The sequence below is a fragment of the Streptomyces sp. AF1A genome (assembly GCF_047340315.1).
In the GTDB taxonomy this organism is placed as follows: Bacteria; Actinomycetota; Actinomycetes; order Streptomycetales; family Streptomycetaceae; genus Streptomyces.
On sequence record NZ_JBLEBI010000026.1, the window covers coordinates 1 to 57,671 of the forward strand.

The following is a 57,671-nucleotide window of genomic DNA, read 5'->3' on the forward strand; positions in this document are numbered from 1 at the left end:
CTGCGGCGGGCGGCCGGGCTCAGACGTCGCAGACGGCCAGCAGTGTCTCCACCTCGGCCAGCAGCGCGTGCGCGAACCGGTCCAGGTCCGGCACGGCCTGCGCGTCGGCGACCAGGCCGTAGTGCACACGGCCGCGGTAGGTCGAGATGGCGACCGCCAGCGACTGCCCCGGCGCGAGCGGGGCCAGCGGATACACCTCGGTCAGTTCGTGGCCGCCGAGCCGCAGCCCGATCCCGGGCATCGGCACGCTGGTGACGAGGATGTCGAACCACAGCCGGGCGGCCTGGCCGACCAGCGGGCCGCCGAGCCGGTGCCCGATCGCCGGCACGTGGTCCGCGAGCAGCGCCACCGCACCGGCGCCCCGGTCGGAGCCCGCGTCCTTGTTGCGCATCATCGCCGTGCGGACCGCGCCGAGCCGCCCCAGCGCGTCCGGCTCGTCGACCGGAAGCCGTATCAGGTAACCGGAGAGCCGGTTGCCCTGTGGGTGGGCGGTGCGCGGACGGCGCCGGGAGACCGGGATGAGCGCGCGCGGCGCCACGCCCTTGCTGCCGTCGCCGCGCTCGTCCAGCCAGCGGCGCAGCGCGCCCGCGACGACGGCGATGAGCACATCGTTCACGGTGCCGCCGACGTTCTTGCGCACGCGGTGCACGTCGTCGATGTCGAGGACGACCCCGGCGGTGCGGCGGGTGCCGCTGGGGGCGGAGGTCAGCGCGGAGGTGGGCCGCATGCGGAGGGTGGACAGGGCGAGGGAGGCGCCGATGTCCAGGGCCCGGCCGACGTCGGACAGCGCGTCGCGGAACAGTCCCGGGAGCATCGCGGGCAGCCGGCGCACGTCCGGCAGCAGACGGCGCGGCGGCTCGACGGCGCGGGGCGGCCGCTGGGGCAGGTCCACCGGGTCCAGGACGCCGGCGGCGAGCTTCAGCGCGCGCAGCCCGTCGGCGAGGGCGTGGTGGAACTTGAACAGCACGGCGAAGGAGACACCGTCCTCGCCGGGCAGCACGTGCGCCTCCCACGGCGGGCGGCCGCGCTCCAGCGGGCGCTCCATCAGCCGTCCGGCCGCCGCGTGGAAGTCGGCGGTCGGGGCGTGCAGCCGTACGTGGTTCAGCGGATCGAAGTCCGGATCGCTCTCGCGGATGGCACCGCCGAAGGCGAGCGGCTGCCAGACGTCGCGGATGCGCATGCGCAGCCCCGGAACGGCGGCGGCACGCGCGGCGAGCAGGTCGGCGGCATGCGCCCCGGCGGTGGGCGAGTGCGCGCCGAAGACGCCGAGCGCACCCAGGTGCATCGGGTGGCGGTCGGACTCCATGTTCCAGAAGGCCAGGTCGAGTGGAGCGAGCGGGTCGGAAGTCAAGGGCTTGCCTCGCGCGTCGACGAAGGATGGATCTGCAGTCAATCCCTGATTGACGATTACGGTCAAGTACGATCAGGCTACGCTCAGTTAACAGCAGATGAAGGCCCGCCTCTCCGAAAGAGGCGGAACTCAGGAGACTCCTGAGGTCACTTCAGCACCGGAGGCGCCGCCTGGGGTGACGTACCCCACTCCGACGGGCGCGGGCCGACCGTGAACGCGAGCGAGCGCAGGGAGCGCAGCGCACCCGTCGTCAGATAGGTCCGCCCGTGGGGCCTGCCGTCGGCGCGCACGCTCTGGACGTAGCGCTCGGTCGCCGAGGTGCCGGGCGCGGTCACGGTCAGCCGGCCGCCGGGCCAGTAGCGCCGGTCCAGGGTGAGCTCGACCCGGTCGAAGAGCGGGGTGGACAGGCCCCAGGTGTCGTAGCCGGGCTGGATCGGGAACAGCCCGATGGACGACAGCACGTTCCAGGCGGACATCGTGCCGAGGTCGTCGTTGCCGGTGATGCCGGTGGGGCCGTCGGTGAACAGGGTCAGGGCCGCGTGGACCACGTCGGTGGTCTTCCAGGGCTGGCCGGTGGAGAGATAGGTGTAGGGCGCGATGAGGTCGGGCTCGTTCATCGGGTTGTATACGGCGGCGTTGTAGTAGGCGTACGGGTCGCCGTGCACCCACACCTCGCGGGCGGTCCGCGCCGGGTCGGCGAGCAGGCGGTCGTAGGCGAAGAACGCGTCCAGCCGGTCGTTGGCCGCGCGCTTGCCGCCGATGAGGCGCACCACGCCGGGCAGGTCCTGCGGGACGAGCCACTGGTACTGCCAGGCGGTGCCCTCGTGGAACCCGGTGCCGAGCGCCGGGTCGGCCGAGCCGGTGAACGCGCCGGAGGCGTCGCGGGCGCGGAAGAAGCCGGTGCTGGGGTCGAAGATGTTCCGGTAGGCGCGCGACCGGGCCGCGTACCGTGCGGCGTCGGCCGGGTGCCCGAGCCCACGGGCCATCTGGGCCAGCATGGCGTCGGCGAGGGCGTACTCCAGGGTGACGGAGGCGCCGTGGTGGTAGTCGGAGTCGCCCATCTTGGCGAGCGGGCGGTCCTTGACGAACGGCGCGAAACCCCGCGCGATGTACTCGGCGTTGGCCTCCCGCCCGATGCCCGGGTACTCGGCGGGCGGCACGCCGTCGGCGTTCTTCTTCAGCGCGCGGTAGGCCCGTTCCTCGAAGCCCTTCAGCAGGCCCATGTGGTAGGCGGTGGTCAGGAAGGGGGTGACCGGGTCGCCGCTCATGACATTCGTCTCGACCGGGCCGTAGCCCCACTTGGGCAGCCAGCCGCCGTCCTCGTCGATCGCCACCACCGACCGGGCCATGTCCCGGGCCTCGCGCGGCGCGAGCAGGGCGAGCAGCTGGGCCTGGGTGCGGTAGGTGTCCCACAGGGACCAGTTCTGGTAGTACGTGAAGCCCTTGGCGTAGTGGGTGCGGCGGTCCCAGCCGAAGTAGCGGCCGTCGGCGTCGCTGCCGATGTTGGGCGCGAGGAACGACCGGTACAGCGAGGAGTAGAACGTGCGGCGCAGCGTGGTCGTGCCGCCCTGGACACGCACGTCGGCGAGCCTCGCCTCCCACAGCTGCCGGGCACGGCGGCGTACGGCGTCGAAGGACCGGCCGCCCTCCGCGCGCAGGTTGGTGGCGGCGCCGCGCGAGTCGACGTACGACAGCGCGGTGGTCGCCTCGACGGTGCGGTCCCTGGTGGTGTCGAACCGGAGGTAGGCGCCGCCCGGCCCGCTGCGGGCGCCGGGGGTGACGGTGGAGCCGTCCCAGGTGCCGTACGCGGTGAAGGGCCGGCTGAACCGGGTGATCGTGTAGACCGTGTACGGGCCGGTGTCGCGGCAGAAGCCGTGGCCGGTGATCTCCGTGCGCACGGTGCGGTCGTCGAGGATCTCGACGGTGCTGCTGACCCGCTTGTGCAGCGACTGGGCCGCGTTCAGCAGGACGTTGGCCTTGCCGGTGGCGGGGAAGGTGTAGCGCTGCACGCCGGTGCGCTCGGTGGCGGTCAGCTCGGCGCGGATGCCGGAGGCGAGGCCGACGTGGTAGTAGCCGGGGCTCGCCCCCTCGTCCTGGTGCGAGAAGGCGGCCGCGTACTGGGCGGCGTCCGTCTGGGTGACGTCGCCGGTGGTGGGCAGCACCGGCAGGTCGCCGCCGATGCGGCAGCCGACGCCCGAGAGATGGACCAGCGAGAAGCCGCGGATGCGGCTCTGCGCGTAGTCGTAGCCGGTCATGTGCCCGGTGTCCGGGGAGAGCTGCACCATGCCGAAGGGCACGGCCGCGCCGGGGAAGGTGTTGCCCTCGTTCTGGGTCCCGATGAAGGGGTTGACCAGGTCGGTGAGGTGGCCGTCGGTCCGCTCGGCGGCCCGTGCGGCGGGGGTGGCGATCAGCGTGGACGCTGCCATCACCCCGGCCACACACAGCCGCGTGCACCGGGTCCCTCTCATGTCGGGTGACCTCCGAAGGTTCGACATCGTTGCCTGCATCGTGAAGGGCGGGCGACGCAAATCCGGGCATCCCAGAGGGGGTACGCGAAACGCGTCGCGTCAGGGCAACGCGAGCCGAACGGCAAAGGTCACTGGAGCGCGCGCCGAACTCCCCCCTGGCCACGGGCGATTACGGCACGATCGGCCATGGCGGTGCGCACCGGCGCCGGCTCGCTCCGGTCGGCCGCGGGCGGGTGCGCCCGCACGCGCGTGCGATGGCTTGCTCCATCGGGGTGGCGCCACGGGTGCCGGCGGGGTGCGCCCCGGCGCCGGGCAGGCGGGCGCTACGACACCCGCCGCCCCTTGCCCAGGGCGATGACCCCGCCCTTGGAGACCGTGTACAGCTCGGCGTCCCGCTCCGGGTTGACGCCGATCGTGGCGCCGGGCGGCACCTCCACGTTCTTGTCCAGGACGGCACCGCGCACCACGGCGCCGCGGCCGATGCGGACGTTGTCGTGGAGCACCGAGCCCTGGACCACCGCGCCCGGGTCGACACGGACGCCCGGGGACAGGACCGATCGCGTGACCTGACCGCGGATCAGACAGCCGGCGCTGATGATGGACTCGCTCGCCATGCCGCCCGCGGTGAAGCGGGCCGGGGAGAGCTGGCCCGAGTGGGTGTAGACGGGCCACTGCCGGTTGTAGAGGTTGAAGGCGGGCCGCTCGGCGATGAGGTCCATGTGGGCCTCGTAGTAGGCGTCCAGGGTGCCCACGTCCCGCCAGTAGCCCTGGTCGCGGCTGGTCTCGCCGGGCACGTGGTTGTCGCCGAAGTCGTACAGCTGCGCCTCGCCGCGGGCGGTGAGCTGGGGCAGGATCGAACCGCCCATGTCGTGCGCGGACTGGCTGTCCTCGGCGTCCCGGTGCAGTGCCTCGACGAGGGCCTTGGTGGTGAAGACGTAGTTGCCCATGGAGGCGAAGACGCTCTCCGGTTCGTCCGGCAGGCCCGGCGGGTCGGGCGGCTTCTCCAGGAAGCGCTCCACCGTCAGGCCGTCCGAGCCCGGCGTGATCACCCCGAACGAGGACGACTCCGCGCGCGGCACGCGGATGCCGGCCACGGTCACACCCGCGCCGCTCTCGATGTGCTGCCGCAGCATCTGGCGCGGGTCCATGCGGTACACGTGGTCGGCGCCGAACACGGCCACGTACTCGGGCTGTTCGTCGTACACGAGGTTCAGCGACTGCAGGATCGCGTCGGCGCTGCCGAGGTACCAGCGCGGACCGAGCCGCTGCTGCGCCGGGACCGGCGTGACGTAGTTGCCGAGCAGGCTGGACATCCGCCAGGTGGTGGTGATGTGCCGGTCCAGCGAGTGCGACTTGTACTGGGTCAGCACGCAGATCCGCAGGATGTCGCCGTTGACCAGGTTGGACAGCACGAAGTCGACGAGCCGGTAGGTGCCGCCGAAGGTGACCGCGGGTTTGGCGCGGTCGGCCGTGAGCGGCATCAGGCGCTTGCCCTCGCCGCCGGCGAGCACGATGCCGAGAACCGACGGTCCACCACGACGCATGGCCGCTCCCCTCACCCTGGTAGATCCATGGCTGCCCCCGCAAGCGCGGGCTAAGCCTGCTTGAGGACGTCCTCGTAGAGGGCGGCGGTGCGCCGGGCCACCGCGTCCCAGCCGAACTCGCCGACGGCGCGCGCCCGTCCGGCCTCCCCCATCCGCCGGGCCGCCTCCGGGTCGCCGAGGACGGTGTCCAGCGCCCGGGCCAGGCCCGCCTCGAAGGCCCCGGGGTCGTCGCCCACGTCGACCAGCAGCCCGGTGCGGCCGTCGGCCACCACCTCGGGGATCCCGCCCACCCGGGAGGCCACCACCGGCGTGCCGCACGCCATCGCCTCCAGGTTCACGATGCCGAGCGGCTCGTACACCGAGGGGCAGGCGAACACGGCCGCCCGGGTGAGGAGTTGGACGACCTCCGCGCGCGGCAGCATCTGCGGGATCCAGAACACGCCGTCCCGGTCCCGGCTCAGCTCCTCGAACAGCTCCCGGAACTCCCGGTCGATCTCCGGGGTGTCGGGCGCGCCCGCGCACAGCACGACCTGGACGCCGGATTCGATCCCCCGGACCGCGCGCAGCAGATGGGGCACGCCCTTCTGCCGGGTGATGCGGCCGACGAACAGCACGTACGGGCGGGTGGGGTCGATGCCGTGCCGGGTGAGGGCCTCGGTGCCCTGGTCGGGCCGGTACAGGCGGGTGTCGATGCCGTTGTGCACGACGTGCACGCGGGCCGGATCGAGGTCCGGGTAGCAGGCGAGGATGTCGGCGCGCATGGCGGCCGAGACGGCGATCACCGCGTCGGCGCCCTCCACCGCGGTGCGCTCCGCCCAGCTCGACAGGGCGTATCCGCCGCCGAGTTGCTCGGCCTTCCAGGGGCGCAGCGGCTCCAGGGAGTGGGCGGTGACCACGTGCGGGACGCCGTACAGCAGCTTGGCGAGGTTCCCGGCGAGACCGGCGTACCAGGTGTGGGAGTGGACGAGTTCGCGGCCCTCCAGGGCGGCGGCGATCGAGAGGTCGACGGAGAAGGTGCGCAGCGCGTCGTTGGAGCCGTCGAGCGCGGACCAGGGCCGGTGGCGCACGACCCCGACGCCGCGGCCCTCGCCCCAGCAGTGCACCTCCAGGTCCACCAGGGAGGTCAACTCGCGTGCCAGGAACTCCACATGGACACCGGCGCCGCCGTACACGTCCGGGGGGTACTCCCGGGTCAGCAGTCCCACTCGCACCCGACAACCCCCTGGTCTCGCCGGCAGGTCCCCCCATGGTCACTCAGATGCGGCGCCCGGGGAAGAGCGCGGCGGCCGGGCGAAGCAGCAGTCGCCGCAGACCCCGCCGCCGGGCACCCGGTAGTACAGGCAGCAGCTGCGGCGGCGGAAGGCCGTGCCGGTACGGGTGCCGGTGGTGCGCAGCAGGGGATGGGCGAGGAGTTCACCGGCGAGGACACCGGCCCGCACCGCCGCGTCCCCGCGGCCGTGGGCGCGGGCCCAGCGGTCCAGCTCCCGCGCCGCGCCGGCGAGCGCGGATGCGGCGTTGCCCCACAGCAGGCCCGCCGCGATGCCGTAGCGGGCTGTCAGGGTCTCCCCCAGGGGTTGCAGATGCCCGTGCAGCACCGCGTCCGCGAGGGCGGCCGCGTCCCCGGGGCCCGGGCGGACCGCGGTGAGCCACAGGTCCTCCGGAGCGGACGCGGCGGGGTCCCAGCGCAGCAGACGCGGGTCCAGGTCCGGCAGCCGCCCGTACAGCACGGCGCAGCCGAGGGCGGCCGACCACAGGCGGGCGGCGAGCCCCTGATGGCCGATGGACGCCGCGACCCGCGGCTCCGGGGTGCGCAGGCGTGCCGCGACCGTCGCGACGCGGGACGTCAGCGCGCCGTGTGCGAGCGCCGGGTCCGCGTAGGCCTCCGCGAGCGTCGGCAGTCGTGCAAGGTCCGGTGCGCCGGCGGCTGTGCCCGCGGGCGGGGCCGTGCGCAGCACGAAGAAGCCGCCCAGCGGGCGGAGCTCGGCGAGTTCGGGATCGAGGTCCACGTCGGACAGTGGTACCAGGGGCGATCGTGGACCGCTCCCCGGGGTCTCCACCCCGCGACACCCACCCAGGGGATGATCACGCGGCCCGTGTACTCCATCGGGAGTAGGACGCAGGGCGTGCTCAGGGACGACGACGGGAAGAGCGCGGCCGGGCAGAGTGTTTGCTCATGCACGCCGACCGTCCGCCGCGCGGGGCCCAGCGCCCCCGCCGCACACAGAGGAGACGCAGATGAGCGCACTGGCGCTCTCCGTGCTCCTGTCGTTCGTGTCCGCCCTCGCCTACGCGGGCGGCGCGATCGTGCAGGAGCGGGTCGCGGTGTCCTCTCGCGGCAGCGCCTACCTGCCGCTGCGGCGGCCGGGCTGGTGGGGCGCGCTGGCGCTCAACGGCCTCGGGGGCGTGCTGCACGTCGTGGCGCTGGCCTACGGCCCGCTCAGCATCGTCCAGCCGCTCGGCGCGCTGACCATCGTCTTCGCACTGCCCCTGGCGGCGCTGTGCGTCGGCCGCCGGGCCGGGGCGACGGCGTGGCGCGGTGCCGTGATGGCCACGGTGGGCCTCGCCGGACTGCTCGCCCTGGTCGGCTCCTCCGACGACCACGCCCTCGACGGGGCCCAGCGGCTGGCGGTCGCGCTGGTCACCGGCGTCGCGGTCGTGGCGCTGATGTGCGCGGGCCGGGCCGCGCACCGGCACCCCGCGGTGCGCGGCGTGCTGCTCGCGACCGCCTCCGGCATCGCGTTCGGCATGTCGTCGGTGTTCACCAAGACCGTCGCCGTCGACTGGAGCGCGGGCATCGGCCCGGGCGCCGCGACCTCCCTCGCGCTGATCGGCGCGTTCGCCGTCGCCGGCGTCCTGCTGTCCCAGGCCTCCTACCGGGGCGCCGGCCTCGCCGCCCCGCTCGCGACCCTGACCGTGGTCAACCCGGTGCTGGCCGCCGCGGTCGGCATCCTGATGTTCGGCGAGGCGTTCCGCCACGGAGCCACGGGCACCGCGCTCGCGCTGGGCTGCGGTGTGGTGGCGGCGGGCGGCCTGATCATGCTGACGACGGAGCGGATCGAGCGCACCGCGCCGGCGCACGAGGCTCCGGTGGCGGCCGGTGCGGCGCCGCTCGGGGTGCCGTTGCCGCGGACGGCCGCGCGGAGCGCCGCGGAAGGCGCCGAGGGCGACGGGGTCCTCGCCGCGCCGGACCTGCGCGACCTGCTCGTCCCGGCCGCGGGCGACAGCGCCGAGGACACCGGCGGCGCCGAACCGCCCGTCGAGCGCGTGCTCCCGCCGTCGTACACCGCGCTCACCGCGGGCGTCGCCGTACCGCTGCCGGTGCTGGACCGGCGGCGTACGCGCGTCAGATCGTGACGCCCGAGGCCCGCAGCCAGGCGACCGGGTCGATGTCCGTGCCGAAGCCGGGCCCCGTCCGCACCTCGAAGTGCAGATGCGGGCCCGTGACGTTTCCAGTGGACCCCGAGCGGCCGATGCGCCGGCCCGCGGCCACGGTCTGGCCGACCCGCGCCGAGATCGCCGACAGGTGGCCGTACTGGGTGTAGCGGCCGTCGGCGTGCCGGATCACCACCTGGTAACCGTAGGCGCCGCCCCACCCGGCGGCCACCACCTGCCCGGGCGCCGCCGCCTTCACGGCGGTGCCGGTCGGCACCAGGAAGTCGACGCCGGTGTGGTAGCCCTTCGACCAGTGGGGCCCGGCCACGCGATACCCGGTGCCGATGGGCGCGTGGACCGGGGCGACCATCGCGAGGCCGGCCGGCGAGCTCCGGTGCGTCGCCGGCTTCTCCTGGGCCGGCTTCTCATGGGTCGGTTTTTCGTGGGTCGGCTTCGTGTGCGAGTGCTGCGAAGTCGCCCTCTTCCCCGGGGCCTTGGCGCGCGGGCCGGGCGCGGCGGTGGTGCGCAGGCTGAGCCGCTGGCCCGGCAGGATCAGGTCGGGGTCGTCGCCGACGGTGGCGCGGTTGCCGGCGTAGAGCCGCCGCCACCCGCCCGGGACGTGGTGCGTGCCGGCGATGCCGGAGAGGGTGTCGCCGCGCACCACCGTGTACATCTCGGCCCGGCCGGCGCGGGACTGCGGGGTGGTCTGCGGCGCGACCTCGTGCACCGGGCCGCTCCTCATGGAGCGGGTCGCGGCCTCGTCGGTGTGCGGCTCGGGGCTCTCGCCGCCCCGGGTCAGACCGGCCCGCACCGAGCACACCGGCCAGGCGCCCGGCCCCTGCCCGTCGAGGACCCGCTCGGCGACGGCGATCTGCTCCGCCCGGGTGGCGAGGTCCGCGCGCGGTGCGTACCGGGTGCCGCCGTACGCCTCCCAGGTGGACCGGCTGAACTGGAGTCCGCCGTAGTAGCCGTTGCCGGTGTTGATGCTCCAGTCGCCACTGGACTCGCAGGCGGCGACCTTGTTCCAGGTGGCCGCGTCGGCGGCGTCGGCGCTGCCGGCGGCGACCAGCGGGATCGCGAGGCCGGCGCCGCTCGCCGTGACCGTCAGCGAGGCGCGGTTGATCCTGTTCGGCTGGTACCGGCGGTGCCGGCCGCGTACGGCCATGTCCGAATCCCCTCGGCATGCGTCAGGAGGGGCAAAAGTAAGCGCCACGAACAGGCCATGACAAGACGGAAATTCGGCCTCCCCCGGCCGCCAAGTGGCCGGGAACGGGCCTCGCTTGGCCCGAACCCCCGGCACGGGAGGAGACGGGCCGGTGATCGCAAGAAGCCTGCGGGACGGCTGAGGCTGAAGGGCTCCTCGACACGTACACAAGCCTGGCGGGTCGGATGTGCGCTCGCCGGAGCGGCACGTCAGGATGGGCGAGGACCCGTACCTACGGAGCCGTAGTCACGAGGCAGCTAGGGAGCAGGCGGTATGAGCACTTCAGCGCAGATCGGCGTCACGGGCCTCGCGGTCATGGGCCGCAACCTGGCCCGGAACTTCGCGCGCAACGGCTACACGGTCGCGGTGCACAACCGTACGGTGTCGCGGACCCAGGCGCTGGTGGAGGAGTTCGGGCATGAGGGCGACTTCATCGCCACCGAGTCCGCCAAGGACTTCGTGGCGGCGCTGGAGCGCCCGCGCCGCCTGATGATCATGGTGAAGGCCGGTGATCCGACGGACGCGGTGATCGCGGAGTTCGCCCCGCTGCTGGAGCCCGGCGACATGATCATCGACGGGGGCAACGCGCACTTCGCGGACACCCGGCGCCGGGAGCGGGAGCTGCGCGAGCAGGGCATCCACTTCGTCGGCACCGGCATCTCCGGCGGTGAGGAGGGCGCGCTGCACGGGCCGAGCATCATGCCCGGCGGCTCGAAGGAGTCGTACGCGTCCCTCGGCCCGATGCTGGAGAAGATCTCCGCCAAGGCGGCGGACGGCGCCCCCTGCGTCACGCACTGCGGTCCCGACGGCGCCGGGCACTTCGTCAAGATGGTCCACAACGGCATCGAGTACGCCGACATGCAGCTGATCGGCGAGGCCTACCAGCTGCTGCGCGACGTCGCCGGGTACACGCCGGCGCAGATCGCCGACATCTTCCGCACCTGGAACACCGGCCGGCTGGACTCCTACCTCATCGAGATCACCGCCGAGGTGCTGTCCCACGTGGACGCGGCGACCGGCAAGCCGTTCGTGGACGTGGTGGTCGACCAGGCCGAGCAGAAGGGCACCGGCCGCTGGACGGTGCAGATCGCGCTCGACCTCGGCGTCCCGGTGTCCGGCATCGCGGAGGCGGTCTTCGCCCGCTCCTTGTCCGGGCACGCGGCACTGCGGGCGGCCTCGCGCCACCTGGCCGGGCCTTCGGCGTCCCCGCTCGGCGCGTCGGAGGCGGCGGCCTTCGCGGACCGGGTGGAGCAGGCGCTGTACGCGTCCAAGATCGTGTCGTACACGCAGGGCTTCCACGAGCTCGCCGCGGGGAGCGAGGAGTACGGCTGGAACATCGACCTCGGTGCCGTGTCCGCCATCTGGCGCGGCGGCTGCATCATCCGCGCGGCCTTCCTGGACCGCATCCGCGCCGCGTACGACGCCCGCGCCGACCTGCCGAGCCTGCTGTCGGACGAGACGTTCGCGCAGGAGATCGCGGCGGCGCAGGACGACTGGCGCGAGGTGCTGATCGCCGCGACCCGGCAGGGCGTGCCGGCCCCGGGCTTCGCGGCGGCGCTGGCCTACTACGACGCGCTGCGGGCCGAGCGGTTGCCCGCCGCGCTCACGCAGGGCCAGCGGGACTTCTTCGGCGCGCATACGTACCGGCGGGTGGACCGGGACGGGTCGTTCCACACGCTGTGGGGCGGTGACCGGTCGGAGGTCTCGGCGTAAAGCGCGACACGCCCGAGGGGCGGTGGGAACGGCCACGCCGTTCCCACCGCCCCTCGGTGTCGAGTCCCCCTGTATGGAGACCGTTCTTGCCGATCTCTTCGGCTGATCTCTACTTGCCGATCTCTGAAGACCCGTTCTTGCCGATCTCTTCTGCCGATCTCTTTTTGCCGATCTCTGGGCTTCCTTCTTGCCGGGCCGCTTCCTGAGCCCGGCTCAGCTGAGCGGCGGGCCGGGCTCGGGGTTCGGCACGGGCTCCGGCCCCGGCGGGATCGGAGACGGCGAGGGCTCCGGCGGTCCCGGGTGGGGCGGAGGCGGCGTGGGCCCCGGAGGGGGTGGCGTGGGGCTCGGCGGGGGTGGTGTGGGTGCCGGGCCGGGCCCCGGCTCCGGCGGCGGTACCGGGCTGGGGTACGGGTCCGGTGCCGGGGGTGCGGGCTCGGGTTGCGGGTTGGTCATCGGTGTCCTCCGCGCAGTCGCTGGACGTCGCCTCTGGACTACTCCCCCACCTACCCGACGCCCGCCCGGCCACTCACCCGACGGCAGCAGCCGGCAGGGCCGAGTGGGGCGCGGGCCGGCTTTCCCCCGACCGCGACTCAGGCCGGTACGGACTGCGGGCCGCGCCGCTGGTCGGAGCCGGGCACCGGCTCGGACGGGTCGGCGCCGAGGGACACGATCCTGTTGTCGCCGTCGACGTGCACGACCCGCGGCCGCAGCGCCCGCGCCTCGGCGTCGGTGACCTGGGCGTAGCTGATGATGATCACCAGGTCCCCCGGATGCACGAGATGCGCCGCCGCCCCGTTGATCCCGATGACACCCGACCCGCGCTCGCCCTCGATGACGTACGTCTCCAGCCGAGCGCCGTTGGTGATGTCCACGATGTGCACGAGCTCGCCGGGCAGCAGGTCGGCGGCGTCGAGCAGGTCGGCGTCGATGGTCACCGATCCCACGTAGTGCAGGTCGGCCTGGGTGACGGTGGCGCGGTGGATCTTGGACTTGAACATGGTACGGAACATTGGGGCACTCCCACGAGTAGGCTCCCTGCCTGCGTTTGTGCAGGTCAAGGGCTGTTCCCTGAGTTTACAACTGCTCGTCCGCCAGCCACCGCCCCCCAGTCGTTGCGGGATTCACGCTGGCTGCTCGCTGAGTCGGCCGACGGTTCGCCGGTCAGATGCCGAGGCCCGCCCGAGCCATCAGCCTCACCCACCGTCGAGAAGCGTGACCAGGGTATGGATCAGCATCCCGCCCCGCACCGAGATTCCCGTCACGTCACGGCGGACGCAGGCGAGAACGCGGCCGCCCCTCGATCGCACGGTCGGCATGGGCCCGCGCATGAGGTACCGCCGCCAGTCGGTGACCTCCCGCACAGGGCCCGGCCGGTGACCCCGGCACGCCGCTGTGCCTCCTGGCACGGCCCGGGCGGGTCGGTCGGCGAGGGAGGGAAGGCCGGCCCGGCCGGGAGCTCAGGGGTGCGGGCGGATCACATGCCGACGTCGCGGCGGCGGACGTCCTCCAGGGGCTCCCGGCGGACGAGGAGACGGGTATGTCCGTCGCCTACGGCGACCACGGGCGGGCGGCCGACGAGGTTGTGACCGGAGGCCATGGACACGTGGTAGGCACCGGCCACGGGTACGGCGAGCAGGTCGCCGGGGCGCACGTCAGCGGGAAGGTCCACGTCGGCGGCGAGGATGTCACCGGCCTCGCAGTGGCGGCCCACCACGGCCACTGGCGTGCGGTGCGCGGTACTGGCCCGGCCGATCAGGCGGGGTGCGCAGCGGACGCCGTAGAGCGCCGGGCGGGTTTGTCGCTCATGCCGCCGTCCACGGCCACGAACACGGTGTCGCGGGTGCGCTTCACGGACAGGACACGGTAGAGAGCGATGCCGGCGGGGCCGGCGATCGCCCGGCCCGGTTCGATGACGAGGCGGGGCACGGGGACTCCGGCCGTGGCACAGGCGTCGGCCGGTTCTGCGCGTACCTTGCGGGCGAGAGAGGTCAGGTCGAGGGCGGGCTCGCCGGTGCGGTAGGCGATGCCGCGGCCGCCGCCGGGGTCGAGTTCGGGCAGGACCAGGCCGTGCTGCTCGTACAGGCGGCTCATCAGGCCGACCATGCGGCGTACCGCGACCAGGTACGGCTTTACGGACGTAATCTGGGAGCCCAAGTGGCAGTGCAGTCCGGTCAGTTCGAGCTGCGGTTGGCCGAGGATGCGGGCGACGGCGTGCTGGGCGTGACCGTCGGCGATGGACAGGCCGAGCTTCTGGTCCTCGGTGCCGGTGCGGACCTTGTCGTGAGCGCCCGCGCCGATCCCGGGGACGACCCGGACCATCACCTTCTGGTGCCCGTCCGGCCCGACGGCTGCGGTCAGCCGCGCGATCTCGGACGGGCTGTCGATGACGATCCGGCCCACGCCCAGGCGCAGGGCGGTGTCCATGTCGCACGGGGACTTGGCGTTGCCGTGGAGGACGATCCGCTCGGGCGGGAAGCCGGTGGTGACGGCGAGTTCGAGTTCGCCGGCGGAGCAGACGTCGAGGCCGAGGCCCTCCTCAGTCAAGCCGGTGGGGGATCGTCCGGCTGCCCGAAGCCGGCGTCCATCCAGTGCGCCATGGCGCGGCACAGGAACGCCTCGGCGGCGTGGAGGACTTCGGCGTCGGGGAAGGCGGCGTGGTAGGTGCGGCAGCCGTCGCGGACCTCGGCCTCGTCCAGGACGTAGACGGGGATGCCGAAGCCGTCGGCGACCTCGGCGAGCGGTACGCCGCCCACGACGAGGTCTCCGGGGTGTGTGCCTCTCCTGTCGTACGCCGGGCCGTGGCCGCCGGAAGCGGGGCGACCGGTGTCATGGCGGTGGGAGCCGGCGGAACCGGGGTGCCACCCGGACCGCCGACTCCCTCATGGATCGCGTAACACCGTCATTCCTTCGCGGTGAGCGCCTTGAGCGCGGTGTTCAACTCCAAGACGTTCACCCGGGGTTCGCCGATGAAGCCCAGGGTGCGGCCGGTCGTGTGGTCCTCGACGAGCTTCTGCACGGCGGCGACGGGCAGGTGGTTGCGCGCGGCGACGCGGTGGACCTGGAGGTCGGCGTAGGCCGGGGAGATGTCCGGGTCGAGGCCGGATCCGGAGGAGGTGACGGCGTCGGCGGGGACCTGGGCCGGCGTGACCGTGTAGCCGGGCACGGAGTTGTCCTTGACGACGGCGGCCCTGGCGGCGAGCACCTGGGCGCACAGCGTGCCGCCTGCGGGCTCGGCCGGGCAGGTGCCGTTGACCGCACCGCTGTCGGCGGCCAGGTTGGTGGCGCCGGACAGCATCAGCTTGTACTGCGTGTTGATGCTGTTGGTGCCCAGGCCGTTCGCCGGGCGGCCCTGGAACCATGTCAGGTCCGGGTCCGGGATGCTCTGGCCCTTCTTCAGCGGCTGGTTGTACGACTGCCCGATCAGGGAGGAGCCGACGACCCTGCCGTCCGCCCTGATCTCGGAGCCGTTCGCCTTGTCGCTGAACAGCGCCTGGGCGATGCCGGTGACGGCCAGCGGATAGACGACGCCGGTGACCAGGGTCAGCACGAGCAGGGCCCTCAGGCCGGCCCCGAGCAACCGGGCGGTGCTGGCTGCGAAGTTGTTCATGGCGATCAGCCGATTCCGGGGATGAGGGAGATGAGCATGTCGATGATCTTGATGCCGAGGAAGGGCGCGACCAGGCCGCCGATGCCGTAGATCCCCAGATTGCGGCGCAGCATCCGGTCCGCGCTCACCGGCCGGTAGCGCACGCCCTTCAGGGACAGCGGCACCAGGGCGATGATGATCAGCGCGTTGAAGACGACCGCGGACAGGATCGCGGAGTCGGGCGAGGACAGGTGCATGATGTTCAGCTTGTCCAGGCCCGGGTGGACCGCCGCGAACAGGGCCGGGATGATCGCGAAGTACTTCGCGACGTCGTTGGCGATGGAGAACGTCGTCAGCGCACCCCGGGTGATCAGCATCTGCTTGCCGATCTCCACGATCTCGATCAGCTTGGTCGGATCGGAGTCGAGGTCGACCATGTTGCCGGCCTCCTTGGCGGCCGACGTGCCGGTGTTCATCGCCACGCCGACGTCCGCCTGGGCCAGCGCGGGAGCGTCGTTGGTGCCGTCACCGGTCATCGCGACCAGCTTCCCGCCGGCCTGCTCCCGCTTGATCAGGGCCATCTTGTCCTCGGGGGTGGCCTCGGCGAGGAAGTCGTCGACACCCGCCTCCTCGGCGATCGCCTTCGCGGTCAGCGGGTTGTCACCCGTGATCATGACCGTCTTGATGCCCATGCGGCGCAACTCGTCGAACCGCTCCCGCATGCCGTCCTTGACGACGTCCTTGAGGTGGATCAACCCCAGCACCCGGGCACCCCGGTCGTCCTCGACGGCGACCAGCAGCGGGGTGCCGCCGGCCTCGGAGATCCGGTCGGCCGACTCCTGCGCGTCGGCGGCGACTTCGCCGCCCTGTTCCTCGACCCAGGCGATGACCGAGGCGGTGGCGCCCTTGCGGATCCTGCGGCCGTCGGCGTCCACGCCGGACATGCGGGTCTGGGCGGTGAAGGCGATCCACTCGGAGCCGGCCAGTTCGCCCTGGTGGCGTTCGCGCAGCCCGTACCTCTCCTTGGCCAGGACGACGACGGAGCGGCCCTCGGGCGTCTCGTCCGCCAGGGAGGACAGTTGGGCGGCGTCGGCGAGTTGGGCCTCCGTGGTGCCGCGCACCGGGACGAACTCGGCGGCCCGGCGGTTGCCCAGGGTGATGGTGCCGGTCTTGTCCAGCAGCAGGGTGGAGACGTCCCCGGCGGCCTCGACCGCGCGGCCGGACATGGCCAGCACGTTGCGCTGCACCAGGCGGTCCATGCCAGCGATGCCGATCGCGGAGAGCAGGGCGCCGATCGTGGTCGGGATCAGGCAGACCAGCAGGGCCACCAGCACGACCATGGTCAGGCGCGTGCCCGCATAGTCCGCGAACGGCGGCAGCGTGGCACAGGCCAGCAGGAAGACGATCGTCAGCGAGGCGAGCAGGATGTTCAGCGCGATCTCGTTCGGCGTCTTCTGCCGGGCCGCGCCCTCGACCAGGCTGATCATCCGGTCGATGAAGGTCTCGCCGGGCTTCGTCGTGATCTTGACGACGATCCGGTCCGAGAGGACCTTGGTGCCGCCGGTCACCGCGGAGCGGTCACCGCCGGACTCGCGGATGACCGGCGCGGACTCGCCCGTGATGGCCGACTCGTCCACCGAGGCGACACCCTCGACGACGTCACCGTCACCGGGGATGACGTCGCCGGCCTCGCAGACCACCAGGTCACCGATCTTCAACTCGGTACCGGGCACCCGCTCTTCAAAGTCGCCCACCAGCCGCCGGGCCACGGTGTCGGTCCTGGCCCTGCGCAGGGTGTCGGCCTGGGCCTTGCCGCGGCCCTCGGCCACCGCCTCCGCCAGGTTGGCGAAGACGACGGTCAGCCACAGCCAGGCGCTGATGGTCCAGCCGAACCAGTCCCCCGGGTCCTGCAGGGAGAACACCGTGGTCAGGACCGAGCCGATCCACACCACGAACATCACGGGCGCCTTGACCATCACCCGCGGATCCAGCTTGCGCACGGCGTCCGGCAGCGACTTCAGAAGCTGCCCGGGATCGAAGAGGCCCGCGCCGACACGGCCGTCGGCGGGCTTGTGCCCGGTCGGCGCGTCCTGGTGGGGCGCCCGGGTGGGTGCGGCTGTGGACATGGAGTCCTCTGAGTTCTCTGTACGGGTCGTCATCACGCCAGCCCCTCGGCCAGTGGGCCCAGCGCGAGCGCCGGGAAGTAGGTCAGACCGGTGATGATCAAAATCGCGCCCACCAGCAGACCGGTGAACAGCGGCTTCTCGGTGCGCAGGGTTCCCGCGGTCACCGGCACCGGCTTCTGCTCCGCGAGCGAGCCGGCCAGCGCCAGCACGAACACCATCGGCAGAAAACGGCCGAACAGCATCGCCAGCCCGGTCATCGTGTTGAACCAGTCCGTGTTCGCGTTCAGGCCCGCGAACGCCGAACCGTTGTTGTTCGCCGCCGAGGTGAACGCGTACAACACCTCGGAGAACCCGTGCGCACCCGAGTTCAGCATCGAGTGCGGCGGCGTCGGCAGTGCCATCGAGGACGCGGTGAACACCAGCACCAAGGCGGGGGTGACGAGGATGTAGCAGGCGGCGAGCTTCATCTCCCGCCCGCCGATCTTCTTGCCCAGATACTCGGGCGTGCGGCCCACCGTCAGACCGGCGATGAACACCGCGATGACAGCCATGATCAGGATGCCGTACAGGCCGGAACCGGTGCCGCCGGGCGCGATCTCGCCCAGCATCATGCTCAGCATCGTGATCCCGCCCCCCAGCCCGGTGAAGGAGGAGTGGAAGGAATCCACGGCACCCGTCGACGTCAGCGTCGTCGCCACCGCGAAGATCGACGAACCGCCGACCCCGAAACGGACCTCCTTGCCCTCCATCGCGCCGCCCGCCGCCTGGAGCGCCGGACCGTGGTGAGCGAATTCCGTCCACATCATCAGGAGGGTGAACCCCAGCCAGATGGTGACCATCGTGGCGAGGATCGCGTACCCCTGCCGGACGCTGCCGGCCATCACACCGAACGTGCGGGTCAGCGAGAACGGGATCACCAGGATCAGGAAGATCTCGAAGAGATTGGTGAACGGTGACGGGTTCTCGAAGGGATGGGCGGAGTTGGCGTTGAAATAGCCGCCGCCGTTCGTGCCCAGTTCCTTGATCGCCTCCTGCGAGGCCACCGCACCGCCGTTCCACTGCTGAGAGCCGCCCATGAACTGCCCGACCTCATGAATGCCGGAGAAGTTCTGGATCGCCCCGCACGCCACCAGCACCACCGCCGCGACCGCGGCCATCGGCACCAGAATCCGCAGCGTGCCACGCACCAGGTCGGACCAGAAATTGCCCAGCTCACCCGTGCGCGACCGGGCAAACCCTCGCACCAGTGCCACCGCGACGGCGATACCGACCGCCGCGGAGACGAAGTTCTGCACCGCCAGACCGGCCGTCTGCACGACATGCCCCATGGTCTGCTCGCCGTAATACGACTGCCAGTTGGTGTTCGTCACGAACGACACAGCCGTGTTGAACGACTGCGCCGGATTCACCGACGAGAACCCCAGTGAACCCGGCAGCACCCCCTGCAACCGCTGCAGCAGATACAGGAACACCACACCGGCCACGGAGAACGCCAGAACGCCACGCAGATACGCCGGCCAGGCCATCTCCGCGTCCGGGTCGGCGCCGATGACCCGGTAGACCCACCTCTCCACCCGCAGATGCTTCTTCGAGGAGTAGACCCGGGCCATGTAATTGCCGGCAGGGACATGGACGAGCGCCAACGCGCCCATCAGGGCGAGCAACTGAAGCACGCCCGCGAGTACGGAACTCATGTCTGCTCTCAGAACCTCTCCGGGAAAATCAAGGCGAGGACGAGATATCCCAGCAGAGCGACGGCCACGACCAGACCGACAACGTTCTCGACGGTCACAGCTTCGCCACCCCCCTGGCAACGAGAGCCACCAGCGCGAAACTCGCAAGCACGCTGACAACGAAGGCCACATCGGCCATCGCGAACTCCTGGAGTGAGGTTCGGTTCAATCGGACGAGTAAAAGGAAAGCGCGTCTCCGGCCGGTTCCGGGTGTCCGTTGACGGCCCCCATACGGCCGCCCCCACACCCTTGACGGGACTCTTACGGCCCCTTTCCGTACCGGTCGAGAGGTCGCTCCGACCGGCGGCGACCCGGCTCACCACAGCCGGAAGCCGAGCCGGCAGACACCCGGAGTACCGATGGCGCACTTCGCCGGCCCGCCTTCGCCGAGGCGTCGTCACCCCGTAGCTGCGGCGCGGTGTCCGGAGGCCGCATCGTTGCGCGCGCGGGTCGGCCGTCGCCGGGTGTTCGAGGACGCGCACCGGCCTGCAGCCGGCTTTCCCGGACGCACCGGCACGGTTGCCGCCGCTCGGCGGATCGGCGCCCTGGACAGCGACTGAACATTTGTTTAGTATGCTGTACATGCGTTCAATCCCCGACGATCGGACCGCGCGGGCGGTCATCCGCGACGAGGCCCTGCGCCTGTTCGCCGCGCACGGTCCGGAGGCGGTCACCGTGCGACGGATCGCCGCCGCCGCGGATGTGTCGCCGGGTCTGGTCGTGCACCACTTCGGGTCGAAGGAGGGACTGCGCCGGGAAGTCGACCAGCACGTGCTGGACGTCTTCGAGGCGATGCTCGGTGAGCTCACGGGCGAGGGCGGCGCCGAGTTGCTCGACCCCGCCGCCGGAGCGGGTTCGCTGAGCGAGGTGTTCGCCCGGCACCTTCCCGCCGACTCGCCTCTGCCGGCGTATCTGCGTCGGCTCCTGTTGTCCGACACGGATGCCGGGCGGCTGCTGTTCCGGCGGCTGTACGACCTGAGCAGGGCCGCGCTGGACGGGCTGGCCACCGCCGGGCTGGCGGCTCCGGGACGCGATCCGGCCGTGCGCGCCGCCCTGCTCCTCGCCAACGACCTGGCACTGTTCCTGCTGCGCGACCGTCTCACCGAAGTCCTCGGTACCGACCCCTTGTCGGCCCAGGGCATGACCCGGTGGGCGCCGGAGATGCTCAGCATCTACGCGGGCGGACTGAACGCGGCACCACCCCCACCGCAAGGAGACACCGCATAGGGAGGTCGCGCATGGCGCCCTGCTCAACACCCCCACCAGCGCCCGTCCTTCGGGCCACCGACGTGCACAAGTCCTACGGCAAGCACCCTGTCCTGCGCGGAGCCGAACTCACGGTGGAGCCGGGGCAACTCGTCGCCGTCGTCGGCGAGAACGGCGCCGGCAAATCGACCCTGCTGAAGATACTGGCCGGCGTGCTGCCCCCGGACCGCGGCGAGCTCGCGGTGCCCGGCAGCCTCGGCTACTGCCCCCAGGAACCGGTCCTGAACGCGGCACTCACCGTCGAGCAGCACCTGCGTTACTTCGCTGCCGCTCACCGCCTGCCCGATCTGGACCGCGGTCACGAACTCGTGCGCCTCCTCGGCTACGAGCGATACGCACGGTCGGCCGCCGGGCAGCTGTCCGGCGGTACCCGGCAGAAGCTCAACCTCACCCTCGCCCTGCTGCACGACCCGGACGTCCTCCTCCTGGACGAGCCGTACCAGGGCTTCGACTGGGAGACGTATCTGCGGTTCTGGGACCTGGTCGAGGACCTGCGCGCCCGGGGCAGCGCCGTCGTGATCATCACGCACCTCGTCTTCGAGCAGGACCGGTTCGACGTGCTGGCCGACCTCGCCGACGGCCGCATCACCCCGCGCGCATCCTCCCGGGAGGGCAACCGTGTCGGCGCCTGAGACGTCAACGATCCGCTCCGTCCACAGCCCGTTCCCCACGGCGCTGCGCTTCTGCGTGCGCGACCAGACGCGCAACCGGCTCGCGGGACTTCTGCTCCTGGTCTTCGTGCCCGTCTGGTACCTGGTGATGGACGCCATGGCCTCGGGCGAGGCACTCGACTTCAAGCTGTACGCGACCGGGCAGCTCCTGCGCGTCGACGGTGGCCGGCTCACCCTGATCTCGGCGGGCCTCAACTCCGTCACGATGATCACCGGGTTCGTCGTCTTCGACGCCGTACGCAAGGCCCTCGCCTTCGACCGGCGGCTCGTGTTCGCCGGTTACCGGCAGTCCACCCTCATCGCCGCCAAGACCCTCGCCGTCGCAGCGGTCGCCACCGCGATCGCCCTCTACACCGCGCTCGCCCTCCTGTTCTTCTGGCGGCCCACCGGGGCCGGCTGGCTCGCCGTACTCGCAGGATTCGCGCTCATCGCCCTCACCTACGGCGCCTTCGGCCTCCTCCTCGGCGTCCTGGTCGCACGGGACCTGGAAGGCTTCTTCCTCATCATCATGGGTGGGCTGATGGACACCTTCCTGCAGAACCCCCTGGGCAACCCCCTCGCCAACAAGCCGGTCCTGCAATGGTTTCCCTCCTTCGGCCCCATGCAGTTCGCCGTCGGCGGGGCATTCGGCCACAGGGCCCTGTGGGGACACCTCGCGCTGGGGCTCGGGTGGGCCGCCGCGTTCAGCGCGGTGGGGCTGGTCATCTTCCGCATCCGGACCCGCAGGCACACAGGCGGGTGACGGCCTCTCGGCCCCGCGGCGGCCGCGGCGCCGTCCCGTCAGGCCGCCGCGAAGTAGCGGAGCCACACGTATCCCAGCGAGATGGCGACGGTCACGGCTGTGACGACGAGGCCGTACTTGGTGAACTGCCAGAACGAGATCGGCCGGCGGTTGCGTTCGGCGATGCCGAGGACGACGACGTTGGCGGAGGCACCGATCGCGGTGGCATTGCCCCCGAGGTCGGCGCCGAGCGCGAGGGCCCACCACAGGACGTGGTGGCCGCTTCCGCCCACGTCGCGGGCCAGGGCCGAGGTGATGGGCGCCATCGTGGCGACGTACGGGATGTTGTCGACCAAGCCCGAGAGGACCGCCGAACCGCCGAGCAGGGCCAGGGAGCCGACCAGCTGGTTGCCGCCGATCAGACCCGCCAGCCCGCGGGAGACCTCGCCGACGGCACCGGTGTCGATGAGCCCGCCGATCATGATGAACAGCCCGGCGAAGAAGGCGAGCGTGGGCCATTCCACCTCGGCGAGGACCTCGTTGGTGTCGACGGTGGTGGCGGCGACGAGGAGCCCCGCCCCGAGCAGAGCGACGATGCTGGGCGCGTAGTGCAGCACCGGGTGCAGGACGAAGCCGGCCATGACCAGGGCCAGGACGATCAGGGCCTGGACCATGAGCCTCGGGTTCCTGATGGCTTCGCGTTCCTCCAGAGACATGATCTCGGTGGCGCGGTCGTCGTCGTACACGAAGGTGCTGCGGAACATGACCCGGCACAGTGCCAGCAGGACGAGCACCAGGAGCGCCGCGAGCGGGGCGAGGTGGACGACGAAGTCGTTGAAGGTCAGCCCCGCGCGACTGGCGATGATGATGTTCGGTGGATCGCCGACCAGGGTCGCGGTGCCGCCGATGTTCGAGGCCATGACCTCGGCGATGAGGAACGGCGCCGAGGACAGTGCGAGGCGCTCGCACACCAGCAGGGTGACCGGGGCGATCAGCAGCACCGTGGTGACGTTGTCCAGCAGGGACGAGACCACGGCCGTCATGACGACGAGCATGGCCATGACCCGGAACGGTTTCGCCCGGGCCCGCTTGACCGCCCAGATCGCCAGGTACTCGAACACGCCGGTCTTCTTCAGTACGCCGACGATCATCATCATGCCCATCAGCAGGAAGATGACGTTCCAGTCGATGCCGGAGTCCTCGGAGTAGAACGCCGAGACGTCGTCGGTGGCACCGATCGCCAGCATCAGGCCCGCGCCGCCGAGGGCCACGGCGACACGGTGGACCTTCTCGCTGATGATCAAGGCGTACGCGCCGACGAAGACGGCGATCGCCGCCCAGCCGTGCCAGTCGCTCATGGTCCTCCGGTTGCTGGGTGGTGTGGTGTGTCGGTACGGGGGTCCACTTGTCGCGGGCGCGACCCGCCGGGAAGCCCCGAAGTCACCGCGCCGTCATCAGGAAGAAGGCGCGCGGTATGCCATGGCACACCGCGCGTGCCGGATTCCGCCGCGGCCGGGGCGCGGGCGCGGCGGCGAGACATGGGCACCGCCGGGGAGGACGGGCGGGAAGGCGAAGCCGGACGTACGGCGACGAGGCGTGCGGTCGGCCGTGCGGCGGATCGGACGAAGGCGGCCCTCGCCGGCGCGAGCGCCGCCGACCGGGAGGACCGTGGAGACGGGCACGCGGGTGCGGGGCCAGTGGCCGCGACGGCACCACCGCCGGCAACGGCGCGGCACCGAAGTCCACCGCAGGCACCATGGCCGGGCTCCGATCGGAAGAGAGACGTGTCCTCTACTCGCCGACCAGACTTCCCGGCACACCGAGGGGAACCCTACATGTCCTTGACGCTTCTTTGACAGGTGCGCACCCGACACCGCGGACTGCGTGATGTTCCCGGTCGCCGGAGTCCGCGTTGTGGTCGGCCGGAGCGGCTCACCGCGTCGACGAGCCGGGGGAAGCGGCGGCCAGCAACCGCTCCAGCAGATGGGAGGCGGTGATCACGCCGAGCAGGCGTACGGCCGCCCTGTCCTTCTCCACGACGGCGACCAGCGGGCTGCGGAGCTTTGCCATCTGCGTGGCGACCTCCAGGGCGGTGTCGTCCGGCGCAGCGACGACGGGCCGTGGCGTGGTCTCGGACAGGCACTCGCGCACCGTGCGGCCCACCAGGGCCTCGCACAGCCGGTCGGCGTGCGACTCGTCGACCACCGCCGCGAGCGTGGGGTCCTCGACGACGTAGCCCGGCACCAGGACCTTGATCATCTGAGATGCCGGCAGGATCGCTTGCGGCGCCCCCCGTTCATCGACCACCAGCAGTGCGGGCAACCGGTGCGCCGCCATCAGCCGGGCGGCGTCGAGAGCATCGCTGTCCAGGCCGACCGTCTCGTACTCCACCGCCAGGTCTCGCGCGCGCACGTTCGGCTCCTGTCTCGGGACGGCGGCACCGTCGCCGCCCGTCGCGGACCGCGTGACGCCGCAGGTCCGGCTGCCGTATCCGCACGATACAGCCGACGGGTACGGGGGGTGCGTCGCGCCGGTCCGGGCCGCGAAGGCAGCGACGTCGCGTCGAGGGCGCCCCGGCTGCGGTCCGTCCCCCGCGCTCTCGCCCGGGGCGTCACTGGCTTTCCTCCGCAGGGGGCCGATGCCGGTCCGCGCGTGCACAGCGCGCAGGGCCGCAGGCGCGCAGTAGATGGCGGTCGACGCCGAGGCTGCGTAGTGAGGCGTTGCTGGAGCGGGGCGCAGCGGCTCCGCCCGCGGGTGCGGACATCACCTTCGGGTGCGGCTGTCAACCATGGCACTGTTCTGGTCGAGGAAGACCGTGAGTGAACGCACCGTCGGGTTGCGGTAGAGGGCGCGCAACGGCACAACGGGAATGTCTCGGTTGCGGGCCTCCGCGGCGAGCTGCACTGCGGCCAGGGAATTTCCGCCCAGTTCGAAGAAGTTCTCGTCGAGCCCGACAGGGACGCCCAGGATGTCCCGCCACAGGGCCACCATGCGGGCCGCCAGCCCGGATGCCTGCCCGTCATCGGTGACAGCGCGGGTCTCTATCGCTGGGGGTGGGAGGCGGCGGGCGTCGAGCTTGCCGTTGACGGTCAGAGGGAGCGAGTCGAGTGCGGTGATGGTACTGGGCACCATGAACGCAGGCAGAAGCCTGGCTGCGCGCTGCCGGACAGGGGCGGTGCCTCCGTCTGCTTCGGGGGCCAGGACCACGTAGGCGTCGATGCGCGTGCGTGCGGCACTGCCGTCCGGGTCACCGCCGAGGACCACGGCGCAGGAGGTGACACAGGGGTCTTCCAGCAGGACGTTGCGGATCTCGTCCAGCTCGATGCGGAACCCGCGGAGCTTGACCTGGTTGTCCAGCCGCCCAAGGTGCTCCAGCCGCCCGTCGGGAAGGAGCCGACCGCGGTCGCCGCTGCGGTACATCCGGCCGTCGGTGAAGGGATCGGTCACGAAACGCTCGGCTGTCAGCTCAGGCCGGTTCCAGTACGTCAGCGCCACCCCTTCACCCCCGACGTGGATCTCTCCGGGTGCGCCGGGCGGCAGGATGCGTCCGCGCCGGTCGAGGACGTACACGTGCCATCCGGGAAGGGGCCGGCCTACTGATCTGGTTCCGCTGAGTACTTCGGCACGGCGGATGGCCTGTGCCGTCACATGGACCGTGGTCTCGGTGATGCCGAACATGTTGACGAGCCGGCACTGTGACTCGGGGTAGCGGTCGAGCCAGCCGCGCAGACTGCCGGTGTCCAGGGGTTCGCCGCCGAAGATGACCAGCCGCACCGGGAGTTTCGTGTTCTCTTCCCGGTCTGCGGCCGCCAGTTGGGCGAAGGCGGATGGGGTCTGGCTCAGCACGGTCACCTGCTCCTGCACAAGGAGCCGGTGGAACTGCTCCGGCGAGCGGGAGTCCCAGTAGGGCACGACGACCACGCGGGCCCCCGTCAGCAGGGCTCCCCAGATTTCCCAGACGGAGAAGTCGAAGGCGCCGGAGTGGAAGAACGTCCACACGTCGTCGCCGGTGAGTGCGAAGTCCGGCCGCGTTGCGTTCATGAGGGCGATGACGTTGCGGTGCGGTACGACGACGCCCTTGGGCCGACCGGTGGAACCCGACGTGTAGATGATGTAGGCCGGTGACTCCGGGCCGCGTTCCGGAGCCGGAAGATCGGGAGCCGCGGCTCCGGCTGCGTGAAGTGCGTCGGGCCTCACCAGGCTGGACGATACGTCGGCGATTTCGGTCAGCTCGGTGATAACGGTGGCGAGTCCGGCGTCCTCGATGGTCTGGGCGAGGCGTGCGGCAGGGTAGGCGGGGTCCATGGGCACATAGACGGCGTCGGCGAGCAGGACGGCCAGGAGACAGACGATGAAGTCGGCTGACCGCTCAAGACAGATGCCGATGTGGTCTCCGGGTGCCACGCCGTAGGCCCGCAGCCCCGCCGCCAGTTGTGTCGCCCGGGCGTGGAGTTGGTTATAGGTGAGCCGGTCCGTGCCGTGGGTGACGGCGATCGCGTCGGGAGTCCGTGTCGCTTGCTCAGTGAAGACGGAGTCGATTCGGTCGGGCTGCCACCGCAGTGCGGTCCGTGCCCGGCCCAGTTCTGCGACGGCCTCCCGCTCTGCCGTGTCGAGGAGGTCTGCATCGTCGGGGACGGTGTCTGGCTGCTGCTGGGAGATCCAGGCGTGGACGCGGGCGACCTGGCCGGCGAAACGCCGGGCAGCCGCCTCGCCCACCATGTCTGACTGACGGTGCGTCTCGAGCCGCAGGGTCCCGCCCGGATCGCGTCGGGGAACCAGGGTGAGCGGAAAGGGTGCGGTCTGGCAGGGCAGGTACCCCTCGGGAGCCTCCGGGAGGACTCCCACCAGCACGCGTCCGTGCACGCCGGAGGCCGGTATCCCCTCCTGACCGCTGTTGTAGCGCAGGGCAGGATCGGTGAGCAGCTCTCGCGCCCGTGCCAGCAGGTCGCCGATACTCCGTTCGCCTGTGAGGTCGGCGGGAAAGAGAGCGCCGAACTCGAAGGCCCCCAGGACGTCTTCGGGCCGGTCGGGATCCGCTGACAGTGCGGCGACCACGGGCCTGTGCTGATCCTCGTATCGCCCGAGGACGATCGCTGCCGCGACCAAGAGCGCGGCCTGTGTGTCCTCGACGGTGTGATCGAGGCGAGCCTCGGGCGCATCACCGGCCGGGTCGGCCGGCACGATGCCGCGGAGATCTGGCGCACCCCAGGCGGGGATGGTGCCGAAGTCGGCGTTCTGGAGGCCCGCCCGGTCACCCTCGTTGCCTGCTGCCGGCCAGGAGGGGTGCGCTGTGGTGATGCCGGTGAGGTCGGTTCCGCCTGCCAGGGCCTCCACAGCCGTCCGAAGCGACCGTGCGTCAAGAACCGTGCGATGACTGACGAGTACGAGATCGCTGACCTGGTCGGCATAGCGCAGCAGTACGGCGCGGACCAGGGGGCACCCGGGCGCGTGTGGATCCAGCGCACGGTGCATTTCGGCGTGGAGCCGGCGGCGTGCGACCGGGGAATCGGAGGTGTGCGGGACGTCGTCGCACCAGAAGCCCGGCGTGGTGGCAAGCGGGGGGGTGTGCAGTTCAGCGAGGCGGCCCATCAGCACATGGGCCGATTGCCGGACGCTGTGCACATCCGCGCGCTCAGGCAGCCGAACGCGCCACGCGTGACAGTGTGCAGGAGCCTCGTTCTTGCTTGCGGGCAGCGGTGATGCGGTGTCAGCGGGCACGGCTGAATCCCCCGAGATGAGCCGGAATTTCATCAGGTTATGAAGATCTGAAAGTTTCTGCAAGCTCCCTGGACCCGAGTTGCAGTCGGATGGCATGCCGGCACGCCGATAAACGGTTCGGACGAGAAAACCCCGGTGATTCTCTCCGCGCATCACGGGAGTGTCAACAGTGGATTTCGCGTCACTCTGAACCGTTCGCCGCTTGAGCCGGGGAGCCCGATTCCTCCTCCCCTGAGCGGCTTCAATGAAGGGTGGAACGGGCCTGAAATGCTCCCTGCATGACGCGGTAGACGTCTGAAACCAGCCACCACCCCTCCGTCGTGATCCAGGTCACATTGATCTCCGATCGTCACAATGTGCAGGATTTAATCTGCCGAGTGCAGCTCAGGTGAAATGGAGTCATGTCTGAAGACTCCAAAGACAGAGGCGAATCGCACGTCTCGACTGCTAAACCTCCTGGGGAACCCTGTAACCGAGCGAGAAGGGGCACGGTGTCCACCAACCCTTTTGACAACGACCAGTCGGGGGTATTCCTCGTACTTGTCAACGACCAGAAACAGCATTCACTGTGGCCCGCCGAGTCGCCCGTTCCTGACGGATGGACGGAAGTGAGCAGCGGCGCCCGGCAGGAGTGCCTGAACTACATCGAGTCCCATTGGACCGATATGCGTCCGGCTGGACTGCTCGAAGCGCAGTCCAGCTGATGTCTCGACGTGCCGGTGCCAAGTGCCACAAAGCGCGGCCCGGTGCACAGCCAGCTCATCCATAGTCCTGGCAGCCAAAAGCGGGGGAGCCAGTTCCAGTGTCAAGTCCTAGTATGGATACCTCTGTGCCCGGGGGCGCCGGGTACCTGCCATCCGCCTCACTCGACACGTATATGTCCCATGTGGCCGCGGAACACCCGGGCCTGCACGACCTGATCGACCCAACGCGGGCACGGTCGCCGCGCCTGCTGTCGGCGCTGGTGTCCGTCACGAACGAGTTCGACTCCGACGAGACCGGCCGCGGTGATTCGTACCGCCGGGCGCAGGAGGATTCCTCCGTGCGATGGACCGGAGCCCGGCAACTGCTGCAACTGGCCACCCGTACCGACTCCCCGGGCGACGTGACGCTCCTCGATGTCCTCGGCGGCGACGGCACCATCGCCCGCGCGGTCGCTGACCGCGCCGACAGCCGCCTGGCGAAACTGTCCATCATCACCGGTGACATCTCCGGCGAGATGGTGGCCCGAGCGCTCGCCCAGGGCCTGCCCGCACTGCGGCAGTCCGCCGACGCGCTCCTGCTGCGGGACGCCTCGATCGACGCGACGCTCCTGGCCTACGGCACGCACCACATCACTCCTGCGGACCGCCCACAAGCGGCCAGCGAGGCAGTGCGTGTGGTCAGGCCCGGGGGCAGGGTCGTCCTCCACGACTTCGACACGGCCAGCCCCATGGCCCGCTTCTTCGCCGAGGTGGTCCACCCGTACTCGGCGGCCGGCCACGACTACGCGCACTTCTCACGTGCCGAACTGACCGCGCTCTTCGCAGGGTTGCCGGTCACTGCCCGGGTCCTGGACGTCTACGACCCGCTCATCGTCGAAGCAGACGACTACCAGTCCGCCCGCGCTCGCATGTGCCAGTACATCGCGGACATGTACGGCGTGCAGGAGGTGTTCTCCGCGGACCGCGACCCCGCCACCTCGTGGACCTTCATCGAAGAGATCTTCGATCACTCGTGCTACGCGGCCGCACTCCGCGATGCCCCGAGCGGGATCCCGCTCCGGCCGGTCCTGCGCGAGTCGGGCGGCCGCTGGTTCGCCGAGGTCCCGCGCATGGCGATCGTCGCCGTCGCAGAGAAGCGAGCGTGACGATGCGGCCGACCTACGTCCCCGACCTCCTGCGCACAGCCGACGCCGTACCCGAGGGAACTCCCGCCGTCCTCAGCTCCGACGGCGAGCTGTCGTACCGCGAACTGTGGGACCAGATCGCGGCAGTCGCCCGGCAACTGCGCAGCGCCGGTGTCGAACCCGGCGATCGCGTCGCCCTCTACCTGCCACGTTCCGCCGGCTACGTGAGCGCGCTCATCGCCGTCATGACCATCGGCGCCGTCGCCGTGCCCATGGACCCCGAGTTCCCCGGCGACCGCCTGCTTCAGGTGGTCGGCGCGGCCAAACCGCGCGTGATCCTCTGCGACGGCGACAACCACCTCGCCGCGCTGGGCTCCACCCCATGGATGGCTCTGGACACCCGGTGCCGCCCCGGGGATGCGGAAAACCTCGCTGCCGCCACCTGGCGGGGGCGCGCCGCGGGCGAACAGACCGCGATGATCCTGTTCACCTCCGGCTCCACCGGCCGGCCCAAGGGCGTCCGGCTCCACCACGCCGGGCTGTGCAACCGCCTGGAGTGGGGTCACCGGCACTACCGCCTGGCGGACGACGACCGCGTCCTGCACAAGGCGTCCCACGCCTTCGACGCGGCGATCCACGAGATTTTCTCGCCGCTGATCGCCGGCGGCACGCTGGTCATCGCCCCGCCGGGACTGCAGTTCGACAGCCTGGGCATCGTCCGCCTCATCCAGGAAGCCGAGGTCACCACCGCCCACTTCGTCCCCTCCGTCCTGCGGTACGTCGTCGACGAAGCCGAACTCGCCTACTGCACCTCGCTGCGCCGCGTCTTCTGCGGCGGCGAAGCGCTCGACATGACGCTCGTCCGGCGGTTCCGCGATCTGCTGCCCGCCGAGCTGTACAACGGCTACGGCCCCACCGAAACCTCGGTGAACGCCACGTACTGGGACTGCAGTGAGCCGTTCGACGGGGACATCGCGCCGGTCGGGCGCCCCATCGACAACGTCGTGTGCCATATCCTCGACGAGGACCTGACACCGGTGCCCGCGGGTGAGACCGGGGAACTGTGGATCTCCGGCATCGGCGTGGGCGGGGGCTACCTCGATGACGACGCCCTGACCGCCGAGCGCTTCCGCCCCGACCCGTTCGCCTCCGACGGCACCCCGATGTACCGCACCGGGGACAGGGTCAGGCAGGCCGAGGCCGGCTACCTGGAGTTCCGCGGCCGGATCGACGACCAGATCAAGGTCCGCGGCGTCCGAGTGGAACCCGAAGAAGTCGGCACCGTCCTCCGCCGCCACCCGAAGGTCCACGATGCCGCCGTCGTGGGCGTCCCCGACGGCAGCGAAGGCGTGCGCCTCGTCGCTTACGTCGCCGCCAAACGCGCCCACTCGCCCGTCGTCGGCGGCCTGAGCCGCATCGAGCTGCCAGGCGGCCTGGCCGTGGCGACACCGTCGCCCGACGAGGCGCTGTTCCTGTACCGGCAGATCTTCGACGAGGACGAGTACGCCCGCTTCGGCCTGCGCATCGGCCCCGACGCGGTCATCGTCGATGTCGGCGCCAACATCGGCCTCTTCTCCCTGTGGGCAGCCCGCCAGGCCGACGGTGTCCGCGTCGTCGCCGTCGAGCCGAACCCGGACACACTGCCCTACCTGCAGGCGAACCTCGAGCTGAACTCGGTGGCGGCCGAGGTCGTCCCCATGGCGGTCACCGACCGTTCCGGAACCGCGACCCTCACCTCGTTCCCTCAGCTCAGCTACCTCTCAGGACTGGGCACGGACCGTGAGGAAGCAGCCGCAGAGCTCGTGGAGTCGCACTTCCGCAGCACCGCGGCCGCCACCGGAGACACCGGCACCACGGACGAGGCCGAACTCGCCCAGCTGCGCCGAGACACCGAGCGCCGCCTGGCCGCCACCCGGCACCAGGTCGAGACCACCGACCTGTCCAGCATCTTCGACCGCTTCGCACTCGACCGCGTCGACCTTCTGAAGATCAACACCGAGGGTGCCGAACTGGACGTGCTGCGCGGTCTGCGGCCCGAGCACTGGCCTCGGGTGCGCCAGGTGTGCCTCGAGGTCGAGCGCGCCAGTGCCGTGGGCCCGGAGATCCGGAAGATCCTCACGAACGCCGGCTTCAGCCTGCACGAGATCGACGACTGGAACGTCGGCACCGCGGCCGATGTCACCTACGTGTACGCCACCCGCGAGCCCACCGAGACAGGCGCAGGCACTGCCGTACCGGCCGCGCCTGATGCCCGGCCCGGGCCGGGCCTGCTGTCGGCCCGCGAGATCCGCCGGCACGCGGCAGCGCATCTGCCCTCCGCCATGCAGCCGTCCCAGGTGGTCTTCGTCGAAGACCTGCCCCGGCTTCCCAACGGCAAGGTGGCCAAGCGGCAGTTGCCGCCCCCGCCCGCCATTCCTGCCCCCACCGCGGCAGACACCACCGCAGGCGTCGAGGAACAGCTCAGGGACCTGTGGCGCGAGGTGCTCTGCGTCGACGAGGTAGGCGACGACGACGACTTCCTCAGCCTGGGCGGGCACTCGCTGCTCGCCCTGCGCGTCGCCGCCCGGGCCCGGAGCATCGTCAGCACCGAGACCACCCCCAGCACGTGCCTCAAGGCCCCGACCTTCGCCGCGTGGCTCGCCGAGGTCCTCCGGAACGCCTCCGTTGCGAGGGGCTGAGGCATGCGTCCCTTCCGGCCCCTGTCGGACATGCAGCAGTCCATGCTGGTCCACGAAATGCTCGCAGACCGGCCGATGTACACCATGCCGCTCTGCTTCCGGATCGTGGGCCCGCTCGACGCGGCGGCCCTGGAGCGCGCACTGCACCGGGTCATCCGACGCCACCCGGTGCTTGCCGCGACGTTCCAGGACGGCACAGCCGTCCCGCTCGGCCCGTCCGCACCGCTGCCTGCCCTGACCCGTACATGCTCGGCATGGTCGGCCACCGACGACGTGCTGACCCTGCTCACCGACTGGTGGGACACACCATTCGACCTGAACGCCGAGCCCCCCGTGCGGGCGCATCTCGTCTCCGACCCGTCGGACGACGTCCACCATCTGGCTCTCGCCGTGCACCACGTGGCCGGCGACAGCTGGTCCCTTGCCCTCCTGGCCGACGACCTCGGCCAGGCATACGTCGCGGAGATCCGCGGCCCCGGTGTCACCGGCACGGCACCGGACTTCTTCGACCACGCCGAACGCGAGAACGCGCACCCGGCGGACACCGCCTGGTGGACGGAGTGTCTCCACGGTGTGCGCCCCGGCGCAGCGCCTCGCACCAGCGCGCCGGACGAAGCAGAACGCGGCACCTTCCTCGCTCACGACCTGCCGCTCGGAGCGGCCGGGACCCGGGCCGTGCGCCGGCTCTCCCGGTCCTGTCAGGTGTCGCCCGCCGTCGTCCTGTTCACGGTGGTGAGCGCGGCCGTCGCCGGGAGCGGGCCCGACCACGACGTCGTCGTGGGCATGCCCACCGCACTCCGCGACAGCCAGGACCTGCAGAACACCGTCGGCCCCCTGCTCAACACCCTTCCGGTGCGCACCCAATGGCCGGACCACCTGCCGCCCACCCGGGTCATCGAGCGGCACGCCCAGGCGATCGACGCCGCTCTCGACCACAAGGACGTCCCCTACTCACGCATCCTGCGCGCCGCAGCCGTGCACGGGGCACACGGAGCGGCCCCGTTGTTCCTGCACCTGGTCAACGTCGACGTGGTGGTTCCCCGGCTGCGTCTGCCGGCCCTGCGCACGACGCACGTGCCTGTCCCGCCCCGCTGGGCCAACTTCCCTGCCCTGTGGGAGTTCGGCTGGGGCACCGTCGGCAACATCCGCGGCACTCTGCGCACCTCGGCGGACGCCTTCACCAGGCAGGACGCCCTCCAGCTGCGGGACGCCTTCCGGGACACCCTGGCCCACTTCACCTCCGACCTCCACTGACTCCTGCTCCAACGCATCGCTACGAAGGGGAGCCCCGTGTCTTCCACGCCCTCCATGGGCCCCGCGCCCCGTACCGCACAGGAAGAGATCCTCAGCAAGCTGTTCGCCGAATTGCTGGGTGCGCCGGAGATCGGCGTCGACGAGAACTTCTTCGAGGCCGGCGGCGACTCGCTGCTCGCCATGCGGCTGATGAGCCGCATCCGGCAGGCCGTGGGGCACGGGATACACCTGCGCAAGTTCTTCGAGGCTCCCACGCCGGCCGGCGTCGCCCGGGCCCTGGCCCAGGCCGCGGCCCCGCCCGCACCGAAGGTCCCGGCCCTGGCCGACACGGTGGTCCCGCAGCGGATCCCCCTGTCCCCGGCGCAGCGGCGCCTGTGGTTCCTCGCTCAGCTCGAGGGGCCCAGCCCCCGCTACAACATGCCGATCGGGCTGCGCCTGCGGGGCACGATCGACACCGCGGCCCTGCAGGCCGCTCTCGGTGACGTCGTGACCCGCCACGAACCGCTGCGCACCGTGTTCCCCCAGGAAGAGGGCGTGCCGTTCCAGCACGTCCGCCCGGCCGCCGACGCACCGCCCGCCCTCCACCACCGGCATGTGCCCTCGACCGAGCTGACGGCGGCGATGCTCGAGGCGACCGGCGAGGCCATCGACATCACTCGTGACGTGCCGCTGCGGACCTGGCTGTTCACCCTCACGGACACCACCGCCCAGGAAGGGCCGGAGCACGTCCTTGTGCTGGTGTTCCATCACATCGCTGCCGACGGCTGGTCCGTGGGCCCGCTCCTGCGCGATCTGGCGGCCGCCTACGCCGCCCGACTGGACGGCCGGTCACCGGCGTTCTCCCCGCTTCCCGTCACCTACGGCCAGTTCAGCACCTGGCAGCACCACGCCCAGTCCGGCGACGACGGGGCCCTGCGCAAGCAGCTCGCATTCTGGCGCGACGCTCTCGCAGGCCTGCCCGACCGGATCGCGCTGCCGCTGGACCGGCCGCGGCCCGCCGTCCCCTCGCACCACGGCGCCGGTGTCGACTTCGCTGTGGAAAGCGAGCTCCACACCCGACTGCTCACCGTTGCTCAGGAGCACCAGGCGACCGTCTTCATGGTCCTTCAGGCCGCGTTGGCCACCGTCCTGACCCGCTACGGGGCGGGCGAGGACATTCCGATCGGTTCACCCGTGGCCGGCCGTTCCGACGACGCCCTGAACGACCTGGTCGGCTTCTTCGTCAACACGTTGGTGCTGCGCACCGACACCTCGGGCGATCCCACCTTCGCGGAGCTCATCGACCGCGTTCGCACGACGGACCTGGCCGCCTACGCGCACCAGGACGTCCTCTTCGACCAGGTCGTCGAAGAGGTCAATCCGGGGCGTTCACGCTCCGCGAACCCCCTCGTCCAGGTGGCGCTCGCCTTCATCGGCCAGTCGGTGGGCCTGGGCGACCTGCCGGGTCTGCCGCACGCCACCCTGTTCGACGTACCCACCCAGGTGGCCAAGTTCGACCTGGTCCTCAACGTCCGGGAACGCACGGCGAACGGACGACCGCAGGGGCTTGCGGGCTTCCTCGAGTACTCCACGGACCTGTTCGACCACGACAGCGCCCAGCGGCTCGTCCACACGCTGCTCCGTGTCCTCGAGGAGGCGACCGCCGACCCGGCCCGGCGTATCGGGGAGCTCGATCTGGTCGACGCGGAGGACCGGGCCCGCACGCTCGCCCTCGGTGCCGGTGCCGAGGGCAGTGCTCGCGCCACGGTTCCGGAGCTCTTCGCCGCACAGGTCTCCCGCACTCCCGATGCTCCGGCCCTTTTCTGTGCCGGTGAGGAGATCACGTACGCGGACCTCGATGCCCGTTCCACCGCGCTGGCCCGCCGCCTCGTGGAGCTGGGGGTCGGGCCGGAAGCCCCCGTGACCATCCTCATGGAGCGCTCCCCCGAGCTGATCGTGGCCCTGCTGGCCGTCCTCAAGGCGGGCGGCGCTTACGTCCCGCTGGACCGCCGCTATCCTGCGGCCCGCCTGAACGAGATCGCCAAGGTCACCCGGGCCCGGGTCCTGCTCGTGGACGACGCCTCATCCACGGTGGCCTTCGATCACTCCATGGAGCGCGTCCTGGTCGCCTCCGGCCCCCCCGGCCCTACCAGTGGGCCGCAGCTGCCGGGCGCGAAGGACGCCGACCAACTGGCCTACGTGATGTTCACCTCCGGATCCACGGGCGTGCCCAAGGGCGTGGCCGTCACCCACGCCGACGTCACAGCCCTCGCCACCGACAGCGCGTTCCGCGGCCCGGCCCACCGCAGAGTGCTCCTCCACTCCTCACCGGCGTTCGACGCCTCGACCTACGAGCTGTGGGTGCCGCTGCTGAACGGCGGCTGCTGCGTCATCGCCCCGCCCGGTGACCTGGATGTCGCCGCCCTCGCCGCAGCCATCGACTCCGGCCGGGTGAGTGCGGTATGGCTCACCGCGGCGCTCTTCGCGCTCGTCGCCGACGAGGCTCCCGCCACGATGGGCACGCTCCAGGAGATCTGGGCCGGAGGCGAAGCCGTGTCTGCGGCAGCGGTACGCAAGCTCCGCGAACGCTTCCCCGCCGTGCGGTTCGTGAACGGATACGGCCCCACCGAGACCACCACCTTCGCCGCCCGCTGGACCCTGGACATCGACGATCCGATCCCCGACGCGCTGCCCATCGGCAGCCCGCTCGACGGTATGCGGTCCTACGTCCTCGACCCCCGGCTGCAGCCGGTACCGCTCGGCGCCACCGGGGAACTGTACGTGGCGGGTGCCGGTCTGGCCCGCGGATACCTCGGGCTCCCGGGGCTGACGGCGGAGCGGTTCGTCGCCGACCCGTTCGGGGAGCCGGGTGCACGGATGTACCGCACCGGCGACCTCGCCCGCTGGAACAACCAAGGCGAACTGGAGTTCGTCGGCCGTGCCGACGACCAGGTGAAGATCCGCGGGTTCCGCGTCGAACCCGGCGAGGTCCGGGCAGCTGTGGAGGCCGACGCGGCGGTTGCGCGCGCTGCCGTCATCGTCCGGGAGGACCGGCCCGGCGACAAACGCCTGGTGGCCTACATCGTTCCGGCCGAGGGCACCTCACAAGCGGACACGGATGCGCTGGGCGACCGCCTGCGGGACCGGCTGCCCACCTATCTGCTCCCCGCCGTCGTCGTCCTGGACGAGCTGCCCCTCACGGTGAACGGGAAGCTGGACCGCAACGCGCTTCCGCAGCCCGAGTGGACGGCCGCAGCCGGGCCGGCGCCGGGCCGTACCCCACGCCAGGAGATCCTGTGCTCGCTGTTCGCCGAGGTCCTGGGCAGACCGGACGTGGGCGTCGACGAAGACTTCTTCGCCCTGGGCGGCCACTCCCTGCTCGCCATGCGGCTCGTCAGCCGCATCCGCACGGCTCTCGACACGGATGTCGACCTCGGCTCGTTCTTCAGTGCCCCCAGCCCCGCCGGAGTGGACCGCCTGCTGACACTGGCCGGCAGCGGTGCCGCGCACCGCCGGCCCGATCTGACCGCGGGCCAACGGCCCGAACGGGTACCGCTGTCCTTCGCCCAGCAGCGCCTGTGGCTCATCAGCCGCATCGACGGACCCAGCCCCACCTACAACATCCCGGTCGCCCTCCGCCTGCACGGCGCCATCGACGCGGAAGCCCTGCGGGAGGCAGTCGGCGACGTGATGCGCCGCCACGAGACGCTCCGCACGGTGTTCCCCGAGTCCGGCGGCGAAGCACATCAGGTCATCCTCTCCCCGGACGCCGCCCCGCCGGTCCTCACGACCGCTGTCGTCGACCGGGAAACGCTGGACGACGAGATCGGCCGGGCTGCCCGGCACGTCTTCGACATCGGCTCGGACGTGCCGCTGCGATGCACTCTGTTCAAGGTCGCCGGGAGCGACGACGAGTACGTTCTGCTGGTCCTGCTGCACCACATCGCCGGTGACGGCCTGTCCATGCGGCCGCTGCTCAGCGACCTGGCCGAGGCCTATGAGAGCCGCAGCAACGGCGCCGCCCCCGCGTTCGGGCCGTTGCCGGTGCAGTACGCCGACTACACGCTGTGGCAGCGCACCCTGCTCGGCGACGACAGCGACGCGCACAGCGTGCAGTCCGGGCAGCTCGCGTTCTGGCGCGAGGCCCTCGACGGAGTACCGCAGCAGCTCGACCTCCCCTTCGACCGGCCACGGCGTGCCGTGGCCGACCACCAGGGCGCCACGGTAGAGCTCACGCTCGATGCGGACCTGCACCAGCAGGTCCTCGATCTGGCGCGCCGCACCGGCACCACGCTGTTCATGGTGCTCCAGGGCGCGGTCGCCACCATGCTGAAGCGGTCGGGCACCGGCGACGACATCCCCCTGGGCACGGTGGTCGCCGGGCGGTCGGAGACCGGGCTCGACGACCTGGTCGGCTTCTTCGTGAACACGCTCGTGCTGCGCACGAACACGGCGGGCGATCCCACCTTCGCCGAGCTGCTCGCCCGGGTCCGTGCCACCGACCTTGCGGCGTTCGCGCACCAGGACGTGCCCTTCGACCGGATCGTCGAGGAGATCCGGCCCGAGCGCTCCCTGGCCTGGCACCCGCTGTTCCAGGTCTTCCTCGCTCTCGACGACGGCTTCATCGACGGCGCCCCGCGCTTCGCCGGCACCAGGGCAGAGCTGCTTCCGCTCACCACCGATACCGCGAAGTTCGACCTGTCCATCGACTTCGCGAACCGTCGCGACCGCGAGGGCCGGCCCGCCGGCCTGCACATGGTGCTCGAGTACGCCACCGAGCTGTTCGACCACAGGACCGTGGCCGCCATGAGCAGGCGCCTGGTGAAGGTCCTCCAGCACGCTGTCGCGGACCCCGACCGGCCCATCGGATCCTTCGATCTCCTCGACGACGACGAGAGGCGGCTGCTGCTCGGCGACTGGAACGGCCTGCCGTCGCCGGAGCAGCCCATCGACCTCCCCGGCCGCGTGCGGGCCCTGGCCACCACCCGCCCCGGCGCACCAGCCGTGTCCGATGTCCACGGCACCCTCACGTATGCCGATGTCGCCCGCCGCGCCGGAGCGGTCGCCGGGTCCCTCGCGGCCGTAGGCGCAGGGGTGGACACCCTGGTCGCCGTGCTGTCCGCGCGCAGCACCTGGTTCGTGACCGCCGCACTCGGCGCGCTCGGCACTGGCGGCGGCTACATGCCGCTCGACCCGGGCACGCCGGTCGCCCGGGCCGCCGGGATGCTGCGGGACGCCGATGTCCGCTTCCTGCTGGCCGCGCCCGATCTCCTCGGCCAGGCCGGTGAGATCGTCGCCGCGTGCGGCGACCACGCGGTCACGCTGGTGCACGTCCACGACACGGCGACCGCACCGCCCCCGGTCACGGTGGAGCCGGAGGCGATCGCCTACTCCGTGTTCACCTCCGGCTCCACCGGCCGCCCCAAGGGTGTCCTGGTGCCGCACCGCGGCCTGTCGAACCACCTGCGCGCAGTCGTCGAACTCTACGGACTCGACGAACACGACACCATCGCCTTCAACGCCCCGCTGACCTTCGACGTCTCCATCTGGCAGACCCTCACCCTCTTCCTGGTCGGCGGCCGCGTCCACGTCTTCGACGACGACACCACCCGCGACCCCCTGGACACGGTCCGCGCCGTTGCCGCACACGGAATCACGGTGCTCCAGATCGTGCCCGCCGTCCTGCGGGCCGTGCTCGACCTGTGGGACGACGACGAGAGCAGCGTCGAACTCCTCGCCGGGCTGCGCTGGATGCTCGTCCACGGCGAAGAACTGCCACCCGACCTCGTCACCCGCTGGTACAAGCGGCATCCAGGCATCCCCCTGGCCAACGTCTACGGCCCAGCCGAGTGCTCCGACGACGTGTCGATCGCCGTCATCGAACCCGGCTCCCTGGCCGGCGGCTCGCGCGCCCCGATCGGCACACTGCTGACCAACACCCGCGCCTACGTGCTGGACGAACACCTGCGCCTGCTGCCCCCCGGCGTCACCGGCGAACTGTACGTGGCCGGGGCCGGCCTCGCCCGCGGCTACGCCCGCAACCCCGGGCTGACCGCTGAACGATTCATCGCCGACCCCTATGGAGACCCGGGTGAGCGGATGTACCGCACGGGCGACCTGGCGCGCTGGAACCATCACGGTGTCCTGGAGTTCGTGGGCCGCGCGGACCATCAGGTGAAGATCCGCGGCTTCCGGGTCGAGCTGGGCGAGGTCCAGGCTGTCATCGACGCCGACGAAGCCGTCGGGCACAGCACCGTGCTCGTACGCGAGGACCAGCCCGGCGACAAACGCCTGGTGGCCTACGTCGTCCCCGACCGGGGCCGCGAACACGACCTTTCCCCCGACGCGTTGCGCCGCCGGGTGGCGGCCGCCCTGCCCGCGTACATGGTCCCCGCCGTGGTCGTGCTGGACGCATTGCCACTCACCGCCAACGGCAAGCTCGACCGCAAGGCCCTGCCCGCACCGGAGCTGCCCTCCCGCACGGCTCCCCTAGCCGCACGCAGCCCGCGAGAGGAGAGGGTATGCGCGCTGTTCGCCGAGGTTCTCGGCCTGCCCGACGTGGGCGTCGAGGACGACTTCTTCGCCCTGGGTGGGCACTCCCTGCTCGCCATGCGGCTGACCGGCCGCATCAGAGCAGACCTGGCCATCGACGTGTCCGTCAGGAGCCTGTTCCGGACGCCCACACCCCGCGGGCTGCTCGAAGGCGTCACCGGCGGCGGCGACTTCGACATCCTGCTGCCCCTGCGCCCTGCCACCGGCCGCCATCCGCTCTTCTGCATCCACCCCGCGACCGGGCTTGCCTGGAGCTACCTCGCTCTCGCCCGTCTGCTCCCCGCCGAGGTCCCGGTGTACGGCCTCCAGGCGCCGGGCCTCGCGGACGGGGCCGAACGGCCCACTGGATTCGGTGAGATCACCGACCTCATGGTGCGGGAGATCCAGCAGGTCCAGCCCCAGGGCCCGTACCGGCTGCTCGGCTGGTCTCTCGGCGGCAACATCGCCCACGCGGTCGCCACGCGGCTGCGGAGGGCCGGAGCCGAGGTGGAACTGCTGGCACTGGTGGACGCATATCCCGCAGCGACCTGGCCGTACCCCGACACGGCCACCCCCGAGCAGTGGGACGAGTTCGCTCTGCTCACCACCCTTGTGGCGCAGCCGCACGACCCCGCCGGCCATGACGGGGACTTCGCGTCGCTGCTGACGGCGCTGCGCGCCGAAGCGGCGGCCCACATGCCTCTGGACCAGGAGCGGTTCACTCGGCTGCTCGAGGTCGGCGTCAACACCAGCCGGCTCGCCGCGGCGTACACGCCCGAACGGTTCGACGGCACGGTCCTGCACTTCACCGCCACCCAGGGCCGCACGCCCGACGGCCCCCGCCCCTCTGCCTGGGAGCCCTACGTCGAAAACCTTCAGGAGCACCCCCTGGACTGCAGCCATGAAGAAGTGCTGGCGGAAGTGCCCCGCCGGCACATGGCCGACGTTCTCGCGCCCCTCCTCATCCAAGGAACCGAGTGACCCACATGCCCCTCCACGACCGCCCCGGCCTTCAGGTGCCCGCCCACTGGCTCCGGCCCGGCGCGCCGGACTACGACACGGCACGCCGCATCTGGAACGGCATGCACGACCGCCGGCCCGCCTTCGTCGCCCCGTGCAGCAACCCAGGCCAGGTCTGCGAGGCCCTGCGCTACGCCGCCCGCACCGGCCTGGAGATCACCGTGAGGGGTGGCGGTCACAACGTCGCCGGCACCGCCGTCGCCGACGGCGCCCTTATGATCGATCTCTCGCCCATGCGGACCGTCACCGTCGACCCGGTCGCCCGCATCGCGCAGGCCGGCGGCGGCTGCCTGCTCGCCGACCTGGACGCCGCCACCACACCGCACGATCTCGCCTGCCCGGCCGGCGTGGTCTCCCACACCGGCCTGGGCGGCCTCACCCTCGGCGGCGGCTATGGATGGCTCGCCCGCAAATGGGGCCTGACCTGCGACCATCTCCTGGCCGCCGAAGTGGTCCTGGCGGACGGCTCGGTCGTCGAGGCCACCGAGGACGACCACGCCGACCTGCTGTGGGCGCTGCGCGGAGGCGGCGGCAACTTCGGCATCGTCACCCGCTTCACCCTCCGCCTGCGACCCGTCGGCCCCGTCCACTACCACACCGGCATCTACCCCCTGGCCGCCGCGCAGGACGCGCTGGCCGCCTACCGGGACTTCGCCCCCAGCCAGCCCGACGACCTGCACACCGTCGGAGCCCTCAAGCACGCGGGCACCGCGGACTGGATCCCGGCCGAACTCCACGGCCGGCCCGCCCTGTTCCTCACCGCCGCCTGGTTCGGCGACCCGGACGACGGACCGGCCCACACCGCCCCGCTCTTCGACACCACCGGCCCCGCCGCCACCCTCGTGCGACGCATGTCGTACGCGGAGCTCCAGAGCCTGGGCGACCACGGCGAACCCGCCGGCCACCGCTACTTCACCAAATCCTGCTACCCCACCGACCTCACCCCCGAGACGGCCGCCGCGTTCATCGCCGCCGCACAGGAGATCCCCTCCGCCCTGTCCTCCATCGACTTCGAGTACCTGCGCGGCGCCATCGAGCACGTCCCCGAAGAGGACTCGGCGTTCCCGAGCCGCAGGGCGCCCTACATCTTCACCGCCTCGTCCCAGTGGACCGACCCACAGCAGGATGCGCGGAACATCGCCTGGCCCCGGCGCAGCATCGAGCGCCTCGCTCCGATGTCCACCGGCGGCGCCTACGTCAACTACCTCCAGGACGAGGCGCCCGGCCGCGTCCTCGAGGTCTACGGCACCCACCGCCACACCCGCCTGGCCGCCGTGAAGAAGGCATACGACCCCGCCAACACCTTCCGGCGCAACCAGAACATCCCGCCCACGCCGTCCTGACGCCCATACTTCCCAGGAGAACCCACATGGTGCAGCAGACCCAGTCCCTCGCCCTTGTGAAGCCCCCCGCCGTCCACTCCAGCAATGCCCCGGACGCCTTCGTCACGGTCCTGCGCTCACCGTGGTACGGCCTCGTCGCCGACCTCTACGACGTCGTCGAGCGCACCACCGGACACTACGCCCGCTCCCGGGGCCTGAAGAATCTGCCCTTCCCGCTCACGACCCGCACCGTGACCTGCCCGAACGCATTCGGCAGCGACTCCGAGCCCGTGCCCGTGACGGTCCTCGGCGTGGACACCTTCCTGCCCGACAGCATGCAGTTCGCCCTGGAGTACGGCTGCCGGCTCGCGCCGGGCGGCTGCTACAGCATCCTGCCCTCCTACCGGGGCGAGACCCCGGACGAGACGCACCTCAACCAGTACACGCACAGCGAGGCCGAGATCCCCGGCGGCCTCGACGACATGATCAGCTACGTCGACGGCTACGTGAGGGCGCTCGCCACCGCGATCCTGGACGAACACGGCGACCGCATCGCCCAGCTCCGCGGCACCACCGCCCACGTCGAGCGCATGGCCGCCCGAGGAGCCCCCTTCGAACGCCTCACCTTCGACGAGGCCGTCCGGATCGTGGGTGACGTGGACGGCTGTGTCCGCGATGAGGGATCATGGCGCTCGCTCACCCGCCAGGGCGAACGACTGCTCATGCAGCGCGTCGACGAGTTCGTCTGGGTCGACCACTTCGACTCGCTGGCCGTGCCCTTCTACCAGGCCTTCGGTGACGACGCCGGACGGACCGCCCGCAACGCCGACCTGTTCTTCGGGCTCGGCGAGATCGTGGGGGGCGGCGAACGCCACTCGGACATCGAACTGCTGCGCAAGTCGATGGCCCTGCACGACATCAACGAGCAGGAGTACGCCTGGTACGTCCGCATGCGCAAGGACCTCCCCATGGTCACCTCCGGCTTCGGCATGGGCATCGAGCGGTTCCTCATGTGGGTCCTGTCCCACGACGACATCCGGGACATCCCGCTCATGTCCCGGCTCAACGAGCACCCCGCCTTCCCCGACGCGGTCACCCGCCCCTAGCAGAAAGCCATCAGCGTGGAGACGAAGAACGCCGACGACACCGCCAGCACGCGCAGACAAGGGGGTGTCCTCGGCCAGCGGGACTTCAGGCTTCTGTGGATCGGCGAGACCGCACGCGGCATCGGCAACAGCGTCACCGCGGTGGCCGTCCCCCTCGTCGCCGTCGTCACCCTCGACACCAGCGCCACCGCCGTAGGCCTGCTCAGCGCCGCGGTATGGCTGCCCTGGCTCCTGGTCGGCCTGCCCGCCGGAGCCTGGGTGGACCGGATGCGGCGCCGCCCCCTGCTCATCGCGTGCGCCGTCCTCTCCGCCGTCCTCTACGCCACCGTCCCGGTCGCGGCCTGGCTCGGCGCGCTCACCTTCGGCCACCTCCTCGCTGTCGTGCTGATCTGCGGCATCGCAGCCGTCTTCGTCCGCACCGCCGTGCACAGTTACCTGCCGACCGTGCTCACCGAGGCCGACCTCCAAGAAGGCAACGCCCGCATCAGCGCCAGCGAATCCGCGACCGACGTGGTCGGCAAAGGTCTGGCGGGCCTCATCAGCCAGGCCTTCGGAGCCGTCACCGGCCTCCTCCTCGACGCCATCACTTTCGTCCTGTCCGCACTCTGCCTCACCGGCATCAAGGCCAGGGAGACGAAACCGGAACAGCCCGACCAACCCATCCCGCTGGGCCGGCAGATCGCCGAAGGCCTGCGCTTCGTGTTCAGCGACCGCTACCTGCGCCCCATCGTCACCTACGGCGCGCTGGTCAACTTCGCGCTCCTGGGATACCAGGCCGTGCAGGTCGTCTTCCTCGTGCGCACCGTGGGCGCCGGCACCGCGACCGTCGGCGTGCTCCTCACCGCCGGCAGCATCGGCGGCATCGTCGGAGCCTCCGTCGCCCCCGCCCTCGGACGGCGCTTCGGCACCGCTCGTGGCATGCTCGCCACCCAGCTGCTCACCGGGCCCTTCGCCCTGCTCCTTCCCCTCACGACATCCGGCGCAGGCCTGGCGTTCTTCGCCCTCGGCACCTTCGTCCTCGGCTTCGGCATCGTCACCTGCAACGTCGTCCTGGCCTCCTTCCGCCAGACCTACTGCCCGCCGCGCATCCTCGGCCGTGTCGTCGCCACCACGATGGTCCTCAACCACAGCACCATCCCGCTCGGCGCGCTGATCGGCGGCTTCCTCGGCGATGCACTCGGCCCCCGGCCCGCCATGTGGATCATGACCGCCGTTCTCGCCCCCTGCGGGCTCGTCCTCGCCCTCGGCCCCATGCGCTCCCAGCGAGACCTGCCCACCACACCACGGCCCGATCCCGCCCCCGACACCCAGGAGGAGGAACACGCGTGACCACCGAAGAAGCGACCTCATCGGTCCGCTACTACCAGGACCTCGGCTGCTGGGTAGTCTGGGGCCGGGACCAGGTACAGGCTGCCCTCCAGGATCCGCACCTGTCGTCCGAGACCCTGGACGCCGTCAACCTCAGCTACCTTCCTGCGGACATGCACGGGGAGTGCGCCCACCTCATCGAGACCATGCGCCGCTGGTTCGTGCTTCTCGACGGCAAGGCGCACACCGAGGCCCGGCGCGCCATCCAGCCGATGTTCTCTCCCCGGCGCATTCGCCGGCTCGAGGAGACCATCCACGGCATCCTCGAAGAGGAACTGGACAAGTTCGCCCGCTCGGAGCGGCACGACGCCATGCCGGACCTCGCGGACAACATCTCCGCGCGCACCATCGCCCTGCTGCTGGGACTCCCCGCCGACCAGGGAGACCTCCTCCACACCTGGGCCCGGCCCCTTGCCGACTTCCTCGCCGTCTCCTACCGGCCCGACTACGCGCGCGCCGCCCAAGCCGCTCTGCGCGAGATGGCCGACTTCATCAGGAACGCGCCCGACGAAGGCGGCGAGTCCATCTGGAACCAAGCCCAGGGAAGCGAGTGGGACCGGCTCGCGACCTCGTCCATGGTGATGTTCGGCGGCCTGGAAACCACCGCCGGCATGATCGGGCTCGCCCTCTGGCACATGCTCGGCAACGACCTGGCCCACACGATCGCGGCCGCCACCGACGACGAACCCGCCAAGGCGGTCGTCGAACGCGTCCTGGAGCTCTATGCCCCGCTCGGACACGTCGCCCGCCTCGCCACCCAGGACACGACCCTCTCCGGCCACGCCATCGCCAAGGACGACGTCGTCCTCGTCTCCCTCACCGGCCGGGACCTCTTCGACCACTCCACCCCCACAACCCCGCTCGAACAGGGCACCGACCATCACCGGTCCGACCACGTCGCTTTCGGATTCGGCATGCACTACTGCGTCGGCGCCCCGCTCGCCCGGCTGACCGTGACCAAACTCCTCACCTTGTTCGCCCGACGCTTCCCCAACGCCACGGTCAGCGAGGTGAACTGGCGCGTGAACAAGACCTTCCGCGGCTTCGACCGCCTCGTCCTCGACCTGCGAGCGCCCACTCCGGCAGCGCTGCCGCAGCGCTGACACCACCCCGTGTCTTCCCGACCGTCGCACAACCCGAAGGAAAGGGTGCGCCGTATGCAGCCGACCGCACTGATCTGTCTGCCCTTCGCAGGAGCAGGCGCCTCCTTCTTCAAGAAGTGGCAGAAGGACGCACCAGACGGCATCCGCATCACCGCCGTTCAGCTGCCAGGCCGCGAAGAACGGTTCCTCGACGACCCCGTCGCTGACGCCTCCGCCGCCATGGACGAGGCCTGGGACCGGGTGGCGGCCGAGCTGGAAACCGCCGAACGCGCTGTCGTCTTCGGCCACAGCCTCGGCGCGGTCCTCGCCTACGAACTCGCCCACCGGATCGCCGACCGAGGGCCGGTCCCTCTGGAGCGCCTGGTCGTCAGCGGCTCAGCCGGCCCCTGGAAGCCACGCACCAACCGGGCTACCGGACTGAGTGACGAAGAGTTCCTCGCCCGCGTCCGCGGCTTCGCCGGCTACGCCCACGAGGCCATGCAGAACCCCGAGATGCTCGAGCTCCTCCTCCCCGTCCTGCGGGCCGACGTCGAGATGCACGAGAACTACCGGCCCTCCACCGACACACCCCTGAAGGCACCAATCACCGCTCTGCGGGGAACCGACGACGAACTTGTGGACGCAACTCAGGCCGCTCAGTGGGCCGACGCCACCACCGCCGCCTTCACCACCGCCGAACTCCCCGGCGGACACATGTACCTCACCCAGCACGGCCCCGGCGTTCTCCGCCTCATCGCCGCCCAGCTGGACGACGCCCACGACCTCGGAGCAGCCCCGCGATGACCGGCCGACTCGACGGCAAAACCGCTCTGATCACCGGCGCCGCCCGCGGTCTCGGCCGGGCGACAGCCGTGGCCTTCGCACGGGAAGGCGCCGACCTCGCCCTCCTCGACGTGGCCGAGAACCTGCCTGGCGTGCCGTATCCCCTGGGGTCGGCCAGCCAGCTCGAGCACACGGCAGACCTGTGCCGCAAGGAGGGCGCCGCCGTACTCGTCCACCGCACAGACGTACGGCACCTCGACCAGGTCCAGGATGCGGTGGAGACCGCGACAGCCCGGTTCGGGCACCTCGACGTCCTCGTCAACAACGCCGGCATCGCCGCACCGTCGGGTAAGGCCACGCACGAGATCGAGGAGGACGAATGGCAGCTCATGCTCGATGTCGACCTCTCCGGGGCCTGGCGGCTGATCCGCTGCGTCGGCGGACTCATGGCCCAGCGCAAGACGGGCAGCATCATCAACATCACCTCAACAGCCGGCCTGGTCGGCTACCGCCACTTCGCCGGATATGTCGCTGCCAAGCACGGACTCGTCGGTCTCACCAAAGCAGCCGCCCTGGACTACGGACCCCACAAGGTCCGCGTCAACGCCCTGTGCCCGGGCTCGGTCCGCGACGCCCCCCATGTCGAGGGCCGCATGCTCGCCGAGATCGCCCGGTCCCTGGACGTACCCGTCGACGAGCACGAACAGATCTTCATGCGGGACCAGCCCATGAACGCCCTCATCGAACCCGAGGACGTCGCCGACTCCGCGGTCTGGCTGGCCTCGAACGAGAGCCGGCAGGTGACCGGGGCTGTGATCACTGTGGATGGAGGCTTCTCCGCTCGCTGACCCCGCGTACCACCCCTCCCCCCTCGTGATCCCGGCGCTCTTTCCCACCGGGCCGACGTCGGACGAAGCTGTTCTCGCGCACCCGTCAACGGCATCCACCCCTGGGGCACCCGGCCGTCGGCCCGGACCCGCGTCCGCGGATGCTGTACGCGGCGGACACCCTCGTCCCATGACACCGACAGCAGGAGCAGCCACGTGACCAGCCGCGTCGCCTTCGTCTCACCCGCCACGAGCGCCTCGCTGCGGCGGGCCCTGTTCTACGACGGAGACTCGATCGACGACCTCGGCGCGACCCGCGCCCGAGCGGCCGCCGGGTCGCTGCCCGTGCCCGCGCACGTGGTCGCGTCCCCGAGTGTGCGCTGCCGGGAGACGGCGGCCGCACTCGGCCTCGACGGCGTGGCGACGCCGGAGTTGGACGGCCTGGACGTGGGCCGCTGGCGAGGTCGCGCGCTGGAGGCGGTCGCGGCTGCCGAGCCGGACGCCGTGGCCCGCTGGCTCACCGACCCGGGCAGCGCACCGCACGGCGGCGAGTCCGTGCAGGCCCTGTGCGAGAGGGTCGCGCGGTGGCTGGAGGGAGCGGGGGCCCTCGAGGGTCGTGTGCTCGCCGTGGTCGAGCCGGAGGTGGTGCGGGCGGCGATCACTGAAGCGCTGGACCTGCCCGCCGCTGTCTTCTGGCGCCTCGATGTGGCACCGCTCACGGTGACCGAACTCAGCGGCCGGGCCGGGCGCTGGAATCTGCGGCTGGGGCGCCCCCTGGCCGTGCCGGACGCCGACGGGAACGCGGCCGCCGGCGTTCCGGACGCGGGATGCCGGTGACGGCGCGGCAGCGCCGCCGACCCGCTGCCTCACGGCCACCGGGGAGGATGCGGCACGGCCGGGAGTTGTGACCGCTCCGTTCCTCTGCCCCCCGGCCGGGTGGTTCGCGTCCGGCCGAGCCGCCTGCCGAGCCGTACCCGCTCTTCCGTGCGACTCGCTGTCCAAAGAACGCCAGAGGGCTCTTCGGATGATTCCGATGAGCCCTCTGTGGTCCGGAAGGAATCAGTGCGCGGCCGGAACCCCGTTGCCGCCCGGGGCTGTTGCCGGCTTGGGGTTCAGCAGGCATTCCGCCAGTTCACCGAAGAGCAGGCCGAAGCCGGCCCACAGGACGGACTGGACGGCCAGCGCGGAGAGCCGGAAGCGCCACAGCAGGGTGGCCGGGAAGTCCTTCGGCACCTCGTTGACGACGGGCAGGAACGCGTAGGCCAGGCCGACCAGCGCGGCGAACGCGGCCACCGCGACGACCGTGGCCCACCAGGTGCCCAGGTGGGGCGCGAGGCGCTTGCCCAGGATGGTCGCGAACACCGCGAGGAGCACGCTGAGCAGCATCATCAGGAAGTACAGGGCGGTCCGCCTGCCGATGGTGTCGGGCTCACCGACCGAGGGCGGGTTGGCCGGGTACTTCAGGAACGGCACGACGTAGACGGCGAGCAGGGCGCAGCCGGACAGCAGCAGCGCGGTCGCCCGCGGAGTGAAGCGTCCGACGCGGCCGAGCGCGACGCAGTAGGCGAGCGCGGCGATGCCGCCGAAGGCGACGCCGTAGACGAGGACGCCGGTGGCCAGACCGGCGGTGGACTGCAGGGAGCGGGAGACGACCTCCATCTCGTGCTCGTGGGAGTGGGCGTCCTCGAAGGCGATCGCCCTGTCGACGCTCGGCTCACCGAGGAGGTAGGCCACGACGAGGGCGAGCACGCCGGCCGCGAGGCCGGCGAGCATGCCCCGCACGAGGAGGCCCCTTACCGTTGCCGAGTTCATGAGCGTGTGCTCTCCCCCGGGCTCAGTGGCAGGGGAAGCCGAGCAGGTGACGGGCGTCGTGCACCCACTCGTGGACGCCGGTGCCGTTGAACACGGAGGTGGCACCCTGCTCGGCGCCCACGAAGTAGAGCAGGACCAGCATCAGGATGCCGAAGAAGACCGCCCAGGGCGCTATCGCCTTCAGCGGAAGCTTGGCGGGGATGGCGGGAGTGGTGGCTGTCGGCTGAGCGACGGTCTGCGCCATGGCAGAACCTCCTCTGGGAGTTCGCGTCCCATCTCGGTGGTGCACAGGACGACGGCCACGGGTCTGACTCACGCAACGCCCCAGGAGGGCGCCCCGCATACAGTGGCGCGACCGTGCCGGATTCCCACCGGCTTCCGTCTCGCCGTCGTCGATATCGGACAGACCGTACCGTGTGGCGTGGGCGCGGCCAAGACCGCGTCCGCCCGACGTGATCTTCCTCATGGGCTTTTGGTGGACGCCCGCACGACGAAGGCGCGCGTGTCTTCCCTCGGGCCGGTTGCCCGCCGGCAGGCTCTACGTGAGGGGCCGGCGCTCGCCGGTGGCCTCGCGGCGTGCCACTGTGACCAGCTCCGCCGCCGGGCCCACCAGGCGCCGCCCGGTCGGCCAGACCGCGCGCAGGTCGCGCGTGAGGTCGACGCCCGCGACGTCCACGCCGATCAGCCGGCCCTCGGCGATGTCGCCCTGGACGGCCAGTTCGCTCAGGACGGACGGCCCGGTGCCGGCGATCACCGCGCCGCGCACGGCGGCCGTCGAGCCGAGCTCCACCAGGGGCCGCACGCGTTCGCAGCCGGCCAGGTGCAGGGCGCGGTCCAGGGTCTGCCGGGTGCCGGAACCGCTCTCGCGCAGCACCAGCGGCGCACGGGACAGCTCCTGTGCCGACAGCGGTTCGCGTCGCCGTGCCCACGGGTGTGCGGGGTCGACCACGACGACGAGCCGGTCCTCGGCCACCTGCCGCGTGGACATCACGCGGGACAGGTGGGGCCCCTCGATGAACCCGACGTCGGCCTCGCCCGACTCGACCAGCTCGGGCACGTGCCCGCTGTTGGTCACCTGCAGCCCGATGTACAACTCGGGCCGACGGGCGCGCAGTTCGCTGATCCAGGCCGGCAGCAGGTACTCCGCGATGGTCAGGCTCGCCGCGACGCGCAGTTCGGCCTCCCGCCGGTCACGCAGCCTGACCGCCCCGGCGAGCAGTTCGTCCAGCTCGTCCATGACCCGCCGGGCGTGTCCGGCGACCACCTGCCCGGCCAGCGTCAGCCGGGAGCCGCGGCGGGTCCGGTCGACCAGCACCAGCCCCAGCCCGCGTTCCAGCGTGGACAGCCGGCGGCTGGCGGACGGCTGGGAGATCCGCAGCCGCTCGGCGGCCCGGCCCAGGCTCCCCAGGTCGGCCACGAGGACGAGGAGCCGCAGCGACTCCAGGTCGGGCGTGCGCGGGGGGACGGGGACGGGACGGGAAAGCGGCGCCGAGGAGTCTGTCACAGCGCCAGCGTATGAGCCAGTCATGCGTCTGCGCTATGACCTCCTGCTCGATCGGGGACTACAGAGCGTGCGTCGCGCCGCCCAGGATGGTGATCATGAAGGACGCCAGCCTCCCCCGATCAGCCACCACCCGCCCTCCGCGCCTGGCCGCGCGACTTGCAGGCTTCGCCGGCCGGCTGCCCGGGCTCGCCCTCGCCGTCGGTGTCGCCCTCGTCGCAACCGCGGTCGGCCGCCTGGCACCCGTCGTCGGCGGGCCGGTGAGCGGAATCGTGCTCGGCGTGCTGGTGGCGCTCGCGGTGCGTCCCGCGGACCGGCTGCGGCCAGGCATCGCCTTCGCCGGGCGCGAGGTGCTGCAGGCCGCGGTGGTGGTACTGGGTGCGCAGCTCTCCCTGGGCCAGGTGCTGCGGGTCGGTGCCGGCTCGCTGCCGGTGATGATCGTGACCCTCGCGGTCTGCCTGGCCGCGGCGTACGGGATCGGGCGCCGCCTGGGTGTGGTCCGCGACCTGCGGACGCTGATCGGCGTGGGCACCGGCATCTGCGGCGCCTCCGCGATCGCCGCGGTCACGCCGGTCATCGGCGCGGCCGAGGCGGAGGTGGCGTACGCCGTGTCCACGATCTTCGTCTTCAACATCGCCGCGGTGCTGGCCTTCCCCGCCCTCGGGCATCTGCTGGGGCTGGGCCAGCACGCGTTCGGCCTGTTCGCGGGCACCGCGGTCAACGACATGTCGTCGGTGGTCGCGGCCGCCACCACCTACGGCGGCCCGGCGGCCGACTACGCGGTGGTGATCAAGCTGACCCGCACCCTGATGATCATCCCGGTCTGCCTCGGCCTCGCCGCCCTCGCCCGCCGGCGCGCGCGCACGGCGGACGCGGCGAACGACGCCGACGGGGGCGGTCCCGCGCGTCATCGTCCCGGCCCGGTGCGCGTGGGCCGGCTGGTGCCGTGGTTCCTCACCGGCTTCATCCTCCTGGCGGGCGTGAACACGGCCGGCCTCGTCCCGTCCCGCGCCCACGCCCCGCTCGGCGCGCTCGCCGTCTTCCTGATCACCGTCGCCCTGTCCGCGATCGGCCTGTCCACCGAACCCTCCCGGCTGCGCCGGACCGGCCCCGCACCCCTGCTGCTCGGCGGCTGCCTGTGGCTGGTGGTGTCCGCCACCAGCTTGGCCGTCCAGTTCCTGACCCGGTACCTGTGACCGCCGCGCCGGGAACGACGCACAGCCCCGCCGGCATCGGCCGACCCCGGGCGGGCACGCGACGCGGCCCTCGGCCGAAGCGCTCCCGACGACGTGTTCCACCGCGAGGGCCCTGCGGTGCGCCGAGCAGCCTCGCGAACGGCGCGGCGACGGGCGTCAGTCGCTCGCGCGGGTCACGAACGTCCCCCGGCGAGCAGTGGGCGTCCCCTCGGACCGGCGTGCCTGCGCGGTGGTGAACGCCGTGGTGATCAGGGCCAGGGCGAGCGTGTACGACAGCATGACGAGAACGGCGCGCCCGGGGAAGCCGGCCCCCGCGGCTCCCAGAGCGACGAGCAGGTCCGAGCCGATGAACACCAGCCCGCCCCAGGCCGCCCGGCGTCCCAGCACACGCGCGGTCAGGGCCATGGTGACCAGGGCCGCCGCGTAGACGGCCACCGCGGTTCCCAGGACCGGCCCGAGCGCGGGGGCGAGGGCGGCGACCGCGGTGGCCCACACGGCGAGGTGGACGGCGCACAGCAGGCGGCGGGGACGCAGATACCGCAGGGCACCGGCGCGCAGGAACGCGGCCGTCCAGCACAGTTGCGCGCCCAGGAAGAAGGCGATTCCGACGCCGAAGGCCGCCCGGCCGGGCAGTATGAGCGCCACGTCACCGGCGGTGGCGCAGCCGAGGCCGGCCAGGACGGGAACGTGCCGGGTGCCGGTCAGGCGCCACAGGTGTACGGCGAGCACGGGTGCCAGCAGCGGCTTGGCGACCCACTCCAGGAGCGGCGGGCCGGTCGCGACACCTGCGATGTCGAGGGCCGCCAGCGCGGCGAAGACGACGATCAGCGGTGGCACGTCAGGCGTCCGCCCTCGGTGCCCAGCCGGGCGGCCCGAACAGATACCCGGCACGGTCGCGCCAGCGGCGGGCCGTGCGCACGTCGTGCCAGGCGGCGGCGAACTCGTGGAAGGCCACCCGCACCGGGTTGTAGGTGCCGATGTTCTTGGTCAGGCCGTACACCACGCGCACGCCCTCCGGCTCGAAGGTGCCGAAGAGCCGGTCCCAGACGATGAGGATGCCGCCGTAGTTGCGGTCCAGGTAGACGCTGTTCGAGCCGTGGTGGACGCGGTGGTGGGACGGCGTGTTGAAGAACCACTCCACCGGCCGCCACAGCTTGTCCACCCGCTCGGTGTGCAGGAAGAACTGGTAGACGAGGCTGAAGGCCTGCTGCAGCAGGATCATCCACGGCGGCACGCCGAGCAGCGCCAGCGGCAGCCAGAAGGGCAGACCCGTCATCGGTGTCCAGCTCTGGCGCAGGGCGGTCGAGAGGTTGAAGCGGAGGCTCGAGTGGTGGACCACATGGCTCGCCCACAGCACCCGCACCCGGTGGTGGGCGCGGTGGAAGGCGTAGTACGCCAGGTCGTCGCCGAAGAACAGCAGCACCCACGTCCACGCGGAGGACGGTGACAGGTGCCAGGGGGCGACGGCGAAGAGAGCCGCGTACACGACGATCGTCACCGCCTTCCACGGCACCGCGACGACCTGGCTGCCGGCGCCCATGGACATGCTGGTGACGGTGTCCCGCATCTCGTAGCCGCGCTCGTCGTCGTCCGGGAGGAAGCGGAAGGACAGCGCCTCGACGACGACGAGGAGCACGAACGCGGGTATCGCGTAGACGACGGCCGGGATCATGTCAGCGCACCGCCTTCCGGGGCGTGGCGGGCACGCTGCGGGACAGCAGTTCGCGCGCCAGCCGTTCGGCCGCCTCGGCCTCGCGCGCCGCGATGTGCGCCGCCAGCCGCTGATGCGCCTCGATGTCGAGGAGTTCCGCGGTCCGCAGGTCGTCCGGCACGTCCGCGACCGGGAGCGTGCCGCCCACCAGGCTGTTGAAGGCCAGCAGGTAGGCGATGTTCCCGGAGCCCTCCACGATCAGCCGCCACCAGGCGACGTCGGCGTCGCCCAGCTCGGTCAGGTCGGGCCCGGTGCACGCGTACCGGCCGGCGGCCCCGACGATCTCGCCGGCGGCCTGAGCGGAGCACCGGATCGCGCACAGCCGGGCCGCGTCGGCGCCGATGCAGGCCCGCATCTCCAGGGCGTCGCGGGCGAGATCCGCCACCGAGGGCCCGGCGTCGGCCGCCGCGATGCCCATGGCGAGGTCGAGTCCCGCGGTGTGCCGCCAGTCCAGGACGAGCGTGCGGCCGCCGTGGCTGACCTCCACCAGCCGTGCCTGCTGCAGCCGTTTGACGGCCTCGCGGACGGCGTGCCGGTTCACCCCGAACTCGGCTGCCAGGTCCCGCTCGGCGGTGAGCGCGGCCCCGGGCGGGAGTTGCCCGCCGAGAATCCTGTCGCGCAACAGGGCGAAGAGCTGGTCGGAGACGGCCTCGCGCCGGATGGGTCCCTCGGTCATGGCGCTCAGGGTGAACCCAACGGGCTCACTGGTCAACTGGTTGGACCAGTGTTTCCGCCCCGGATTCCGCGCGAGCGGCACGGGCGTGGCCTGCGCCGGGCCGGCGGTTCCCGGCGCAGGCGCGGGTCATCGCCGGTTCAGCAGCCCGAGTCGGCGATGACGAAGTAGCCCGGGGAGGTCTCCTTCAGTGTGTGGGTGATCGCGACGTTGTACAGGCCCATGTTCTGGTTCGAGCCGTTGGCGTAGGTGTAGCCGCCGCTCTGGTGGGCGCGTCCGGCCTGCACCTGGCTGTAGTTGTCGGCGGTGTAGCACTGGGGCGCGGAGCCGGTCGTCGTGGCCGTGACCGCGGCGGACGAGGCGCCGACGGCGCCGGAGGCATCGACCGCGGCGACCGTGTAGCTGTAGGAGGTCGCGGCGGACAGTCCGGTGTCGGTGTACGCGGTGCCCGTGACCGAGCCGGCCTTCGTGCCGTTGCGGTAGACGCTGTACGAGGCGGCGCCGCTGACGGGGTTCCACGACAGCGAGGCGCCGGTGTCGGTGGTGCCGGTCACCGTGAGGCCGGACGGGGCGGGCAGGGAACCGGTGCCGCCCTGGCCGCCGCTGCCGTCCAGGCCCCAGAACTTCGCGGTGTAGTAGCTGGAGCAGATGGAGTTGAGGTAGTAGGTCCCCGTGCTGCCGCACTGGTCCGCGCCCGAGCCGGGGTTCACGGCAAGGCCGTGCGCCATGCCCCGGACCGAGAACAGGGCGACGGCGGGTTCGCCGGTGCTGTCGTCGTAGATGCTCTCGGTGGTGCCGCCGGTCAGGTTCCGGGTGCTGGAGGCGGTCTGGCCGATGCCCCAGGCGTCGGTCCACTGGTCGCGCAGCTCGGTGCCGTTGACCGGGGAGACGGTGGTGTCGGAGGAGCCCTGCCAGATGGCGACGCGCGGCCATGGTCCCGAGTACCCGGGGTAGGAGGCGCGGACCTTGTCGCCCCACTGCTTCGGGGTGAGGTTCTGGCTGCTGTACTGGCAGCCGGAGGCGGCGGCCTGGGTGGTGGCGCACTGCGCGGGGAGGCCGGAGTCGACGGAGCCGCCGGCGAAGACGTCCGGGTAGTCGGCGAGCAGGTCCGCGGTCATGCCGCCCCCGGCGGACAGACCGGTGACGAAGATCCGGCTGCGGTCGGTTGCGTACTGCGCGGCGGCGGTGTCGACCATCTGCAGGATCGAGGCCGCCTCGCCCCTGCCGCGGGTGTCCTTGGCCGAGTCGAACCAGCTGAAGCAGGACAGGCTGTTGTTGGCCGGGCCGGTCTGCGGGTAGACCACGGCGAAGCCCCACTGGTCGGCGAACTTCTGCCAGCCGGAGTGTGTGTGGTAGTCGCTCGCCGACTGGGTGCATCCGTGCAGAGCCACCACCAGCGGTGCGCCGGCGGGGAGGTTGGCGGGTGCGTACTCGTACATCGCCAGGTTGCCGGGGTTCGAGCCGAAGCCGGTGACCTGCTGCAGGGTGCCGGCGGCGGCCGCGCTCGGGGCGAGGGGGGTCACGGCGGTCAGGGCGGCGGCGAAGGCGCCGAGTGCGGCGGCCAGTGCGGTGCGCCGGAAGAATCCGCGCCAGGTGGGGTGAGGCATGGGGGCGACTCCGGTGGGTGGTGGGGAGTGGGGGGGAGGCGCGGGCGCGGTGCGCCGCCCGGTGCCCGTCCCGGTGGCGGGCCGGCGCGGCATCCGGCCGCGTCCGGCCCGCTGTCGTACCGGCTTGCTGGGAGCGGACCGTACGACCGGCCGGCCCACCCGGGTATGTGACGGGCAGCCAGGACCGCGGTGCCAGGCGTGGCTCGTCCACCCATGGTCTCGGCGGCAACGCTGTGACATGCGCAAAACCGTGCGGGCGGGCGTACCCGCCCTTGTCGCGCATGTCGGGCGGCCGGGAACCGCCGGTGCGGCCACCGGCCGCCCACTCATGGTGGCGAGGCCCATTCTCTTCCGCGGAAATATGTCGGCGGCCCACGTGTCTCAGCTCATGGTTCCTCCCTACCGTGTTCGGCCATGGACAGCACCAGGAGCTCCGCCGAGGGCTCGCCCCAGCATCCCGAGCCCGGCGCCTTCGCCGCGTACGGGCCGCCCCCGACCCGCTTCCTCACCGGCCGCAAGGTCCTGGTCACCGGTGCGGCCAGCGGGATCGGCCGGGCCTGTGCCGAGGGCTTCGCCGCGGCCGGTGCCGAGGTCTATGTGGTGGACCGGGCCGCCGAGGCCGCCAAGGAGGTGGCCGAGGCGGTCGGCGGCACCGCGATCGTGGCCGACCTCTCCGAGGCCGATGCCGTCGACGCGCTGCCGGACGACTCCGACATCGTGGTCAACAACGCGGGTCTGCAGCACGTCGCCCCCGTGCACGAGTTCCCTCCGGAACGCTTCACGCTGATCCAGCGGGTGATGGTCGAGGCGCCGTTCCGCATCCTGCGCCGCACCCTGCCCCACATGTACGCGCGGGGGTGGGGGCGGATCGTCAACATCTCCTCGGTGCACGGCCTGCGGGCCAGCGCCTACAAGTCGGCGTACGTGACGGCGAAGCACGCGCTGGAGGGCCTGAGCAAGGTGGTCGCCCTGGAGGGCGCCGAGCACGGCGTGACCAGCAACTGCATCAGCCCCGGCTATGTCCGCACGCCGCTGGTCGAGGAGCAGATCGCCCACCAGGCGCTCGCCCACGGCATCCCGGCGGCGGACGTGATGGACCAGGTGTTCCTGGAACGCACCGCGATCAAGCGCCTCATCGAGCCGTCCGAGGTCGCCGGGGCGGCCCTGTGGCTGTGCACCGGACACACCGGATACATCACCGGCAGCTCGATCCCCCTGGACGGCGGCTGGACGGCTCACTGACGGCACGGCAGACAACTCTCGCCCATCGGCTGAGGCCGGCCGGCGCGGCACCCGCGCGCCGCTGCCCCCGGCGCACCACCCGACGAACTCCCCCGGGCCCACGCCCCCGTCCCCCAGCGTCGGCCGGCTCCGGAGGTTCCGCTCCCCTCCCACTGCGAAAACGGTGACAACCATGCCCAGCGCTCACAACGCCGTGAACGACCCAGGCACCTCCGCAAGACCGGGCGGTCTGCGCAAGATCGTCGCTGCCAGCCTGATCGGCACGACCATCGAGTGGTACGACTACTTCCTCTACGGCTCGGCCGCCGCCCTGGTCTTCGGCCGGGTGTTCTTCCCGGACTCGGACCCGCTGACCGGCACCCTGCTGTCCTTCCTCACCTATGCCATCGGCTTCGCCGCCCGCCCGATCGGCGCCGTGGTCTTCGGCCACTTCGGCGACCGCCTCGGACGCAAGAAGCTCCTCGTCATCAGCCTGCTGATGATGGGCCTGTCGACCGCCCTGATCGGCTGCGTCCCCGGCTACCGCACGATCGGTGTCGCGGCCCCCCTGCTGCTGACCACCCTGCGCCTGATCCAGGGCTTCGCCCTCGGCGGCGAGTGGGGCGGCGCCGTCCTGCTGGTCTCCGAGCACGGTGACGCCAACAGGCGCGGGTTCTGGGCCTCCTGGCCGCAGGGCGG

General features: G+C 71.5%; 41 protein-coding genes, 1 pseudogene and 1 riboswitch (1 of these 43 running past the window's edge). Of the genes and pseudogenes, 20 read left to right on the forward strand and 22 right to left on the reverse strand.

The genetic code is table 11. The features are described 5' to 3' along the window. Positions 1–19: 19 nt before the first annotated feature. The 5 genes from ACLU3S_RS11270 to ACLU3S_RS11290 form a co-directional block, all read right to left on the reverse strand. Positions 20–1,351: a wax ester/triacylglycerol synthase family O-acyltransferase gene (locus ACLU3S_RS11270; RefSeq protein ID WP_413951634.1), complete on the reverse strand. Its 1,332-nt coding sequence runs from the start codon at positions 1,349–1,351 to the stop codon at positions 20–22. Between the two features lie 146 nt (positions 1,352–1,497). Beyond that, complete coding sequence (locus ACLU3S_RS11275) at positions 1,498–3,819, reverse strand: GH92 family glycosyl hydrolase (protein WP_413951635.1); 2,322 nt, start codon at positions 3,817–3,819, stop codon at positions 1,498–1,500. A 323-nt stretch (positions 3,820–4,142) separates the two neighbouring features. Beyond that, positions 4,143–5,363: a glucose-1-phosphate adenylyltransferase gene (glgC, locus tag ACLU3S_RS11280; RefSeq protein ID WP_413951636.1), complete on the reverse strand. Its 1,221-nt coding sequence runs from the start codon at positions 5,361–5,363 to the stop codon at positions 4,143–4,145. Positions 5,364–5,413: 50 nt separating this feature from the next. Then, positions 5,414–6,574, reverse strand: coding sequence for a glycogen synthase (gene glgA, locus ACLU3S_RS11285; protein ID WP_413951637.1), 1,161 nt, complete (start codon positions 6,572–6,574; stop codon positions 5,414–5,416). 39 nt (positions 6,575–6,613) lie between these two features. After that, positions 6,614–7,369, reverse strand: a complete 756-nt coding sequence (locus tag ACLU3S_RS11290) for a (2Fe-2S)-binding protein (protein ID WP_413951638.1) — start codon at positions 7,367–7,369, stop codon at positions 6,614–6,616. Positions 7,370–7,598: 229 nt separating this feature from the next. On the opposite strand from ACLU3S_RS11290, the gene ACLU3S_RS11295 reads away from it, so the two are divergent. Continuing rightward, positions 7,599–8,717, forward strand: coding sequence for a DMT family transporter (locus tag ACLU3S_RS11295; protein WP_413951639.1), 1,119 nt, complete (start codon positions 7,599–7,601; stop codon positions 8,715–8,717). Here ACLU3S_RS11295 and ACLU3S_RS11300 read toward each other — a convergent pair. Next, complete coding sequence (locus ACLU3S_RS11300) at positions 8,707–9,900, reverse strand: transglycosylase family protein (RefSeq protein WP_413951640.1); 1,194 nt, start codon at positions 9,898–9,900, stop codon at positions 8,707–8,709. The genes ACLU3S_RS11295 and ACLU3S_RS11300 overlap by 11 nt on opposite strands. Before the next feature lie 312 nt (positions 9,901–10,212). On the opposite strand from ACLU3S_RS11300, the gene gndA reads away from it, so the two are divergent. Continuing rightward, complete coding sequence (gndA, locus tag ACLU3S_RS11305) at positions 10,213–11,652, forward strand: NADP-dependent phosphogluconate dehydrogenase (RefSeq protein WP_413951641.1); 1,440 nt, start codon at positions 10,213–10,215, stop codon at positions 11,650–11,652. 590 nt (positions 11,653–12,242) lie between these two features. Here gndA and panD read toward each other — a convergent pair. The 6 genes and pseudogenes from panD to kdpF all read right to left on the reverse strand — a co-directional run bounded on the left by panD (position 12,243) and on the right by kdpF (position 19,156). Then, positions 12,243–12,662, reverse strand: coding sequence for an aspartate 1-decarboxylase (panD, locus tag ACLU3S_RS11310; protein ID WP_413951642.1), 420 nt, complete (start codon positions 12,660–12,662; stop codon positions 12,243–12,245). Between the two features lie 464 nt (positions 12,663–13,126). Further along, a pseudogene (lysA, locus tag ACLU3S_RS11315) lies at positions 13,127–14,420 on the reverse strand (diaminopimelate decarboxylase); the annotation flags it as partial. A gap of 131 nt (positions 14,421–14,551) precedes the next feature. Then, the gene (locus ACLU3S_RS11320) at positions 14,552–15,259 is read right to left on the reverse strand and encodes a potassium-transporting ATPase subunit C (protein ID WP_413951643.1); all 708 of its coding nucleotides are present in this window, start codon (positions 15,257–15,259) and stop codon (positions 14,552–14,554) included. A gap of 5 nt (positions 15,260–15,264) precedes the next feature. Then, positions 15,265–17,364: a potassium-transporting ATPase subunit KdpB gene (kdpB, locus tag ACLU3S_RS11325; protein ID WP_413951644.1), complete on the reverse strand. Its 2,100-nt coding sequence runs from the start codon at positions 17,362–17,364 to the stop codon at positions 15,265–15,267. Positions 17,365–17,396: 32 nt separating this feature from the next. Next, the gene (gene kdpA, locus ACLU3S_RS11330; protein ID WP_413951645.1) at positions 17,397–19,058 is read right to left on the reverse strand and encodes a potassium-transporting ATPase subunit KdpA; all 1,662 of its coding nucleotides are present in this window, start codon (positions 19,056–19,058) and stop codon (positions 17,397–17,399) included. An 8-nt stretch (positions 19,059–19,066) separates the two neighbouring features. Further along, entirely contained in the window at positions 19,067–19,156 is a 90-nt protein-coding gene (gene kdpF, locus ACLU3S_RS11335) for a K(+)-transporting ATPase subunit F (RefSeq protein ID WP_037770757.1), read from the reverse strand. Positions 19,157–19,679: 523 nt separating this feature from the next. Here kdpF and ACLU3S_RS11340 point away from each other — a divergent pair. Genes ACLU3S_RS11340 through ACLU3S_RS11350 form a run of 3 tightly spaced genes read left to right on the forward strand, consistent with a single transcriptional unit; the run spans position 19,680 to position 21,776 of the window. Continuing rightward, complete coding sequence (locus ACLU3S_RS11340; protein WP_413951646.1) at positions 19,680–20,324, forward strand: TetR/AcrR family transcriptional regulator; 645 nt, start codon at positions 19,680–19,682, stop codon at positions 20,322–20,324. An 11-nt stretch (positions 20,325–20,335) separates the two neighbouring features. Then, positions 20,336–20,995, forward strand: a complete 660-nt coding sequence (locus tag ACLU3S_RS11345) for an ABC transporter ATP-binding protein (protein WP_413951647.1) — start codon at positions 20,336–20,338, stop codon at positions 20,993–20,995. After that, positions 20,982–21,776 carry a hypothetical protein gene (locus ACLU3S_RS11350; RefSeq protein WP_413951648.1) on the forward strand — a complete coding sequence of 265 codons (795 nt, stop codon included), beginning with the start codon at positions 20,982–20,984 and terminating at the stop codon, positions 21,774–21,776. The genes ACLU3S_RS11345 and ACLU3S_RS11350 overlap by 14 nt, the downstream gene beginning before the upstream one ends. A 38-nt stretch (positions 21,777–21,814) precedes the next feature. Here the strand turns inward: ACLU3S_RS11350 and ACLU3S_RS11355 are convergent, their stop codons facing one another. From ACLU3S_RS11355 to ACLU3S_RS11365, 3 genes are all read right to left on the reverse strand, one after another. Further along, the gene (locus ACLU3S_RS11355; RefSeq protein ID WP_413951649.1) at positions 21,815–23,113 is read right to left on the reverse strand and encodes an SLC13 family permease; all 1,299 of its coding nucleotides are present in this window, start codon (positions 23,111–23,113) and stop codon (positions 21,815–21,817) included. Positions 23,114–23,687: 574 nt separating this feature from the next. Continuing rightward, the gene (locus ACLU3S_RS11360; RefSeq protein WP_413951650.1) at positions 23,688–24,167 is read right to left on the reverse strand and encodes a CBS domain-containing protein; all 480 of its coding nucleotides are present in this window, start codon (positions 24,165–24,167) and stop codon (positions 23,688–23,690) included. A gap of 351 nt (positions 24,168–24,518) precedes the next feature. Next, the gene (locus ACLU3S_RS11365) at positions 24,519–27,626 is read right to left on the reverse strand and encodes an amino acid adenylation domain-containing protein (protein ID WP_413951651.1); all 3,108 of its coding nucleotides are present in this window, start codon (positions 27,624–27,626) and stop codon (positions 24,519–24,521) included. Between the two features lie 338 nt (positions 27,627–27,964). Between ACLU3S_RS11365 and ACLU3S_RS11370 the strand changes: the two genes are divergently transcribed. From ACLU3S_RS11370 to ACLU3S_RS11425, 12 genes are all read left to right on the forward strand, one after another. Further along, positions 27,965–28,177: an MbtH family protein gene (locus tag ACLU3S_RS11370; RefSeq protein WP_413951652.1), complete on the forward strand. Its 213-nt coding sequence runs from the start codon at positions 27,965–27,967 to the stop codon at positions 28,175–28,177. 182 nt (positions 28,178–28,359) lie between these two features. Then, positions 28,360–29,322: a class I SAM-dependent methyltransferase gene (locus tag ACLU3S_RS11375; protein WP_413951653.1), complete on the forward strand. Its 963-nt coding sequence runs from the start codon at positions 28,360–28,362 to the stop codon at positions 29,320–29,322. Positions 29,323–29,324: 2 nt separating this feature from the next. After that, positions 29,325–31,979: an amino acid adenylation domain-containing protein gene (locus tag ACLU3S_RS11380; protein ID WP_413951672.1), complete on the forward strand. Its 2,655-nt coding sequence runs from the start codon at positions 29,325–29,327 to the stop codon at positions 31,977–31,979. 3 nt (positions 31,980–31,982) lie between these two features. Beyond that, positions 31,983–33,233: a condensation domain-containing protein gene (locus ACLU3S_RS11385; protein WP_413951654.1), complete on the forward strand. Its 1,251-nt coding sequence runs from the start codon at positions 31,983–31,985 to the stop codon at positions 33,231–33,233. Between the two features lie 36 nt (positions 33,234–33,269). Further along, on the forward strand, positions 33,270–40,724 hold the full coding sequence (locus tag ACLU3S_RS11390) for an amino acid adenylation domain-containing protein (RefSeq protein ID WP_413951655.1): 7,455 nt from the start codon (positions 33,270–33,272) through the stop codon (positions 40,722–40,724). A gap of 5 nt (positions 40,725–40,729) precedes the next feature. Continuing rightward, positions 40,730–42,106 carry an FAD-binding oxidoreductase gene (locus tag ACLU3S_RS11395; RefSeq protein ID WP_413951673.1) on the forward strand — a complete coding sequence of 459 codons (1,377 nt, stop codon included), beginning with the start codon at positions 40,730–40,732 and terminating at the stop codon, positions 42,104–42,106. Positions 42,107–42,132: 26 nt separating this feature from the next. Beyond that, positions 42,133–43,191, forward strand: a complete 1,059-nt coding sequence (locus tag ACLU3S_RS11400; protein WP_413951656.1) for an amino acid--tRNA ligase-related protein — start codon at positions 42,133–42,135, stop codon at positions 43,189–43,191. 15 nt (positions 43,192–43,206) lie between these two features. Further along, positions 43,207–44,520, forward strand: coding sequence for an MFS transporter (locus ACLU3S_RS11405; protein ID WP_413951657.1), 1,314 nt, complete (start codon positions 43,207–43,209; stop codon positions 44,518–44,520). Further along, positions 44,517–45,662 (forward strand): cytochrome P450, encoded by a 1,146-nt coding sequence (locus ACLU3S_RS11410; protein ID WP_413951658.1) that lies wholly within the window; start codon positions 44,517–44,519, stop codon positions 45,660–45,662. The genes ACLU3S_RS11405 and ACLU3S_RS11410 overlap by 4 nt, the downstream gene beginning before the upstream one ends. A 54-nt stretch (positions 45,663–45,716) precedes the next feature. Then, positions 45,717–46,445, forward strand: a complete 729-nt coding sequence (locus ACLU3S_RS11415; RefSeq protein ID WP_413951659.1) for a thioesterase II family protein — start codon at positions 45,717–45,719, stop codon at positions 46,443–46,445. Continuing rightward, positions 46,442–47,272 carry an SDR family oxidoreductase gene (locus ACLU3S_RS11420; protein WP_413951660.1) on the forward strand — a complete coding sequence of 277 codons (831 nt, stop codon included), beginning with the start codon at positions 46,442–46,444 and terminating at the stop codon, positions 47,270–47,272. The genes ACLU3S_RS11415 and ACLU3S_RS11420 overlap by 4 nt, the downstream gene beginning before the upstream one ends. 195 nt (positions 47,273–47,467) lie before the next feature. Then, complete coding sequence (locus ACLU3S_RS11425; protein ID WP_413951661.1) at positions 47,468–48,088, forward strand: histidine phosphatase family protein; 621 nt, start codon at positions 47,468–47,470, stop codon at positions 48,086–48,088. A gap of 222 nt (positions 48,089–48,310) precedes the next feature. On the opposite strand, the gene ACLU3S_RS11430 is transcribed toward ACLU3S_RS11425, so the two are convergent. From ACLU3S_RS11430 to ACLU3S_RS11440, 3 genes are all read right to left on the reverse strand, one after another. Continuing rightward, on the reverse strand, positions 48,311–49,063 hold the full coding sequence (locus ACLU3S_RS11430) for a CbtA family protein (RefSeq protein WP_413951662.1): 753 nt from the start codon (positions 49,061–49,063) through the stop codon (positions 48,311–48,313). A gap of 22 nt (positions 49,064–49,085) precedes the next feature. Further along, positions 49,086–49,307 carry a CbtB domain-containing protein gene (locus tag ACLU3S_RS11435; RefSeq protein WP_413951663.1) on the reverse strand — a complete coding sequence of 74 codons (222 nt, stop codon included), beginning with the start codon at positions 49,305–49,307 and terminating at the stop codon, positions 49,086–49,088. Between the two features lie 36 nt (positions 49,308–49,343). Continuing rightward, a riboswitch (cobalamin riboswitch) is annotated at positions 49,344–49,489 on the reverse strand. Positions 49,490–49,601: 112 nt separating this feature from the next. Beyond that, the gene (locus tag ACLU3S_RS11440) at positions 49,602–50,567 is read right to left on the reverse strand and encodes a LysR substrate-binding domain-containing protein (protein ID WP_413951664.1); all 966 of its coding nucleotides are present in this window, start codon (positions 50,565–50,567) and stop codon (positions 49,602–49,604) included. A gap of 95 nt (positions 50,568–50,662) precedes the next feature. Here ACLU3S_RS11440 and ACLU3S_RS11445 point away from each other — a divergent pair, with 95 nt between their 5' ends. Continuing rightward, complete coding sequence (locus ACLU3S_RS11445) at positions 50,663–51,760, forward strand: YeiH family protein (protein WP_413951665.1); 1,098 nt, start codon at positions 50,663–50,665, stop codon at positions 51,758–51,760. A gap of 156 nt (positions 51,761–51,916) precedes the next feature. On the opposite strand, the gene ACLU3S_RS11450 is transcribed toward ACLU3S_RS11445, so the two are convergent. The 4 genes from ACLU3S_RS11450 to ACLU3S_RS11465 all read right to left on the reverse strand — a co-directional run bounded on the left by ACLU3S_RS11450 (position 51,917) and on the right by ACLU3S_RS11465 (position 55,751). After that, positions 51,917–52,597 carry a lysoplasmalogenase family protein gene (locus tag ACLU3S_RS11450; protein ID WP_413951666.1) on the reverse strand — a complete coding sequence of 227 codons (681 nt, stop codon included), beginning with the start codon at positions 52,595–52,597 and terminating at the stop codon, positions 51,917–51,919. A gap of 1 nt (position 52,598) precedes the next feature. Further along, positions 52,599–53,432 carry a sterol desaturase family protein gene (locus tag ACLU3S_RS11455; protein ID WP_413951667.1) on the reverse strand — a complete coding sequence of 278 codons (834 nt, stop codon included), beginning with the start codon at positions 53,430–53,432 and terminating at the stop codon, positions 52,599–52,601. A gap of 1 nt (position 53,433) precedes the next feature. Further along, positions 53,434–54,147, reverse strand: coding sequence for a FadR/GntR family transcriptional regulator (locus tag ACLU3S_RS11460; RefSeq protein WP_413951668.1), 714 nt, complete (start codon positions 54,145–54,147; stop codon positions 53,434–53,436). A gap of 137 nt (positions 54,148–54,284) precedes the next feature. Further along, positions 54,285–55,751, reverse strand: a complete 1,467-nt coding sequence (locus ACLU3S_RS11465) for a PHB depolymerase family esterase (protein ID WP_413951669.1) — start codon at positions 55,749–55,751, stop codon at positions 54,285–54,287. A gap of 414 nt (positions 55,752–56,165) precedes the next feature. Between ACLU3S_RS11465 and ACLU3S_RS11470 the strand changes: the two genes are divergently transcribed. Together ACLU3S_RS11470 and ACLU3S_RS11475 are read left to right on the forward strand one after the other, a co-directional pair. Next, positions 56,166–56,993, forward strand: a complete 828-nt coding sequence (locus tag ACLU3S_RS11470) for a 3-hydroxybutyrate dehydrogenase (RefSeq protein WP_413951670.1) — start codon at positions 56,166–56,168, stop codon at positions 56,991–56,993. 172 nt (positions 56,994–57,165) lie between these two features. Next, the coding region annotated (locus ACLU3S_RS11475) for an MFS transporter (RefSeq protein ID WP_413951671.1) crosses the window boundary (this coding region is incomplete at its 3' end): on the forward strand, positions 57,166–57,671 show 506 of its 1,357 nt. Its footprint extends 851 nt past the window's final position.

Excerpts from the sequence above, each read along its gene's own strand:
- ACLU3S_RS11355 (WP_413951649.1), bottom strand. The coding sequence starts at position 23,113 with ATGAGCGACTGGCACGGCTGGGCGGCGATCGCCGTCTTCGTCGGCGCG.
- ACLU3S_RS11385 (WP_413951654.1), top strand. The coding sequence starts at position 31,983 with ATGCGTCCCTTCCGGCCCCTGTCGGACATGCAGCAGTCCATGCTGGTC.
- kdpA (WP_413951645.1), bottom strand. The coding sequence starts at position 19,058 with ATGAGTTCCGTACTCGCGGGCGTGCTTCAGTTGCTCGCCCTGATGGGC.
- ACLU3S_RS11420 (WP_413951660.1), top strand. The coding sequence starts at position 46,442 with ATGACCGGCCGACTCGACGGCAAAACCGCTCTGATCACCGGCGCCGCC.
- ACLU3S_RS11300 (WP_413951640.1), bottom strand. The coding sequence starts at position 9,900 with ATGGCCGTACGCGGCCGGCACCGCCGGTACCAGCCGAACAGGATCAAC.
- ACLU3S_RS11275 (WP_413951635.1), bottom strand. The coding sequence starts at position 3,819 with ATGAGAGGGACCCGGTGCACGCGGCTGTGTGTGGCCGGGGTGATGGCA.
- ACLU3S_RS11435 (WP_413951663.1), bottom strand. The coding sequence starts at position 49,307 with ATGGCGCAGACCGTCGCTCAGCCGACAGCCACCACTCCCGCCATCCCC.
- ACLU3S_RS11430 (WP_413951662.1), bottom strand. The coding sequence starts at position 49,063 with ATGAACTCGGCAACGGTAAGGGGCCTCCTCGTGCGGGGCATGCTCGCC.
- ACLU3S_RS11345 (WP_413951647.1), top strand. The coding sequence starts at position 20,336 with ATGGCGCCCTGCTCAACACCCCCACCAGCGCCCGTCCTTCGGGCCACC.
- ACLU3S_RS11465 (WP_413951669.1), bottom strand. The coding sequence starts at position 55,751 with ATGCCTCACCCCACCTGGCGCGGATTCTTCCGGCGCACCGCACTGGCC.
- ACLU3S_RS11395 (WP_413951673.1), top strand. The coding sequence starts at position 40,730 with ATGCCCCTCCACGACCGCCCCGGCCTTCAGGTGCCCGCCCACTGGCTC.
- gndA (WP_413951641.1), top strand. The coding sequence starts at position 10,213 with ATGAGCACTTCAGCGCAGATCGGCGTCACGGGCCTCGCGGTCATGGGC.
- glgC (WP_413951636.1), bottom strand. The coding sequence starts at position 5,363 with ATGCGTCGTGGTGGACCGTCGGTTCTCGGCATCGTGCTCGCCGGCGGC.
- ACLU3S_RS11455 (WP_413951667.1), bottom strand. The coding sequence starts at position 53,432 with ATGATCCCGGCCGTCGTCTACGCGATACCCGCGTTCGTGCTCCTCGTC.
- ACLU3S_RS11445 (WP_413951665.1), top strand. The coding sequence starts at position 50,663 with ATGAAGGACGCCAGCCTCCCCCGATCAGCCACCACCCGCCCTCCGCGC.
- ACLU3S_RS11470 (WP_413951670.1), top strand. The coding sequence starts at position 56,166 with ATGGACAGCACCAGGAGCTCCGCCGAGGGCTCGCCCCAGCATCCCGAG.
- ACLU3S_RS11415 (WP_413951659.1), top strand. The coding sequence starts at position 45,717 with ATGCAGCCGACCGCACTGATCTGTCTGCCCTTCGCAGGAGCAGGCGCC.
- ACLU3S_RS11320 (WP_413951643.1), bottom strand. The coding sequence starts at position 15,259 with ATGAACAACTTCGCAGCCAGCACCGCCCGGTTGCTCGGGGCCGGCCTG.
- ACLU3S_RS11460 (WP_413951668.1), bottom strand. The coding sequence starts at position 54,147 with ATGACCGAGGGACCCATCCGGCGCGAGGCCGTCTCCGACCAGCTCTTC.
- ACLU3S_RS11380 (WP_413951672.1), top strand. The coding sequence starts at position 29,325 with ATGCGGCCGACCTACGTCCCCGACCTCCTGCGCACAGCCGACGCCGTA.
- kdpB (WP_413951644.1), bottom strand. The coding sequence starts at position 17,364 with ATGTCCACAGCCGCACCCACCCGGGCGCCCCACCAGGACGCGCCGACC.
- ACLU3S_RS11400 (WP_413951656.1), top strand. The coding sequence starts at position 42,133 with ATGGTGCAGCAGACCCAGTCCCTCGCCCTTGTGAAGCCCCCCGCCGTC.
- ACLU3S_RS11295 (WP_413951639.1), top strand. The coding sequence starts at position 7,599 with ATGAGCGCACTGGCGCTCTCCGTGCTCCTGTCGTTCGTGTCCGCCCTC.
- ACLU3S_RS11365 (WP_413951651.1), bottom strand. The coding sequence starts at position 27,626 with ATGCGCGGAGAGAATCACCGGGGTTTTCTCGTCCGAACCGTTTATCGG.
- ACLU3S_RS11340 (WP_413951646.1), top strand. The coding sequence starts at position 19,680 with ATGCGTTCAATCCCCGACGATCGGACCGCGCGGGCGGTCATCCGCGAC.
- panD (WP_413951642.1), bottom strand. The coding sequence starts at position 12,662 with ATGTTCCGTACCATGTTCAAGTCCAAGATCCACCGCGCCACCGTCACC.